This window comes from Streptomyces sp. B8-7 (genome assembly GCF_058833805.1).
In genome coordinates this window covers 171,330-227,717 of record NZ_JBYRRL010000005.1, presented here as the reverse complement: position 1 = coordinate 227,717, position 56,388 = coordinate 171,330, and the positions used below count along the sequence as shown (strand labels likewise).

The window sequence follows — 56,388 nt, the reverse complement described above, 5'->3', positions numbered from 1 at the left end:
CCCCGGAACGAGGCCGCCTGGTCGGGCAGTTCGTGCAGGTAGCCGCGGCGGCCGCCGCCCAGGCCCGCCACCGGGACCTGGCTGGCGATCGCCAGCACCGGCGCGGAGGCGGCCGCCGCCTCCTGCAGCGCGGCCAGCGAGGTCAGCGCGCCGGGGCCGGTCGACAGCAGCAGCGGGGCCGCCTCGCCGGTGACCCGGCCGTAGGCGTCGGCGGCGAAGCCGGCGTTGTTCTCCACCCGCAGTCCCACGTACCGCAGGTCGGAGCGGCCCACCGCGTCGAACAGACCCAGGGCGTGCTGGCCGGGCAGGCCGAAGACGGTCGTCGCGCCCAGCCCGGCCAGGGTCTCCACGACCAGGTCCCCGCCGGTGCGGCCGGCCGGCGGATCCAGCGCCGCCGCGGTCTGCGCCTGCGTCGGCCGGAGCACCAGGTCGTGGTCGTGGGTCACTTGGCTTCGGTCCCCTTCCGGGCCGCGGCGATCTGGCGGCTCATGATGGTGGTCAGTTCGTACGCCGTGTGGGACGCGGCCACCGACGTGATCTCCGCGTGATCGTAGGCCGGGGCGACCTCCACCACGTCGGCGGAGACCAGGTTGCAGGACGCGAGCCCGCGCAGGATCTCCAGGAGCTCGCGGGAGGTCATGCCGCCGGCCTCGGGGGTGCCGGTGCCGGGGGCGTGCGCCGGGTCCAGGCAGTCGATGTCGATGGAGATGTACAGCGGGCGGTCCCCGATGCGCTGGCGCAGCTGGTCGGCGACCTCGTCGGCGCCGCGGCGGTAGACGTCGGCCGAGGTGACGATGCCGAAGCCCATCTTCTCGTCGTCCGTCAGGTCCTGCTTGCCGTACAGCGGGCCGCGCGTGCCGACGTGGGAGAGGGCGGAGGTGTCGAGGATGCCCTCCTCCACGGCGCGGCGGAACGGCGTGCCGTGGGTGTACTCGGCGCCGAAGTAGGTGTCCCAGGTGTCCAGGTGCGCGTCGAAGTGCAGCAGGGCGACCGGGCCGTGCTTCCTTGCCGTCGAGCGCAGCAGCGGCAGCGCGATGGTGTGGTCGCCGCCGAGGGTCATCAGGCGGGCGCCGGTGGCGAGCAGGTCGTCGGCCGCGGCCTCGACCGTCTCCACCGCCTCGTTGATGTTGAACGGGTTCACGGCGATGTCACCGCCGTCCGCGACCTGGGCCAGCGCGAACGGGGAGGCGTCCTGCGCCGGGTTGTAGGGGCGCAGCAGCCGGGACGCCTCCCGGATGGCGTTGCCGCCGAAGCGGGCACCGGGCCGGTACGAGACGCCGGAGTCGAACGGCACGCCCACCACGGCGACGTCGGCGGTGCCGACCTCGTCCAGGCGGGGCAGCCGGGCGAAGGTGGCCGGGCCGGCGTACCGCGGGATCCGGGAGGAGTCGACCGGCCCGCGGGGCGTCTCGTTGCTGCTCATGTCACATGCCTTCTTCCTGCGTGCAGCCGTCCATGCGCCGTTCTGCTCGGCCATGTACCGCTGTGCACTGCTATGCACTGCTATGCACTGCTTTCCGTATGACTCTACTGACGCCCTGGGGGCGTGGTGGCGGCCGGGCCCGCCACGCCCCGGGGCGGCCGGGCGACGGCCGGGCCGGCGTCCGCACCCGGAGCCCGGGGGCGGCAGCCCAGGGGCTCCGCCCCGGGGCGGAGCCCCTGGGCCGGAGTCCGGGGCCGGAGTCCTGGACCGGAGTCCTGGACCGGAGTCCACGGCCACCCCCGGACCATCACCCGGGCCGCCCGGCCGCGACCGGGCGGGCGCCCCCACGGCCCCGCGGTGTACGCGCCGGACGGGCGGGCGGGCCGCGGGGGCGGGTCCGGGGCTGCCGCGGCGACCCGGCTCCGGGAGCTCCGCCGGGCCCCGCTTCCTGGCCCGGCCGGACGCGCTCGACCGACAGTAGGTGGCCGGAGCCCGGCTGCGAAGTGTACGTTTCCTCCATCGGCACGGACCGATATGGAGGAAACGCACATCATGACCGAGCCGGCCGCGCTCACCGCGCCTCCCACGCCTCCGGTACCGCTGAGCGCGCTGCTCGCCCGGGAGGACCTCGGGCTGCGCAGGATCGCCGGTCCGGGGGACCCCGGCACGGCCGTCCACTGGGCGCACGCCTCCGAGATGGCCGACCCGTACCCGTATCTGCTGGGCGGCGAGCTGCTGCTGTCGGCGGGCGCGCACATCCCCCGGGGCGCGGAGGCGGACGCGCACTGCGACGCCTACGTCTCGCGGATCGTCGCCGCGGGCGGCGCGGCACTGGGGTTCGGGCTCGCCCCGGTCCACGACAGGGTGCCGGACGCCCTGCTCGCGGCCTGCGACCGGCACGGGCTGCCGCTGCTGCTGGTGCCGCCGCGGACCACGTTCTCCGGGGTGGCCCGCGCGGTGTGGCAGCTGATGGCACGGGCCCGCACGGCCGAGCTGCGGCGGGTGGCGCAGGCCCAGCAGGCGCTGGCGGCCGCCGCGGCCCGCCCGGACCCGGTTCCCTCGGTGCTGCGGCAGCTGGCCCGGCGGGCGGGCGGCAGGGCGGCGCTGTACGGGCCGGACGGCACGGAGGTCGCGGCGGCGGGGCGGGCCCCCTCGGCCGCCGCGGACGAGGCGCTCGCCGGGCTGGCCGCGCTGGTCGCCGACCGGGCCCGGGCGAGCGCCAGCGACACGGTGGCCGGCGCCCACCTCACCGCCTACGCGCTCGGCGCGGGGCGCGGCTTCGTGCTCGCCGTGGCGGCGCCCCGCCGCGACCCCGGCGACCACACCGTCGCCTCGGTCGCGGCGGTGCTGCTGTCGCTGCTGACCGGCGAGCAGCAGAGCGGCTCGGGCGCGGCCCGCTCCTCGGCGCTGGTCCGGCTGCTGCTGGGGACGCCGCCCGCCGAGGTGGCGCCGCTGCTGGGGGCCGGGCCGTGGCGGGTGGTGCACGCCCGGCCGGACGGGCCCGCCGCGCCCGGCCCGGTGGCCGCGTCGGGGCTGGGGGCGGCGCTGGGTTCGGCGCTGATCGACGTGGCGGACGCGGGACACGGGGGAGGTCCGGGGGACGGTGTGGTCCGGGTGCTGCTGCCGGGGACGCGGGACGCGGAGCCGCTGCCGGGGTGGACGCTCGGGGTGAGCGCCCCCGTCGGACCGGAGCGATGGCCGGCCGCCGATGCGCAGGCGGGCCGCGCCCTGGCCCGGGCCCGCGCCACCCGCACCGCCCTGGTCCGGCACGGCGCGGCCCGTCCGGGCCTCGCGGAGCTGGTGCCGGACGCGGACGCCGAGGCGCACGCCGCCACGCTGCTGGCCCCGCTCGCGGACCGCCCCGAGCTGGTGGAGACGCTGCGGGCCTGGCTGTCCCTGCACGGCAGCTGGGACCGCACCGCGGTCGCTCTGTCCGTCCACCGCAACACCGTGCGCCAGCGCATCTCCCGCTGCGCGGCCCTGCTGGCGGCCGACCTGGACGACCCCGACGTCCGCATGGAGCTGTGGTTCGCCCTGCGCCACGGGTGACAGCGGCCCCACGGCCCGGTGCCACGGCGGGACCGGGTACCCGGGGCGGGCCCGCGGCAGGGCGGCCCGCACGGCACGGGCCGTACACACGGGCGCCGGGCACGGCGGGGAACCACCGGGGACGACCGGGCACCGCCGGGGACCACCGCGACGGCGGCGGCACGGCGACGGCACGGCGACGACGACGGATCAGGACCGCCGGGCTCCCGCGGGCGAGGACGACCACAGCCCCGGACAGCGGCCCCGGTCCGGTCGGCCGCGGCCCCAGGCCCGGAGCCGAAGCCGGAGCCGGGGCCGGAGCCAGGCCCGGGGCCGCGGCCGGGGCCAGGGCCGCGGCCGGGGCCAGGGCCGCGGCCGGGGCCAGGGCCGCGGCCGGGGCCAGGGCCGGAGCCGGAGCCAGGGCCGGAGCCGGAGCCAGGCCCGGGGCCGCGGCCGGAGCCGGAGCCAGGCCCGGAGCCGGAGCCGGAGCCAGGCCCGGAGCCGGAGCCGGAGCCAGGCCCGGAGCCGGAGCCGGAGCTGGAGCCAGGCCCGGGGCCGGGGCCGGGGCCGCGCCCGGGGCCGGAGCCACTGCCCAAGGCCGGTGTCAGAGGCCGGGGCCCACGCAGTGACACACGTCCCAGCGGGCAGGACGGCCGGGAGCGGCGGGGAGGTCTGCCCCACAATGGGGACCATGCCGATATCCGGGACTCCCAGCCGCGCCGAGCTCGTCGAACACCTCGTCAGGACCCGTATCGCGGGCGACGTCGCCACACCGCGCGAGAACAACCTCTCCCACTACCGCCAGCTGGCCAACGGCGTCCGCAACTTCTGGCTCGGCCTGGAGCTGGGCGACCGCTGGACCGACGAGCAGGACGTGCTCGCGGTGATGGCGGAGCGCTGCGGGGTCAACGACGACCCGGAGTACCGGTACGGGCAGGACACCATCGACCCGGAGCTGACGGCCGACGCGCTGGAGCGGCTGGCCGCCCGGCTGCGCAAGGCGGCGGAGGACCGGCAGCGGGTGCTGTTCGCCACCGGCCACCCCGGCGGGCTGCTGGACGTGCACCGGGCGACCGCGGCGGCGCTGCGCGCGGCCGGCTGCGAGATCGTCGTCGTGCCCGACGGCCTGCAGACCGACGAGGGCTATGTGATGCAGTTCGCGGACGTCACGGTGCTGGAGCACGGCGCCACCCTGTGGCACACCCACTCGGGCGAGCCGATGCGGGCCGTCCTGACCGGGCTGGAGCGCGAGGGCCGCCCGCTGCCGGACCTGGTGGTCGCCGACCACGGCTGGGCGGGCTGCGCCGGGCAGCTCGGTGTCGACGCGGTCGGGTACGCCGACTGCAACGACCCCGCCCTGTTCCTCGCCGAGGCGGAGGGCACCGTGCAGGTGACGGTCCCGCTGGACGACCACGTGACCAGCCCGCGCCACTACGACCCGATGACGGCGTACCTGCTGGCGCAGGCCGGGCTGGTCTGAGCGTTCCGCCGGGAGTGCGGCGGTGTGCGGTGTGACGTCGGCCGGCCGCGGCAGCGTCCCGGCCGGCCGCGCGGCCCCGCGCCCCCTCCGGGGCGCCGCCGCACGGCGGGGGACCTCGCCCGGCCCGCCCGGGGCGGGCCGGAGGGCGCCGGGGCGCGCCCACGGCGCCGGGCGCCGGTCACCGGGGTACTCGGACGACGCCCTCCTGGATGACCGAGACGGCGAGGCGGCCGTCCTGGGTGTAGATGCGGGCCTGGCCGAGGCCGCGCCCGCCGGACGCCGACGGGGACTCCTGGTCGTACAGGAGCCACTCGTCGGCGCGGAACGGCCGGTGGAACCACATGGCGTGGTCCAGTGACGCCCCCACGACGTCGCCGACCGCCCAGCCGCCCCGGCCGTGCGCGAGCAGCACCGAGTCGAGCAGGGTCATGTCGGAGACGTAGGTGGCGAGCACGATGTGCAGCAGCGGTACGTCGAGCGCCCCGCTGAGCTTGCCGTTGGTGCGGAACCACACCTGGGAGTGCGGTTCGCGGGGCTGCCCGTACCGCCCGTACGGGGGTTCGTCGACGTACCGCAGGTCGATGGCCTCGCGGGCGGCGAGGAAGTGCTCGACGACCCGCGGGTCGAGGTGGTCGTAGACGCGCAGCCGGTCGTGCGGGGTCGGCAGGGTCGCCGGGTCGGGCGCGGCCGGCATGGGGGCCTGGTGGTCCAGGCCCTCCTCGTGCGTCTGGAACGACGCCGACAGCACGAAGATCGGCCTGCCGTGCTGCACCGCGACCGTACGGCGGGTGGTGAAGGAACGGCCGTCGCGGACGCGTTCGACGTCGTAGACGATGGGCGCGCCGGGGTCGCCCATGCGCAGGAAGTACGCGTGGAGCGAGTGGGCGGTCCGGTCGGCGGGGACCGTGCGCCCGGCGGCGACCATCGCCTGGGCCGCGACCTGGCCGCCGAACACCCGGGGGACGACGGAGGGCCGCGACTGGCCGCGGAAGATGTTCTCCTCGATCTGCTCCAGGTCGAGCAGGTCGAGGAGATCCTGGAGTGCCTGGCTCATGGGTCGGTGGGTACCTGCCGGCTGCCGCTGCCTAGAGGCCCATGTCCTTGGCGATGATCGACTTCATGATCTCGCTGGTGCCGCCGTAGATGCGGTTGACGCGGTTGTCGGCGTACAGGCGGGCGATCGGGTACTCGTTCATGTAGCCGTAGCCGCCGTGCAGCTGGAGGCAGCGGTCGATGACGCGGTGCGCGACCTCGGTGCAGAACAGCTTGGCGGAGGCGGCCTCGGCGGGCGTCAGCTCGCCGGCGTCCAGGGCCTCGGTGGCGCGGTCGGCGACGGCCTCGGCGGCGTCCACCTCGGCCTGGCAGGCGGCCAGCTCGAACTTGGTGTTCTGGAAGTGGGCGACCGGCTTGCCGAAGACGGTGCGCTCCTGGACGTACTGCTTGGCGAACCGGACGGCGGCCTTGGCCTGGGCGTAGGCGCCGAAGGCGATGCCCCAGCGCTCGGAGGCCAGGTTGTGTCCGAGGTAGGAGAAGCCCTTGTTCTCCTCGCCGAGGAGGTCCTCGACCGGCACCTTGACGTCCACGAAGGCCAGCTCGGCGGTGTCGGAGGTGCGCAGACCCAGCTTGTCCAGCTTGCGGCCGACCGAGTAGCCCTCGGACTTCGTGTCCACCGCGAACAGGGAGATGCCGAAGCGGCGGTCGTCCTCGCGGGGGGCGGAGGTGCGGGCGCAGACGATGACCTTGTCGGCGTGCACGCCGCCGGTGATGAAGGTCTTGGCGCCGTTGAGGACGTAGTGCGTGCCGTCCTCGGAGAGCCGGGCGGTGGTCTTCATGCCCGCGAGGTCGGAGCCGGTGCCCGGCTCGGTCATCGCGATGGCCCACATCTCCTCGCCGGAGACGAACTTCGGCAGGTAGCGCTTCTTCTGCTCGTCGGTGGCCAGCATCTTGATGTAGGGCAGGGCGAGCAGCACGTGCACGCCGGAGCCGCCGAACTGGACGCCCGCGCGGGCGGTCTCCTCGTAGAGGACGGCCTCGAACTTGTGGCTGTCCAGGCCGGCGCCGCCGAACTCCTCCGGCACGTTGATGCCGAAGATGCCCAGCTCGCCGAGCTGGTGGTAGAACTCGCGCGGCGCCTGGCCGGCGGCGAACCAGTCGTCGTAGACGGGGACGACCTCGGCCTCGATGAAGGCGCGAAGGGTCTCCCGGAACGCCTCGTGATCCTCGTTGAACACCGTACGGCGCACGCCGCCGCCCTCCTCCGCGCCTGGACCGGCGCCGCTCTCGCCTACCTGGTTGCCCGCCGCGGGTTCCGGCGGCCGCCGAGGGCGACCGCGGAAACCGTATGGCTAAGCGCTTGCTCATCTACCGTACCGGCCGGTAGGGAGAGCGTCCAGAGGCACGCGCCCGTAACCCGCGTCACGCGGACGGCGCCGGCGGCCCGGCGGACGGGGAGCCGGCGGCGGCCGGCCCCTCCGCCGCGGCGAACGCCCCGCGGGCCATGCGGTGCAGCAGCTCCGCCGTGACGCCCCGGCCCGGCAGGGAGCCCGGCCGGCCCAGGTGCGGGGTGGAGTTCAGCAGGCCGAAGACGGAGTGCACGGCCGAGCGGGCGGCCGGCTCGGCCAGCCCCGGGTACACCTCCCGGACCACCCCGACCCAGAGCTCGACGTACTGCCGCTGGAGCTGGCGGACCAGCTTGCGGTCGCTGTCGCGGAGCCGGTCCAGCTCGCGGTCGTGCAGCGTGATCAGGGGGCGGTCGTCGAGGGCGAAGTCGATGTGCCCCTCGATCAGGGAGTCCAGCAGCCCGGCGGCGGGCGCCCCGTCCGCCTCGGCGACCCGGCGCTTCGCCCCGGTCAGCAGCCGGCCACTGATGCCCACGAGCAGCTCGGCGAGCATCGCGTCCTTGCCCGCGAAGTGCCGGTACAGGCCCGGTCCGCTGATGCCGACCGCGGCACCTATCTCGTCCACGCCGACCCCGTGGAAGCCGCGTTCGGCGAACAGCCGGGCGGCCTCCTTGAGGATCTGCTCGCGGCGGGTCGGGGCGTCGGTTCTGGTGGCCATGCGATCGATTCTAGACAGGGAGGTTAGCGGTCGTTAACCTGTAGGAAATGCGTTAACGCTCATTAACAAGGGTGAGGGGATCCGCAGGATGGAAGAGGCACCGGAGCTTCACAGCGCGGTCGATCCCGCGTCGGAGGCCTTTCGGGCCAACGAGGAGGCCCACCGGGCGCTCGTGGCGGAGCTGCGCGGCAAGCTGGCCGCGGCCCGCCTCGGCGGCGGCGAGAAGGCGCGGGCGCGGCACACCGCACGCGGCAAGCTGCTGCCGCGCGACCGGGTGGACACCCTGCTCGACCCCGGCTCGCCGTTCCTGGAGCTTGCGCCGCTCGCGGCCGACGGGATGTACGACGGCCAGGCCCCGGCGGCCGGTGTGATCGCCGGCATCGGCCGGGTCGGCGGCCGCAGCTGCGTGATCGTCGCCAACGACGCCACGGTCAAGGGCGGCACCTACTACCCGATGACGGTGAAGAAGCACCTGCGCGCCCAGGAGGTGGCGCTGGAGAACCGCCTGCCGTGCGTGTACCTGGTCGACTCCGGCGGCGCGTTCCTGCCGATGCAGGACGAGGTGTTCCCCGACCGCGAGCACTTCGGCCGGATCTTCTACAACCAGGCCCGGCTGTCCGGCGCCGGCATCCCGCAGATCGCCGCCGTCCTCGGGTCGTGCACGGCCGGCGGGGCGTACGTCCCGGCCATGAGCGACGAGGCGGTCATCGTCCGCGGCCAGGGCACCATCTTCCTCGGCGGGCCGCCGCTGGTGAAGGCCGCCACCGGCGAGGTGGTCACCGCCGAGGAGCTCGGCGGCGGCGAGGTGCACTCCCGGGTGTCCGGCGTCACCGACCACCTCGCGGAGGACGACGCGCACGCCCTGCGGATCGTGCGCACCATCGTCGACACCCTGCCCGCGCGCGGGCCGCTGCCCTGGGAGGTGCGCCCGGCCGCCGAGCCGAAGGCCGACCCGCACGGGCTGTACGGCGCCGTACCGGTGGACTCCCGCACCCCCTACGACGTCCGCGAGATCATCGCCCGGATCACCGACGGCTCCCGGTTCGCGGAGTTCAAGGCCGAGTTCGGGCAGACCCTGGTCACCGGCTTCGCCCGGATCCACGGCCATCCGGTCGGCATCGTCGGCAACAACGGCATCCTGTTCGCCGAGTCCGCCCAGAAGGGCGCGCACTTCATCGAGCTGTGCGACCAGCGCGGCATCCCGCTGCTGTTCCTGCAGAACATCTCCGGCTTCATGGTCGGCCGGGACTACGAGGCGGGCGGCATCGCCAAGCACGGCGCCAAGATGGTGACGGCCGTGGCGTGCACCCGGGTGCCCAAGCTGACCGTGGTGGTCGGCGGCTCCTACGGCGCCGGGAACTACTCGATGTGCGGCCGCGCCTACTCCCCCCGCTTCCTGTGGATGTGGCCCAACGCCAAGATCTCCGTGATGGGCGGCGAGCAGGCCGCCTCGGTCCTCGCGACCGTCAAGCGGGACCAGTTGGAGGCCCGCGGCGAGACCTGGCCCGCCGCGGAGGAGGAGGCCTTCCGGGCGCCGGTGCGCGAGCAGTACGAGCGCCAGGGCAACGCCTACTACGCGACCGCACGGCTGTGGGACGACGGGGTCATCGACCCGCTGGAGACCCGGCAGGTGCTGGGGCTGGCGCTGACCGCCTGCGCGAACGCGCCCCTGCCCGAGAAGGACCCCACGGCGCCGCGGTTCGGCGTCTTCCGGATGTGAGGGACATGACGACGATGTTCGACACCGTACTCGTGGCCAACCGCGGAGAAATCGCCGTCCGGGTCGTCCGGACGCTGCGCCGGCTGGGCGTGCGCTCGGTGGCGGTCTTCTCCGACGCCGACGCCGACGCACGGCACGTCCGGGAGGCCGACACGGCCGTACGGATCGGTCCGGCGCCCGCCGCCGAGAGCTATCTGTCGGCGGAGCGGCTGCTGGACGCCGCCGCCCGCACCGGCGCCCAGGCCGTCCACCCCGGCTACGGCTTCCTCGCCGAGAACGCCGCCTTCGCGCGGGCCTGCGCCGAGGCGGGGCTGGTGTTCGTCGGGCCGCCCGCGGACGCGATCGCGCTGATGGGCGACAAGATCCGCGCCAAGGAGACCGTGCAGGCCGCCGGGGTGCCCGTGGTGCCCGGCGGCCGCGACCCCGGCCTCGCCGAGGCGGCCCGCGGGCTCGGCGCGCCCGTGCTGCTCAAGCCGAGCGCGGGCGGCGGCGGCAAGGGCATGCGGCTGGTGCGCGACCTGACCGTGCTGGACGACGAGATCGCGGCCGCCCGCCGCGAGGCCCGCGCCTCCTTCGGCGACGACACCCTGCTGGTGGAGCGCTGGATCGACCGGCCCCGGCACATCGAGATCCAGGTCCTGGCGGACGGCCACGGACACGTGGTGCACCTCGGCGAGCGCGAGTGCTCCCTGCAGCGCCGCCACCAGAAGATCATCGAGGAGGCGCCCTCGGTCCTCCTCGACGAGGCCACCCGCGCCGCGATGGGCGAGGCGGCCGTGCAGGCGGCCCGCTCCTGCGGCTACCGGGGCGCGGGCACCGTGGAGTTCATCGTGCCCGGCGGCGACCCCTCGGCCTACTGCTTCATGGAGATGAACACCCGCCTGCAGGTGGAGCACCCGGTCACCGAGCTGATCACCGGACTGGACCTGGTGGAGTGGCAGCTGCGGGTGGCCGCCGGCGAGCCCCTCGGCTTCACCCAGGACGACGTCCGGCTCACCGGGCACGCCGTCGAGGCCCGCGTCTGCGCCGAGGACCCCGCGCGCGGCTTCCTGCCCTCCGGCGGCCGGGTGCTCGCCCTGGCCGAGCCGGAGGGCGACGGCGTACGCACCGACTCCGGGCTCAGCGAGGGCACCGAGGTCGGCAGCCTCTACGACCCGATGCTGTCGAAGGTCGTCGCCCACGGGCCCGACCGCGCGAGCGCACTGCGCCGGCTGCGGGCCGCGCTGGCCGGCACCGTCACCCTGGGCGTGCGGACCAACGCCGGGTTCCTGCGGCGGCTGCTCGCCGACCCGGCGGTCGTCTCCGGCGACCTGGACACCGGGCTGGTCGAGCGGGAGGCCGGGCGGGCGGACGGGCTCGTCGCGGACGTGGTGCCCGTGGAGCTGTACGCGGCCGCGGCGCTGCTGCGCCGGGCGGCCCGCGCCCCCGGGGCCGCCGGCGGCTGGCGGGACCCGTTCGCCGCCGGGGACGGCTGGCGGCTCGGCGGAGAGCCGGCCTGGACGCCGTACCACCTGCGGGTGCCGGGCCACGAACCGGTGACGGTGCGGGTGCGGCCCGCCCCCGGCGGGGAGAGCGAGGTGCTGCTGCCCGGCGCGGACACACCGCTGCGGGCGGCCGCCGGGCCGCCCCCGGGGCCGGGAGCCGCACCCCGGTTCACCCTCCGGCTCGACGGCCTGACCCACACCTTCGCCGCGCTGGCGGACGGCAGCTGGCTGGGGCGGGACGGCGACGCCTGGCAGGTGCTCGACCACGACCCCGTCGAGGCCGCGCTGGACCGCGCGGCCCACGCCGGCGGCGACTCGCTGACCGCGCCCATGCCCGGCACCGTCACCGTGGTGAAGGTCGCCGTCGGCGACGAGGTGACGGCCGGTCAGAGCCTGCTGGTGGTGGAGGCGATGAAGATGGAGCACGTCATCTCCGCCCCGCACGCCGGCACCGTGGCCGAGCTCGACGTCGGGCCCGGCACGACGGTCGCCATGGACCAGGTCCTCGCGGTGATCGCCCCCCTGGAGGCACCGGACGGGACACCGGGTGGGACACCGGGTGGGACAGCGGACGGGACAGCGGACCCGACGCCTGCCGCGGCCCTGGGCGAGACGCCCGACGGGATGGCCGTCTCCTCGCCCCGCAGCACACCGCGCGACGAGGAGGCGGGCGCATGACGGAGCTCGGGCTTCCGACGGCCGTCCCGGCCCCCGGCCTGCCCACCCGGGTACGCATCCACGAGGTCGGGGCGCGCGACGGCCTGCAGAACGAGCAGGCGACCGTGCCCACCGAGGTCAAGGCGGAGTTCATCCACCGGCTGGCCGAGGCCGGCCTGACCACGATCGAGGCGACGAGCTTCGTCCACCCCAGGTGGGTGCCCCAGCTCGCGGACGCCGAGCAGCTGTTCCCGATGGTCCGCGGCCTCGGGGACACCGTCGCCCTGCCCGTCCTCGTCCCCAACGAGCGCGGCCTGGACCGCGCGCTCGCCCTCGGCGCGCGCCGGGTCGCGGTGTTCGCCAGCGCCACCGAGACCTTCGCCCGCGCCAACCTCAACCGCACCGTCGACGAGGCGCTCGCCATGTTCGAACCGGTGGTCGCACGGGCGAAGGCGGAGGGCGGCCAGGTGCGCGGCTACCTGTCGATGTGCTTCGGCGACCCCTGGGCGGGACCGGTCCCCATCGCCCAGGTCGTGCGGGTGTGCACGGCGCTCACCGGCATGGGGTGCGACGAGCTGAGCCTCGGCGACACCATCGGCGTCGCCACCCCCGGCCATGTCACCGCGCTCCTCACCGCGCTGAACGAGGCCGGGGTGGGCACCGACCGGATCGGCGTCCACTTCCACGACACCTACGGCCAGGCACTGGCCAACACCTATGCGGCGCTCGTCCACGGCGTCACCACCGTGGACGCCTCCGCCGGAGGGCTCGGCGGCTGCCCGTACGCCCGGTCCGCCACCGGGAACCTCGCCACCGAAGACCTGGTGTGGATGCTGCAGGGCCTCGGCATCGACACCGGCGTCGACCTCGGCCGTCTCGTCGCCACAAGCGCCTGGATGGCCGGCCGTCTGGGCCGACCCAGCCCGTCCCGCACCGTCAGAGCCCTCTCCCACCAGGAGCAGTGAACGACATGGACTACCGACTCTCCCCCGAACTGGAAGAACTGCGCCGCACGGTCGAGGAGTTCGCCCACGACGTGGTCGCGCCCAAGATCGGCGACTTCTACGAGCGGCACGAGTTCCCCTACGAGATCGTCCGCGAGATGGGCCGGATGGGCCTGTTCGGGCTGCCCTTCCCCGAGGAGTACGGCGGCATGGGCGGCGACTACCTCGCGCTCGCCGTGGCCCTGGAGGAACTGGCCCGGGTCGACTCCTCCGTCGCCATCACCCTGGAGGCGGGCGTCTCGCTCGGCGCCATGCCGGTCCATCTGTTCGGCACCGAGGAGCAGAAGCGGACCTGGCTGCCGCGGCTGTGCTCGGGCGAGATGCTCGGCGCGTTCGGGCTGACCGAGCCGGACGGCGGCTCCGACGCGGGCGCCACCCGGACCACGGCCCGGCTCGACCCGGACACCGGCGAGTGGGTGATCAACGGCAGCAAGTGCTTCATCACCAACTCCGGCACCGACATCACCGGCCTGGTCACGGTCACCGCCGTCACCGGCCGCACGCCGGACGGCAAGCCGCTCATCTCGGCGATCATCGTCCCGTCCGGCACGCCCGGCTTCACCGTCGCCGCCCCGTACTCCAAGGTCGGCTGGAACGCCTCCGACACCCGCGAGCTGTCCTTCGCGGACGTCCGCGTGCCCGCCGCGAACCTGCTCGGCGCCGAGGGCCGCGGCTACGCCCAGTTCCTGCGCATCCTCGACGAGGGCCGCATCGCCATCGCCGCGCTCGCCACCGGCCTCGCGCAGGGCTGTGTCGACGAGTCGGTCCGCTACGCCAGGGAGCGGCACGCCTTCGGCCGGCCCATCGGCGCCAACCAGGCGATCCAGTTCAAGATCGCCGACATGGAGATGAAGGCCCACACGGCCCGCCTCGCCTGGCGCGACGCCGCCGCCCGCCTGGTGTCCGGGGCCCCCTTCAAGAAGGAGGCCGCGCTGGCGAAGCTGTACTCCTCCACGGTCGCGGTGGACAACGCCCGCGAGGCGACGCAGATCCACGGCGGCTACGGCTTCATGAACGAGTACCCGGTCGCCCGCATGTGGCGCGACTCCAAGATCCTGGAGATCGGCGAGGGCACCAGCGAGGTCCAGCGGATGCTGATCGCACGGGAGCTGGGGCTGACCTCGCTCGCGGGCTGAGCGGTCCGCGGACGGCCCCACCGCGTCCGGGGACGGCAGGCGGGCCCCTCCCGGACCCGCGGTGGGGCGGAACCCCGGAGGGCCGGGCCGCGGCGGCGGGACCGCCCGCCGCGTCCGCCCGGCCGGCCCTCCGGCCCGGAAGGGCGAAGTCCGGTGCGGGCGGCGGGCCCGGGCGGCGCGGGCACCCCACCCCTCCGGGGCGCCATGTGAGGGTAGGCTAACCTACCTTTCCGAACGCCCAGCGGCCTCCGCCCCGTCCGAAAGCAGCCACCGCCATGCCCCACACCCGTGCCACCCGTCTCACCCGCCGCGGCGTCCTGGCCGCCGGCGGCGCCCTCGGCCTCACCGCCGTCCTCGCGGCCTGCGGCGACGGCGACGCCGGGGACGCCGCACAGGACGCCCCGAAGGGCGGCGGCACGAACACCGGGGCCCCCTCCGGCCCCTGGACGTTCCAGGACGACCGCGGCACGACGGTGAAGCTGGAGAAGGCCCCGGCGACCATCGTCGCCTTCACCGGCGTCGCCGCCGCGCTGTACGACTACGGCGTCCCGGTCAAGGGTGTCTTCGGCCCCACCACGACGAAGGACGGCCGGCCCGACGTCCAGGCCGGCGACATGGACGTCACCAAGGTGACGGTACTCGGCAACGTCTGGGGCCAGTTCAACGTCGAGCGGTACGCGGCCCTCGCGCCCGACCTCCTCGTCAGCACCACGTTCGACGCGGACGGCACCCTCTGGTACGTGCCCGAGGAGTCCGCCGACAAGATCGCCGGACTCGCCCCGAGCGTGGCGATCTCCGCCTACGACCGGAAGCTCGACGTCTCCCTCGCCCGGATGCTGGAACTCGCCCGCACCCTCGGCGGCGACGTGGCCTCCACCGAGGTCACCGACGCCAGGAAGCGCTTCGAGGACGCCTCCGCGCGTCTGCGGGCCGCCGCCAGGGCCAAGCCCGGCATCAGGGTGCTGGCCGGTTCCGCCAGCCAGGACCTGTTCTACGTCTCCGGCTCCAACCTGTCCCTGGACCTGGAGTACTTCAAGGCCCTCGGCGTGAACCTGGTCGAGCCGCCGGAGCGGGCGAAAGCCCAGGGCGGCGGCTGGTACGAGGACCTCAGCTGGGAGAACGCCGACAAGTACGACGCGGACGTCATCATGATGGACGACCGCTCCGCGACGATCCAGCCCGACGACATCACCGAAGGCACCTGGAAGAAGCTGCCCGCGGTGCGCGCCGGGCAGGTCATCCCCCGCTCGCCGGAGCCGATCCTCTCCTACGACAAGTGCGTGCCGCTGCTGGAGAACCTCGCCGAGGCACTGGAGACGGCCAGGAAGGTCAGCTGAGCCGGCCCGCGGCCCGGGGCCGCACCCGCGGCGTCCGCGCACACCGCGGGTGCGGGCACCCGCCCGCCCCCTGCACGGCCCCGCACCCCGGCCACCCCGGACACCCACGCCCCCCGGAGCCCCGATGAGTACGGCCGACGCCGACGCCTTCCGCCTCTTCGCCCTGCACGTCGTCAGGACCCGGCCGCTCGGCCCCTCCCTGCTCCGCGTCACCTTCGCCGGCGACGACCTGGCGCACTTCCGCTCCGACGGGCGCGACCAGTCGCTGTCCCTCTTCCTGCCCCGGCCCGGGCAGAGCGTGCCGGCCGTGCCGGCCGGGGAGGGCGCGGACCGGTGGCGGGCCTGGCGGGACCTGCCCGAAGGGGAGCGGGCGGTGATGCGGTCCTACACGCTGCGCGCGCTGCGGCGGGACCCGGACGAGATCGACCTCGACTTCGTCCTGCACGGGGTCCGGCCGGACGTCCCGGGCCCCGCCGGACCGGCTTCCCGCTGGGCGCACGCCGCGCGCCCCGGCGACCGGGTCGTCCTCCTCGGGCCCGCCGTCGCCGACAACCGGGCCATCCGGTTCCGGCCGCCCGAGGGCACCGACCTGGTGCTGATGTGGGCCGACACGACGGCACTGCCCGCGCTTTTGGCCTGCCTGGAGACCCTGCCCGCGCACCTGCCCGTGCGGGCCTGGCTGGAGGTGGCGGACCCCGGGGACGTCCAGCAGGTCGTCACCCCGGCCGCCGCCGAGGTGACCTGGCTGGTGAGCGCCGCCGGGGACCCGGGCGACTGGGCCGGCCCGTCCGTGCCCGACGCGGTCCGGCAGGCCGGGCTGCCGCCCGCGGCCCGGCCGTACGTGTGGCTCGCCGGAGAGGCGGGCCGGGTGCGGGAGCTGCGCCGGCACTTCGTCCGCGAGCGCGGACTGGACCGCCGGCAGGTCACGTTCACCGGCTACTGGCGGCGCGGCCTGACCGAGGAACAGCTCCGCGAGCAGGCGGAGTAGCCGACGGCCGCACGACCCCGCCGTCCCGTCCGGCCGGACCAGACCCCGACAGCCGCACGACGACGGCCGCACCCCGACAGCCGCACCCTGACAGCCGCACCCTGACAGCCGCACGACGACGGCCGCACGACGAAGAACGGGGCGAGCGCACGACGAAGAGCGGGGCGAAAAACAGGGCGATCCTCCCTCGAAGGTGACGAATCACCTCGCCCACCAGGCGGCGCCTGCCCGAAATCGGGCAGGATTGTTGCGTACAGGATTCCCCTGCTCCAGGATCTACGGGTGCACGACGAACTGGTCGATCATCTGACGCGGTCCACGCCCCTGAACCGGGGCGAGGCCCTGCGGGTGGTCCAGGACGTGCTCGCCTACTTCGACGAGACGACCGCGGAGTTCGTCCGTCGCCGCCACCGCGAGCTCCAGGCCCAGGGCCTGCTGAACGCGGAGATCTTCGAACGGATCGAGGCGGACCTGAAATACCGGGCGGTGGCCCCGCCGGAGCTCACGCTCCGGCAGCTGCGCCGGATCGTCTACGGCTAGGGATCTCTCTGTATGTGCGGAATCGTCGGATACATCGGCAAGCGTGACGTGGCCCCCCTGCTGCTGGAAGGCCTCCAGCGGCTGGAGTACCGCGGCTACGACTCGGCGGGCGTCGTCGTCTCCTCCCCGAAGACGGCCGGCCTGCGGATGGTCAAGGCCAAGGGCCGGGTGCGCGACCTGGAGGCCAAGGTGCCGGCGCGGTTCAAGGGCACCACCGGTATCGCCCACACCCGCTGGGCCACGCACGGCGCGCCCTCCGACGTGAACGCCCACCCGCACCTGGACGCCGAGGGCAAGGTCGCCGTCGTCCACAACGGCATCATCGACAACGCCTCCGACCTGCGCCGCAAGCTGGAGGCGGACGGCGTCGAGTTCCTCTCCGAGACCGACACCGAGGTGCTGGTGCACCTGATCGCCCGCGCCCAGGGCGCGAAGCTGGAGGACAGGGTCCGCGAGACCCTGCGGGTCATCGAGGGCACCTACGGCATCGCCGTGATGCACGCCGACTTCCCGGACCGCATCGTCGTCGCCCGCAACGGCTCGCCGGTCGTCCTCGGCATCGGCGAGAAGGAGATGTTCGTCGCGTCGGACATCGCCGCGCTGGTCGCCCACACCCGTCAGATCGTCACCCTCGACGACGGCGAGATGGCCACCCTGAAGGCCGACGACTTCCGCACCTACACCACCGAGGGCACCCGCACGACGGCCGAGCCCACCACCGTGGAGTGGGAGGCCGCCTCCTACGACATGGGCGGCCACGACACGTACATGCACAAGGAGATCCACGAGCAGGCCGAGGCCGTGGACCGGGTGCTGCGCGGCCGTATCGACGACCGCTTCTCCACCGTGCACCTCGGCGGCCTGAACCTGGACGCCCGCGAGGCGCGCCGGATCCGCCGCGTGAAGATCCTCGGCTGCGGCACCTCGTACCACGCGGGCATGATCGGCGCCCAGATGATCGAGGAGCTGGCCCGGATCCCCGCGGACGCCGAGCCCGCCTCCGAGTTCCGCTACCGCAACGCGGTCGTCGACCCCGACACCCTCTACGTCGCCGTCTCGCAGTCCGGCGAGACGTACGACGTGCTGGCGGCGGTGCAGGAGCTGAAGCGCAAGGGCGCCCGCGTGCTGGGCATCGTCAACGTCGTCGGCTCGGCCATCGCCCGCGAGGCGGACGGCGGCATCTACGTGCACGCCGGGCCGGAGGTGTGCGTGGTGTCGACGAAGTGCTTCACCAACACCACCGTCGCGTTCGCCCTGCTCGCACTGCACCTCGGCCGCACCCGCGACCTCTCGGTCCGCGACGGCAAGCGGATCATCGAGGGCCTGCGCAAGCTCCCCGCCCAGATCGCCGAGATCATGGAGCAGGAGGCGGAGATCGAGCAGCTGGCCAAGGCCTACGCCGACGCCCGCTCCATGCTGTTCATCGGCCGGGTCCGCGGCTACCCGGTGGCCCGCGAGGCCTCCCTGAAGCTGAAGGAGGTCTCGTACATCCACGCCGAGGCCTACCCGGCCTCCGAGCTCAAGCACGGCCCGCTGGCCCTGATCGAGCCCGCCCTGCCCACGGTCGCGATCGTCCCCGACGACGACCTGCTGGAGAAGAACCGCGCCGCCATGGAGGAGATCAAGGCGCGCAGCGGCAAGATCCTCGCGGTGGCCCACCAGCCGCAGGAGAAGGCCGACCAGACGGTCCTCGTCCCGAAGAACGAGGACGAGCTCGACCCGATCCTGATGGGCATCCCGCTCCAGCTCCTCGCCTACCACACCGCCCTGGCCCTGGGCCGGGACATCGACAAGCCGCGGAACCTGGCGAAGTCGGTCACCGTCGAGTAGGACACCCGCCCGCCGGCGGACCCCTCCGCCGGCGCCCCGGGCCGTCCGGCCCGCCAGCCGGCCCGGACGGCGAACGGACGGCGAACGGACGGCGGAACGGCTCCCCGCGTACGCCACCGAACACGCGGGGAGCCGTTCACCCGGTAGCCGGGGCGCCCGCCCCGGCCTCGCGCTGCGCTCAGCCGGCGGCCGTCACTCCGCGGCCGGCAGCGCGCCGGGGAAGGGCGGTCGGCCAGTGCGCCAGCGCAGCGGTCGCGGCGTACCAGGCCACCGCACCCGCGGCGACCGCGAACCAGCCCCCGGCCCGGGACAGCCCGTCACTGTCCGCGAACCGGGCGACGGCCATCAGCACCAGGCCGATCAGGAACAGCCCGTACATGCCCTGCGTGAGCTGGTCCCCGCCCGCGACCGCGAGCGACAGCACGACGAGGGCGAAGAGCAGGTAGAACAGGCCCGCGGCGTTCGCGGAACCGACGGTGGTCACGGCCCAGGTGAACCAGAGGGCGCCGAGCACGGTGCAGGCCGTGCCGGTCCCGGAGTCCTGGTCCCGGAAGGCGAGCAGGCCGACGACGAACAGGGCGACGCCGCCCACGTAGTGCGCGACGGTCACGGCGTCGGCCGCCGTGACGCCGTCGATCACGTCGGCGGTTCCCAGCCCGAAGGCCAGCAGGGTGATTCCGAGGGCGAGTCTTCCGGCGACGGTGGTCGTGGTGCTTCCCGCTGAGACGTCGTTGGCCACGGCGGGCTCCCTTCGTGGAGGTACGGTTGCGCGGTGACCGGTATATGCCCTTCACAAGAACACAAACACCTCTACGCGTGAGTAGATTCGCGCGTCGCAGCAAGGGGGTTGAAGCCGTGGACTCCGTATCTCACCTGGGACGAGGGCGAGTTACGGAATGACGACGACCGGCCGCTTCGCCCGCTTGGCGAGCCGCCCGGCGACGGAGCCGAAAATGCGCCCCACGATGCCGTGCGTCGACCCGACGACGATCGCGTCGGCCTCGTACTCGCAGCCGACCTCCTCGAGTTCGTGGCAGATGTCCCCGCCGCGCTCGACGAGGATCCACGGCACCTCGGCCAGATAGTCGGCACAGGCCAGTTCGAGCCCGAGCACCTCGGTGCGGTGGTCCGGCACGTCCACGAACACCGGCGGCTCGCAGCCCGCCCACACCGTGGTGGGCAGCCGGTTGGCGACGTGCACGATGATCAGACCGGATCCGGAGCGGTGCGCCATGCCGATCGCGTACGCGAGGGCGCGCTCACTGGAGGTCGAGCCGTCGAAGCCGACGACCACACCGTGCTTGAAGGCGGGGTCGCACGCCTGGCGCGACTCCTCCGCCGCCAGGGGATCGGCCGCCGTGGGATCGGCGACCGGGCGTTTGCGGTCCGCGGGATCGAAGAATTCGTGACCGGCCATGGCTGTCTCGGCGTCGTGATCCTTGAGTCGGGTGGACGGCGGCCTGGGAGCTGCGCCCGGGAACATCTTCCCCACCCCATACCCCCAAGGGTACGGCCGCACGCCTCCTTAGCCCAGATCCCGCGCGAGCCGCGCAGGAGTTCCAGGGAGCATGCACGACGGTGCGCCCGGAACGCAACGGTCGCTTCCCCGTACAGGCGCTTCGGTCAGGTTTTCAAGTGGTTTTCCGACACCCGGCGTCCACCCCCCCGCCCCCCGCCCGCGCCCCTCCCCCCGCCCTGCCCCTGAGCACCGGCATCGCCCGCCTCCCAAGCACCCCGAAGCATCCCGAAGCATCCCGAAACACCTGAAGCACCCCGCGTTCGCCCCGCCCGCCCCGCCCGGCGGGACCGCCCCGGCACCACGGGCCGCCGGACCGCCGCCGAGGGCCCGCCCTCGCCTCCCGCCCCTCCCGCCCCTCCCGCCCCGCGCGACTCCGACGGGGGGCCGCCCTGCCGGAGCCGCGGCCCGCCCCGCCGACGCCGCCGGGTCCCCCCTTCAGCCTCCCCGGGCCGCCGCAAACGTGACCCTCCGGCGGGACGGGCGTTGAGCGGGTGAGCCGGTGAGCCGGCGCACCGAGCCCACGGCGGGACACGGAGACACCGGGCCGCCGCACCACCGGGCCGCCGGGCCGCCGGGCCGCCGGGAGACGAGGGAGCCAGGGAGGCCGCCATGACCGCACCGCACCCGTCCCCGCACGGCGCACCCGGGGAGGCCGCGAAGGACTCCACCGACCTGATCCGCTGGGCGGCCTTCAGTTGCGCCCTCGTCCCGGTGGTGCTGGTCGCGTACGGCTCCTCGCCGGCCGGGGCCGCGGGCGCCGCGCTCGGCCTCGCCGCGGTCACGGCCGTCTGCCGGGTGCTGCTGCGCCGCTCCGAGCGGATCGCGGAGCGGCACGGCGGGCCGGCCGGACCGGCGGGTCCGGGGCAGCACGCTCGGCATCCGCGCGGTGGCACGCCGTCACATCGGGCGGACCGTCGAACGGGCGCGATTTCACCGGTTGACTGACCGGTTTCGATACCCCCGCCCACCTGTTTTCAGCCAACTTCTCAAACCCGCCCCACCCCTTGCCCGAAGGCCCCCCACCCCCCGTTCGACCTGCACGGAAAGGGCCGCACACCCCTCGCGCACCCTACGCGGATCGGCCACCGCGCCGAGGCGCACTTCCCTGCGCGGCGCGGGAGTGCAACCCTTCGTGATCGAATGCTTTACGCCAAGTTGCCAAGTCGACAATGGGCGGTGTGCCCGGAGTGGTCGGCACGGCACGGCGTGACGCAGTAAATTCGATCTTGTCTTACGGCGGGGGACTCGTGCAGGACCGAGGGGAAACGTGCAGGAGCCACACAACCGAGGAGCCGCGACCACCGAGGGGGGCTTAGCAGTATGAGCCACGACTCCACTGCCGCGCCGGATTCCGCGGCCCGGAAACTCTCCGGGCGACGCCGCAAGGAGATCGTCGCGGTGCTGCTGTTCAGCGGCGGCCCCATCTTCGAGAGTTCCATACCGCTGTCGGTGTTCGGGATTGACCGCCAGGACGCCGGCGTACCGCGCTACCGACTGCTGGTGTGCGGTGGCGAGGACGGCCCGCTGCGGACCACAGGGGGCCTGGAACTCACCGCACCGCACGGCCTGGAGGCGATCTCACGGGCGGGCACGGTCGTCGTGCCGGCCTGGCGGTCGATCACCTCCCCGCCGCCGGCGGACGCGCTCGACGCGCTGCGCCGGGCACACGAAGAGGGAGCCCGCATCGTCGGCCTGTGCACCGGGGCATTCGTGCTCGCGGCCGCCGGCCTGCTGGACGGCCGGCCCGCGACCACGCACTGGATGTACGCACCGACGCTGGCCAAGCGCTATCCGTCGGTGCACGTCGATCCCAGAGAGCTGTTCGTCGACGACGGCGACGTACTGACGTCGGCGGGCACGGCGGCCGGGATCGACCTCTGTCTCCACATCGTGCGGTCGGACCACGGCAACGAGGCGGCGGGCGCGCTGGCCCGCCGGCTCGTGGTCCCGCCGCGCCGGTCGGGCGGCCAGGAGCGCTATCTGGACCGCTCTTTACCCGAGGAGATCGGCGCCGACCCGCTCGCCGAGGTCGTCGCCTGGGCGCTGGAGCACCTCCACGAGCAGTTCGACGTGGAGACGCTGGCGGCCCGCGCGTACATGAGCCGCCGTACGTTCGACCGCCGCTTCCGGTCGCTGACCGGGTCGGCGCCGCTGCAGTGGCTGATCACCCAGCGGGTGCTCCAGGCGCAGCGGCTGCTGGAGACGTCGGACTACTCCGTGGACGAGGTGGCGGGCCGCTGCGGCTTCCGCTCACCGGTCGCGCTGCGGGGCCACTTCCGCCGCCAGCTGGGCTCGTCCCCGGCCGCCTACCGGGCGGCCTACCGGGCCCGCAGACCGCAGGGCGAGCGCGTGGAGAGCGGCGAGAGCGCACCGGCCGCGGCGGCCGCGGCGCCGGGCCCGTCGCATCCGGCCGGACCGCTGGTGCCGCCGCCCGCGGCACCGCACATCCTGCACCCGGACGCCCCGGTGCCGATGCAGGCCCGGCGCACCGCCGCCGCAGGCGCCATGCCCATGGCGACCCTGCCCGGCCAGCGCACCGGCATGTAGCCGGCCGGCCCCACCGCCCCGGTGCCCCGACCTCGCGTCCGGGGCACCGGGGCGGTGCCCGCCGCGCCCGCCGCGCCCTCTGCGCCCTCTGCGCCGGGCACCCTCGGCGCTCCTCACCTCGCGCGCCGCCCCGTAAGGTGAGACACATGAACGACCGCATGGTGTGGATCGACTGCGAGATGACCGGCCTCTCGCTGTCGGACGACGCGCTCATCGAGGTGGCCGCCCTCGTCACGGACTCGGAGCTGAACGTGCTCGGGGAGGGCGTGGACATCGTCATCCGCCCGCCGGACTCCGCGCTGGAGACGATGCCGGAGGTGGTCCGTCAGATGCACACCGCCTCCGGGCTGCTCGCCGAGCTCCCGGACGGCACGACGCTCCAGGACGCCGAGGAGCGGGTCCTCGCGTATGTGAAGGAGCACGTCAAGGAGCCCGGCAAGGCTCCCCTGTGCGGCAACTCCGTCGGCACCGACCGCGGTTTCCTGCTGCGGGACATGCCGACGCTGGAGGACTACCTCCACTACCGCATCGTCGACGTCTCCTCCGTCAAGGAGCTGGCCCGCCGCTGGTACCCGCGCGCCTACTTCAACAGCCCGGAGAAGAACGGCAACCACCGCGCCCTCGCCGACATCCGCGAGTCGATCGCCGAGCTGCGCTACTACCGCGAGGCCGTCTTCGTGCCCCAGCCGGGCCCGGACTCCGACACCGCCAAGGCCATCGCGGCCCGCCACGTCCTGCCCGCCGAGTAGCCGGCGGCACCGTGCTCCGGCCTCCCGGGGCCCGGGGAAAAGGCGTGCGCGAGCACCCCTTCGGACCCTGTACACTTTTTCTCGGCCGGTCAGGGACAACACGATCCCAGCGCCGGTCATGGTGGGTGTAGCTCAGCTGGTAGAGCACCTGGTTGTGGTCCAGGAAGTCGCGGGTTCGAGTCCCGTCACTCACCCTCTGCCGTCAGGCGGTGGCCTTCACGAAGGTCACCGCCTGACGCGTTTCCGGGCTCCGTCCGGGCCGGGCGTGGCCCGGATCCTCCGCAACCGGACGGGATGAGGGACCGCGCCCGGCGTGTCCCCGCCCCGTCGCCGCCTTCCGGAGGATCCGGGCCGGCCTCACGACGACTCCCGCACCACCAGTTCCGTCGGCAGGACGACCTGGCGGGGGCCGAGTTCGCGGGAGGGGGCGGGGCGGCGGTCCGCGATCTCGGTGAGGAGCAGGCCGGTCATATGGCGGCCCATCTCCTCGATGGGCTGGCGGACGCTGGTGAGGGGCGGTTCCATGTGGCGGGCTATGGCGGAGTCGTCGTAGCCGACGAGGGCCACGTCCTGCGGGATGCGGCGGCCGGCCGCGCGCAGGACCTGCCGGGCGCCCGCCGCGGTGACGTCGGAGGCGGCGAACACCGCGTCCAGGCCGGGGCAGCGCTCCAGCAGCGCGGTCATCGCGCGCCGGCCGCCCTCCTCGGTGAAGTCGCCGGGCTCCACCAGCGCGGCGTCCCGGGGGCGGCCCGCCGCCTCCAGCGCGTCCCGGTAGCCGTCGACCCGTCGCTGGGCGCCGTAGACGTCGAGACGGCCGGTGATGTGGGCGATCCGACGGTGGCCGCCGGCGATCAGGTGCTCCACCGCCGAGCGGGCCCCTCCGTAGTTGTCGGAGTCCACCGAGGCGAGGGACTCCGCGGCGGACCGGGGGCCGCTGATCACAGCCGGGATCTCCAGCTGGGCCAGCAGGTCCGGCAGCGGGTCGTCGGCGTGCACCGAGACCAGCAGGACGCCGTCCACCCGGTGTGCGGCCAGGTACTGGGCGAGGCGGCGGCGCTCCCGGTCGCCGCCCGCGAAGATCAGCAGCAGCTGCATCTCGGTGTCGGACAGCGCCGCGCCGACGCCCTTGAGCATGTCGGAGAAGTACGGTTCGGCGAAGAACCGGGTCTCGGGCTCGGGCACCACCAGGGCGATCGCGTCGGTGCGGTTGGCCGCGAGCGCACGGGCCGCGGTGTTGGGGACGTAGCCGAGTTCGGCGACCGCCGCCTCCACGGCGGCGCGGGTCGCCTCGCTGACCCGGGGCGAGCCGTTGATCACCCGGGAGACCGTGCCGCGGCCCACGCCCGCCCGCGCGGCGACCTCCTCGAGGGTCGGCCTGCCGCCGCCGCGGCCTCGCGCTCCGTGGCTCGCCATGGGCCCCGCCCTCCCGTCAGATCACTTCGGCACGGCGCCCCGGCGCGTCACGTCGCCCCGTCACGTCGGCCAGGAAACCACCGGCCTGGAATCTAACAGCCCGGCCGCGCGGGCCCCGCCGCCCGGATCACGTGGCCGGACCGGCGACGGACACCGGCCACCGCCCGCGTCCGGCGGCGGTCGCAGTTAACAGGCCGATAACCGAACACGGCTGAAGCCGTCCGCTCCCTTGACACCCTCGCCCGGAGCCACGAACCTTCAACACATCATCGATGGGAGCGCTCCCACGCTACTCGGCTCTTACCCATCCCGCACGTTCCCCACCCAGCCGCGGCACCGCGCAACGGGCCCTAGCATCACTTTCAGGCCGGGGGGTCGGCACGTCAGGGCAACAGGAGGACGCAATGCGTGCACGTATCGGTAGCCGCCGCAGGGCGGTGGTCCTGGTGGCCGTCGCGGCACTGGGCGCAGGCCTGCTGGCAGGCTGTGCCGACGACGGCGACGACGGTTCGGACACCTCGGGAGGCGACGGCGGCGGCAGGACCACCGTCACGCTGGGACTCTTCGGTACGTTCGGCTACAAGGAGGCCGGCCTCTACGACGAGTACATGAAGCTCCACCCGGACGTCACGATCAAGGAGAACGTGGTCGAGCGGAACGAGAACTACTATCCCGCGCTCGTCAACCACCTCACCACCGACAGCGGCCTGATGGACATCCAGGGCGTCGAGGTCGGCAACATCGCCGAGGTCGTGGCCACCCAGTCGGCCAAGCTGCTCGACCTGTCGAAGCACGGCACGGAGGGCGACTACCTGGAGTGGAAGTGGAAGCAGGCCACCACCGCCGACGGCCGGACGGTCGGGCTCGGCACGGACGTCGGGCCGATGGCCGTCTGCTACCGCAAGGACCTGTTCGAGGAGGCCGGGCTGCCCACCGACCGCGAGGAGGTGGCGAAGCTGTGGGCCGGGGACTGGGAGAAGTTCGTCGACGTCGGCCGCGACTACCAGAAGAAGGCGCCCGAGGGCACCACGTTCATGGACTCCCCCGGCGGTCTGATCAACGCGATCCTCAGCAGTGAGACCGAGCGCTTCTACGACTCCTCCGGCGAGGTCGTCTACAAGGACAACCCGGCGGTCAAGGCGGCCTTCGACCTGACCGCGGCGGCCGCAGAGGACGGTCTGGTCGGCAACCAGACGCAGTTCCAGCCCGCCTGGGACACCACGATCGCCAACGGCAGGTTCGCGGCGATGTCCTGCCCGCCGTGGATGCTCGGCTACATCAAGGGCAAGTCCAAGCCGGAGGCCAAGGGCACGTGGGACGTCGCCCAGGCCCCCAGGTCCGGCAACTGGGGCGGCTCCTTCCTCACCGTGCCCAAGTCCGGCAAGCACCCGGAGGAGGCCGCCGAGCTCGCCGCCTGGCTGACCGCGCCCGAGCAGCAGGCCAAGCTCTTCGCCGTGCAGGGCAGCTTCCCGAGCACCCCGGCCGCGTACACCTCGGCCGAGGTCACCGGGGCCAGGAACGACATGACCGGTGACGCGCCGATCGGCACCATCTTCGCCGAGGCCGCGAAGAACAGCCCGGTGCAGGTGATCGGCCCGAAGGACCAGATCATCCAGCAGGGCCTGACCGACAACGGCGTCATCCTCGTCGCGCAGGGCAAGTCCCCGGCGGAGGCCTGGGAGACGGCCGTGAAGACCATCGACAACAACCTGGACCAGTGACCGGCATGAGCACCGGGCACGACACCGCCGCCGCGTCCCCCGCCGAGGGGGGCGCGGCCCCGGCCCGCCCGTCCGCGACCGGCCCGGACCACCCCGGCGAGGACCGCGCGGCGCGCCGCCGGGACCGGCTGTCCCGCCGCTGGCAGCGGGACGTGCGCTTCAGCCCGTACGCGTTCGTCTCGCCGTTCTTCCTGCTCTTCGTCGCCTTCGGGCTGTTCCCGCTGGTGTACACGGGCTGGGCCTCGCTGCACCAGGTGGAGCTGACGGCGCCGACGGACATGGAGTGGGTGGGGCTGCACAACTACACCCGCATCTTCGACGACGACTTCTTCTGGAACGCGGCGCGCAACACCCTCACCATCGGCGTGCTGTCCACCGTTCCGCAGCTGCTGATGGCGCTCGGCCTGGCGCACATCCTCAACTACAAGGTGCGCGCCTCGACGTTCTACCGGGTCGCGATGCTCGCCCCGTACGCCACCTCCATCGCCGCCGCGTCGCTGGTGTTCGTGCTGCTCTTCGGCCGCGACTACGGCATGATCAACTGGGCGCTCGGGGCCGTGGGCGTGGACCACGTCGACTGGCAGAACGACAAGTGGCCCTCCCAGATCGCGGTGTCCACGATCGTCGTCTGGCGCTGGACCGGCTACAACGCGCTGATCTACCTGGCGGCGATGCAGGCCATCCCGCAGGACCTGTACGAGTCCGCGGCGCTCGACGGAGCCGGGCGCTGGCAGCAGTTCCTGCACGTCACCCTGCCCTCGCTGCGGCCGACGATCCTGTTCACCGTCGTCGTGTCGACGATCGGCGCCTCCCAGCTGTTCGGCGAGCCGCTGCTGTTCGACGCCAACAAGGGCGCCTCGGGCGGCAGTCAGCACCAGTTCCAGACGCTCGGCCTGTACCTGTACGAGCAGGGCTGGGTGAACCAGCACCTGGGCCGCGCCTCCGCCATCGCCTGGACGATGTTCCTGATCCTCATCGTGATCGGCATCGTCAACTACGTCATCTCGCGCCGGCTGCGCGCCAGTGCCTAAGGAGAACCGGCCGTGACGACGACACTCACTCCGCCCGCGCGCAAGGCACGGGTGCGCGGGCCGCGGTCCGCCCGGGCGGGCGGCACCCTGCACGCCGGGCCCGTCGCGTACGTCATCCTCGCCCTGTTCACCCTGGGCTCGCTGTTCCCGCTGGTGTGGACGGCGATCGCCGCCTCCCGCGACAACCAGCGGCTCGCCGAGACGCCGCCGCCCTTCTGGTTCGGCTCCAACCTCTTCCACCATCTCGACCTGGCCTGGAACGACGCCAATCTGGGCGAGGCGTTCCTCAACACCACGCTGGTGGCCGGGGTGTCCGCGGCGACCATCGTGTTCCTGTCGACGATCGCCGGGTTCGCCTTCGCCAAGCTGCGGTTCAAGGGGCGCAACGCGCTGATGCTGGTCGTGATCGGCACGATGATGGTGCCGCCGCAGCTGAGCGTGATCCCGCTGTACATGATGGTCGCCGAGCTGGACTGGACCGACCAGCTGCAGGCGGTGATCCTGCCGTCGATCGTGAGCGCGTTCGGGGTGTTCTTCATGCGCCAGTACCTGCTGCAGGCGCTGCCGGACGAGATCATCGAGGCGGCCCGGGTGGACGGCGCGAGCAGCTGGCGGGTGGTGTGGCACGTGGTGTTCCCCGCGGCCCGGCCCGCGATGGCCGTGCTGGGCATGCTGATGTTCGTGCAGACCTGGAACGACTTCCTCTGGCCGTTCCTGGTGCTGACCCAGACCGGCAACCCGACGGTGCAGGTCGCCGTGGCGGGCCTGGGCCGCGGCTACACCCCCGACCAGTCCCTCATCATGGCCGGCGCACTGCTGGGCACGCTGCCGCTGCTGCTGGTCTTCGCGGTCTTCGGCAAGCAGATCGTGGGCGGCATCATGCAGGGTGCGGTGAAGGGCTGACGCCCCCACACGCCCCGGTGCCAGGGGTGCCCCGTCCGCCGGGGGGGCCGGGCACCCGCGTCCGCGCGTCGGCCGGGCAGCCGCCGGCCGCCGCCGGATGCCCGGCCCGCCTCCGCGACGGGCCGCCGGCCTCGCCACCGCACGGCCCTCCCCCGCCACTCCCCCTCTCCCCCTCTCTCCCTCTCTCCCTCTCTCCCTCTCCCCCTCTCCCCCTCTCTCCCTCTCTCCCTCTCCCCTTCCCTCTCTCTGTTCCTCCACAGGTCTCCACGACCACCGATGGGAGCGCTTTCATGCCCGAGCCCGCCGCACCGGCCACCCCGGTGACCTTTCCCCCGTCCTTCGTCTGGGGTGCGGCCACCTCCGCGTACCAGATCGAGGGGGCGGCACGGGAGGACGGCCGCACGCCGTCGATCTGGGACACCTTCAGCCACACGCCCGGCAGAACGGCCGGCGGTGACACCGGTGACATCGCCGTCGACCACTACCACCGCTTCCGCGAGGACGTGGCCCTGATGGCGGAGCTGGGCCTGAACGCCTACCGCTTCTCCGTCTCCTGGTCCCGTGTGCAGCCGACCGGGCGGGGGCCGGCGGTCCAGCGGGGCCTGGACTTCTACCGCGCCCTGGTGGACGAGCTGCTGACGCACGGCATCCGGCCCGCGATCACGCTCTACCACTGGGACCTGCCGCAGGAACTGGAGGACGCGGGCGGCTGGCCCGTGCGGGACACGGCGTTCCGGTTCGCCGAGTACGCGCAGTTCGTCGGCGAGGCGCTCGGCGACCGCGTACAACAGTGGATCACCCTCAACGAGCCCTGGTGCAGCGCCTTCCTCGGCTACGGCTCCGGGGTGCACGCGCCGGGCCGCACCGACCCGGCAGCCGCGCTGCGCGCCGCGCACCACCTCAACCTGGCGCACGGGCTGGGCACGACGGCCCTGCGCTCGGTGATGCCCGCCCGCAACTCGGTCGCGGTGAGCCTCAACTCGGCGGTCGTGCGGCCGCTGTCCGGCGATCCGGCGGACCTGGCCGCCGTGCGCCGCATCGACGACCTGGCCAACGGCGTCTTCCACGGGCCGATGCTGCACGGTGCCTACCCGGAGTCGCTGCTGTCGGCGACGGCGGCGGTCACGGACTGGGCGCATGTGCAGGACGGCGACCTGGCCGCCGCCCACCAGCCGCTGGACGCGCTGGGCCTGAACTACTACACGCCGACCCTGGTCTCGGACGCGGCCCGCGCCCCGCAGGGGCCGCGCTCCGACGGGCACGGGCAGAGCGCGCACTCGCCCTGGCCCGGCGCCGACGACGTGGCGTTCCACCAGACGCCGGGTGAGCGCACCGAGATGGGCTGGAGCATCGACCCGAGCGGGCTGCACGAGCTGATCATGCGCGTCGCCCGGGAGGCGCCGGGTGTGCCGCTGTACATCACGGAGAACGGCGCGGCCTGCGACGACAAGCCCGACGCCGACGGCCGCGTCCACGACCCGGACCGCATCGCCTACCTGCACGGGCATCTGTCCGCGGTGCGCCGGGCCCTCACGGACGGCGCCGACGTCCGCGGCTACTACCTGTGGTCCCTGCTGGACAACTTCGAGTGGTCCTACGGCTACGAGAAGCGCTTCGGAGCGGTGTACGTGGACTACGCGACGCTGGCCCGGACCCCGAAGTCGAGCGCGCACTGGTACGGGCGGGCGGCTCGTACGGGCGTGCTGCCCGGTGTGCTGGAGGCGGTGGACGAGGCCTGACGGCGGCGGGGCACGGCTCGTCCTGGAGGGCCGGGCCCCGTCCGCGGGACGCCCGCGCGCCCCGGCCGGGGGTGGGGGGGGAAGTCCGGCCGGGGCGCGCTCCCCGTTTCCTGGAGGGTTCTGGAGGGTTCTGGAGGGTTCCGGAGGGTTCTGGAGGGCCTCGCGGTCCGCTGCCGCGGGGGCGGCGTCAGTGGTAGGCCGCGAACGCCTTGGTGAAGGCGCCTGGTTCCTGGAGGACGGAGCTGCAGGTGGGGTCGGCGTGGTGCGTGGCTCCGCCGGGGCACTGCCGGTCGCGGGCGGCGGACCACATCGAGAGCCGGCCGAGGCCCCTGGCGCGGGCGAACTCCACCAGCTGGGCGGCGTCGTCGACGGTGAAGATCTCGGAGGCCACGTCGTTGACGCCGATCATGGGCGTGACGCCGACGGTCTTCCAGGCCGCGCCGTCGCTCAGGCCGAGGACGCTCTTGATCTGGGCCTGGGTGGCGGTGGCGGCCTGCTCGGCGTAGGTGCCCATGTCGCCGCTGTAGGCGGGGCCGTAGTCCATGGCCATGATGTTGACGGTGCTGATCTTCACGCCGCCCGCGCGGGCGCCGGCGAGGAGGCTGACGCCGTCCTGGGTGAGGCCCTCCGGCATCACGGGCAGCGTGAAGGAGACGTCCAGGCCGGGACGGTTCTTCTGGAGCGTGGCGATGGCCTGGGCGCGCCGGGTGTTGGCGGCGGTGTCGGGCAGGGCGCCGCCCTCGACGTCGAAGTCGACCTTGGTGAGGCCGTAGGCGTCGACGGCCTTGCCGTAGGCCGCGGCGAGGGTGCTCGCGGAGGTGCAGGTGGTGGCCAGTTCGCGGCCCGCCGCGCCGCCGAAGGAGACCCGGACGTCGCCGCCCCGGGCGCGCAGCGCGCCGATCTGCGCGGCGACCGCGTCACTGGCGAGGTCGGTGACGCCGCCCCATTTCGGGGTGCAGCCGCCGCCGTCGGTGACGAAGGCGAGGTGGTACTGCTTCACCCCGGTGGCCCGGGCATGGGCGAGCAGGTCGAACGCCGGGTAGAGGCTGGTGTCGACGTAGGGCGCGAAGCCCGCGTCGGCCGGTGCGCCGGTCCCGGCGCCGCCCGAGGGCGTCGGGGTGGGTGTGGGGGTGGGGGTGGCAGTGGGGGTGGCAGTGGGCGCGGCGGTGGGGGTCGGGGTGGCCGTCGGGGTGGCCGTCGTCGGGGTGGAGGGTGTGGTGGGGGACTGCGTGGGGCGGCCGGTGGGCTCCGGGGTGGCTCCGCCGCCGGTGGAGCAGGTGGCGCCGTCGATGCGGCAGCCGGCCGGGTCGCCGGTGCCGTTGGCGACGAAGCCGACGGTGACGGACTCCCCGGCTGCCAGGCCGTCGGTGTCCCAGGCCGGCGGGGTCACGGTGACGTGCTGGCCGAGGACGCCGGACTCCGCGTTCCACAGCGAGCTGAGCCGGGTGCCGGGCGGCAGGTCGAACTCCAGCTTCCAGTCGGTCTTGCGGGCGCCGGTGTCGTTGGTGACGACGTACTGCGCGGTGTAGCCGGTGGACCAGTCGCTGGTCCGGGTGTAGGCCGCGCCGACGCCCGCGGCCTGGGCGGTGCCGGTGAGCAGCAGGGCGCCGCCGCCCGCCACGGCGGCGGCGACGAGCGCGCCGATCGCCTTGGTCCTGCCGCCGGTCCTGTGCCGGTGCGTGCTCATCGCGTGCCTGCCTTCTGCTCTCGGGGAGTGCCCCGGGACGCCCGGGGAGCCCGGCCGGGGGCTGCCGGATCCGTCGGGTGCCCTCGCGGGTCCCGGGCCGGACCCGGGGTGGGGTGCGGCAGCACGCTAGCGAGCCGGAACCGGGCAAAGAGCCTGATCCGGGCCCGGGTTGTGGATCTTATGACGGGCTTAAGGAAGGGATCGGGGGCGGTTAACCGTGGAGGTGGGGCGGCCGCCGCGGCGACGCCGCACGGTCCCGCGGTGGCCGCGCCGGGGGGTGGCCCCGGCGCGGTCGTCGAGCTGGATCCAGATCCGCACCTCGGTGCCGCCCAGCACCGAGGAGCCGATCCGCACGTCGCCGCCGGTGGCCTCCGCGAGCCGCCGTACGATGTCGAGGCCGAGCCCGGTCGAGCCGTCGCTGCCGGAGCCGCGGCCGCGGGCCATCGCCGTGTCCGGGTCGGCTATGCCGGGGCCCGCGTCGGAGACCAGGACGATCACGGAGTCCTCGCCGTTGTGCACGTCGACCGCGAAGGCGGTGCCCTCGGGGGTGTGCCGGAAGACGTTGCCGAGCAGCGCGTCGAGGGCGGCGGCCAGGTCGGCGCGGGCCACGGGGGCGCGGACCGGGCGGTCCGCCCCGGCCACCCGCCACTTGCGCCCCTCGTCCTCGGCCAGCGCGGACCAGAACTCCATCCGCTCCCTGACCACTTCGGCGGCGTCGCAGCCGGCGCCGGGACCGGCGGCGGTGGTCTGCGGCTTGGCCTCCCGGGCGGTGCGGATGATGGTGTCGACCTCCCGCTCCAGCTGGGCGACGGCGGCCCGGGTCTGCTCGGCGGCGGGCCCGTCGCCGAGGGAGGCGGCGTTCAGGCGGAGCACGGTCAGCGGGGTGCGCAGCCGGTGGGAGAGGTCGGCGGCCAGTTCGCGCTCGTTGGCGAGGAGTTGCACCACCTGGTCGGCCATGGAGTTGAAGGCGACCGCGGCGAGCCGCAGTTCGGTCGGCCCCTCCTCGGGCACGCGGGCGCCGAGCCGGCCCTCGCCCAGCTCGCGGGCGCCCCGCACCAGCCGCCGGGCGGGCTGCACCATGCGGGCCCCGAGCCGGTCGGCGACGGCCACCGAGCCCACGATCAGGGCGAGTCCGACTCCGGCGAGCACGGCCCACGCGGTGCCGACGCCCTTGCCGACCGCGGCGTCCGGGACGTACACCTCGACCACGGCTATCCGGCCCGAGCTGAGCGCGACCGGCTGGAGCAGCACCGACCCGCCGGGGGCTCGTGCGGTGGAGGCGCGGCCCGCCTCCCGGGTCGCCTCGATGTCCTTCACCGCGGCGCGCCGGCTGCCGATCTCGACGGCGGTGCCGTCGTCGCCGGGTATGTGCAGGGCGGTGCTGGCCGTGTCGGAGCCGGCCGACGCCACGAACCGCTCCAGCTGGTCGCGGTCGGTGGTGATGGACAGCGCGGGCGCGATCTCCGCCGCGTCCCGCTCGGCGTTGGAGAACGCCCGGTCGCGGGCCAGTTCGCGGATGACCAGGCCGAGGGGGACGGCGAAGGCGACCACCACCATGACGGTGACCGCGAGGGAGACCTTGACCAGGGCCCATCTCACCGCGGTTCACCCCCCGGCGGCTCCAGTTTGACCCCGACCCCCCGCAGCGTGTGCAGATAGCGGGGCCGGGCGGCGGTCTCTCCCAGCTTGCGGCGCAGCCAGGACAGGTGGACGTCGATGGTCTGGTCGTCGCCGTAGGACTGCTGCCACACCTCGGCGAGCAGTTCGCGGCGGGGGACGACGACGCCGGGCCGGCCGGCGAGGAAGGCGAGCAGGTCGAACTCGCGGCGGGTGAGGTCGAGCCGCTCGCCGTCCAGCGCGGCCCGGCGGCGCAGCGGGTCGACGGTCAGCCCGCCGACGCGGAGCACCGGGGCCGGCGCGCTCTCGCCGGCGGCGCGGGAGCGGCGCAGCACGGCGGCGATCCGCGCCGAGAGGTGGTCGACGGAGAACGGCTTCGTCAGGTAGTCGTCGGCGCCCGCGTTGAGCAGCCGGACGACCTCCGACTCGTCGTCCCGCGCGGTGGCGATGATCACCGGGACGTCGGTGATGCCGCGCAGCATCTTCAGTGCCTCCGACCCGTCGAGGTCGGGCAGACCGAGGTCCAGGACGACCACGTCGAAACGGTGGTGGGCGACCTCGCGCAGCGCCTCCAGCGCGGTGCCGACGCTGCGCACCGTGTGGGCCGCGTCGGTGAGATGCCGGATCAGCGCCGAGCGTACGAACTGGTCGTCCTCGACCACGAGCACACTTGCCATGCGCCGCACCGTACGCCATGCGGCCGGGCCGCACGGGGGCCTGTGGACAACCCTGCCCGTGTGGAGGACCGGGCGACACCCGTGGGGCGGGTGAGGCACTATGGCGCGATGCGCAGGGGACTCGTACACGCACTGGCGTGGTCGCTCGCCACGGGCGCGGCGGTCACGCTGTCGTGGTGGGGGGTGCGCACGGTGCTGGACGGCACGGCGTACGACCCGCCGCGGGCGCTGCCGGTCACGGCGGGCGCGACGACGCGGGACCCGAGCCGGTCGGCGACGCCGTCGGGCACGGGACGCCCGGAGCCGTCGGGCAGTCCGCGTCCGAGCGCCTCGGTCCGGGCGCCCGCCCCGAGCGGTGCGGCCTCGACACCCGCGTCGCCGGCGCCGGGGTCACCGGCCGCGTCCGCCGTCCCGCCCTCGTCGGCGTCCGGCGAGGTGCGCGGCTACGCCACCGACGGCGGGCGGGCCGTGTTCGACCTGCGGGACTCGTACGCGACGCTGGTCTCGGCGACTCCGGCGGCGGACTGGGCGATGCAGGTGTGGAAGACGGAGTCGTGGATCCGGGTGGAGTTCTCCTCCGGCGCCGACCGGGTGTCGGTGTTCTGCACCTGGCACGACGGGCCGCCGCGGGTGGAGATCGGCGACTACTGAGCGCCCGGGGCCGCGCCGGGCCGGGCCGACCGGGCCGGGGACTGCGGCGGCGGGCGGCGGCCGGGCGGCGGCCGGGCTGTCCCGGGGCCCGGCCCGCACGAGGGGGACGTGTCGGGTCGGGGCGCGTCGAGCAGTGAGGACGCACGGCAGCAGTGCGGTCGCCGGGCGCCGGTGCGCGGGCGTGGCGGGCGGCACGCGTCGCCGTGCGGCCGGGGCACCCGGCGGCGGAGGGCGGCCGGTCACCTGCCGGGGGCCCGGGCGGCCGTCAGCGGAAGACGGACGGCGGCGGCGCGGGGGACGCCGTGGCCGCGGCGTCCGTCACCGGTGCGGCACCGCCGGCGAAGCCGACGAGGGCCGGGCCGTGCTCGACCCGCCCCGGGTGCGGGTCGCCGGCGGTACGGCGGCTCAGCTCCGCCAGGGGCAGCGGGAGGTCGGCGGCGACGAGGACGGCGTTGCCGAAGCGCCGCCCGCGCAGCACCGCCGGGTCGGCGATCAGTGCCAGCTCCGCGAACCGGGCGGCGGCGGTGGCGATCTGGCCGCGCAGGTGCGTCAGCGGCGGCCCGTCGGCGAGGTTCGCGGCGTACCGGCCGCCCGGCCGGAGGGCCCGGCGCACCTCGTCGAGGAACTCGGTGGAGGTCAGGTGGGCCGGGGTGCGCGCCCCGCTGAAGACGTCGGCGACGATGAGGTCCGCCCAGCCGTCGGGCACCTTGGCGAGGCCCTCGCGGGCGTCGGCGGAGCGGACCCGGATGCGGGCGTTCGGCTCCAGCGGCAGTTCCCGGCGGACCAGTTGGACGAGGGGGGCGTCGCACTCGACGACCTGCTGGGTGGAGCGGGGCCGGGTCGCGGCGACGTAGCGGGCGAGGGTGAGGGCGCCGCCGCCGAGGTGCACGGCCCGGATGGGGCGGCCCGGCGCGGCGGCGAGGTCGACGACGTGACCCAGGCGCCGCTGGTACTCGAAGGACAGGTGGGCGGGGTCGTCGAGGTCGACGTGCGACTGGGGTGCCCCGTCGATCAGCAGCGTCCAGGCGCGGGCCCGGTCCCGGTCGGGTATGAGTTCCGCGAGTCCGCCGTCGACGGCCTCCACGACGGCTTCGACGGCGGCCCGCACCCGCCGGGCGTTCCTGGACCTTCCCATGCTGGCCATTCTCCCAGCCCGCGCGGGCCCGTGCCCGGCCGCACCCGGCCGCACCCGGCCGGGCACGGCTGGACCCGGCTGACCCCGGCGCAGCCCCTCCCGGCCGCGCTCGCCGGCGCCCCGTGCCCGGCCGCACCCGGCTGGACCCGGCCGCGCCCGGACGCACGGGCCGCCCCCGGACGCACGGGCCGCCCCCGGACGCACGGGCCGCCCCCGGACGCACGGGCCGCCCCCGGACGCACGGGCCGCGCCCGGACGCGGCCGAGCCGTGCGGCCGGGCGCGGCCCGGGACCGGACCGCAGCTCTGCTCCGGGGCGCGACGGCGGCGTCAGCGGCGGCTGTCGGCCGCCTCGATCAGACGGGCCGCCTCGCCGAGGGCGGCGCGCAGGGTCGCCGGGTCGGTGGCGCGGTCGGCGGCGCCGGGGGGCAGCAGCCAGTCGGAGCCCTCGACGGGCGGCCCGGGTGCCACCAGGCACAGTCCTCGGCCGTCGGTCCCGGTGCAGGTGCTGCCGGGCACGTCCCAGGCCGCCGCGGTGCCGGGCGGCACGAGGAAGCCGAGCGTGTCGCAGCGGTCGTCGTGCAGTACCGGTCCGACCGCGTCACCGGCCCCCCTGCGCAGGATGTCGACCGCCTCCAGACCCTGCCGCGCGGGCACCGTCACCAGGTCCCAGGCGGACGGGGCCCCCGTCTGCGTCGTACCGACGTGCGTCCCGGCCTCCACTACGAACCTCCTCGTCCGTGCGGGTCGTTCCTGCGGCTCGGAAGTCGGGTGGCTCCCGGTCCGTCCGGTTCAACGCGGGGCCGCGTCAACGGCTACGGCGGAAGTGCGCCGCAAAGGATGGCAGTTCATGGCAGATCGCGGGTGAGATATCCGGTTTGTAGCCGAACACCGCATGGCGTACCCGTCACAGCAGGTACGTTCTTGCCCGCCGGAACCCGGAGACCCGGAGACCCGCGGCACCCCGAAGTCAGGGCCGCACAGTGACGCATCGGTCAAGTCGCCCACGGTCCGGCATGGTTCGACGGTTCGCACGAGAGGACCCGGCCATGACGTCGTCCCCTGTGACCTCGCCCCAGCCGCAGCGGCCGCCGCGGCCGAACCTCGCCTTCCGCCGGCTGCGCGGCCGGCGCTCCCCGGCCGAGTTCGCCGCGGAGGTACGCCGGGCGGCACGCGAGATCGGCGAGCAGGTCAGCTGTGACGCGCGCTACATCGGGCGGGTGGAGGCGGGTGAGATCCGCTGCCCCAACTACGCCTACGAGCGGGTGTTCCTGCACATGTTCCCCGGCCGCACCCTCACCGACCTGGGCTTCTCACCCCGTTCGTCGGTCCGGGGCCGCGGTGCGCGGGGCGCCCCCGCACCGGACGGTCCCGCCGCCCGCCCGGCAGGCCGCGCATATGCCACAGGTGAGACTCGTGGGACGCACGATCCGTATGAACCGCAGGACCGCTCCGAGACGTACCACGACCACGAGGAGAGCGACGTGCTGCGTCGCGCATTCATGACCGGCGGGGGCGCCACGGTGGCCGCCGCCTCGCTGGCCCCGTTCGGGCTCGCGGTGGACGCGGCGGCCGCGCCCCGTCCGGGCCGCCGCGTCGGCGCGGGCGAGGCCGGCGCCCTGGAGGAGGCCGTCCGCAGGATCCGGCTGCTCGACGACCGGCACGGCGCCGACGGCCTGTACCGGAGGGCCGCCGCCCCGCTGCGCGCCGCGTACGCGCTGCTGGACGCGCGCACGACCCGGCGCACGACCGCCGACCGGCTCCACTCCGGCGCCGGTGAACTGGCCATCTCGGTGGGCTGGCTGGCCCATGACTCGGGCCGCTTCGACGACGCCCGCTCGCACTACGCGGAGGCGCTCGCCACGGCCCGGATGAGCGGGGACGCGGCCCTTGAGGCGCACGCCTTCTGCAACTCGGCGTTCCTCGCCCGCGACACCGGGCGCCCGCGCGAGGCCGTGCGCGCCGCCCAGGCCGCGCAGCGCATCGCCCGGCCGCTGGGCTCCGCCCGGCTGATGTCGCTGCTCGCGCTGCGCGAGGCCGGCGGCTGGGCGGGGCTCGCCGACCGGGCCGGCTGCGAGCAGGCCCTCGCCCGCGCCCAGGCCCTGTTCGAGCGGGGCCCCCGCGACGCCGACCCCGAGTGGATGAGCTTCTACGGGGCGGCCGAGCTGGCGGGACTGGAGGCGCAGTGCTGGTCCGCCCTGGGCGACTGGCCGCGCGCGGCCCGGCACGCGGCGCGCGCCGCGCAGCTGCAGGACCCCCACTTCACCCGGAACATCGCCCTGTACACGGCCGAGCTCGCGGACGACCTGGCCCGCGGGGGCCGCCCGGACGAGGCCGCCGCGGCCGGACTGCAGGTCCTGGGCCTGCTGGGCGAGGTGCAGTCCTGCCGTGTCCAGACGATGCTGGCGGGCACCGCGCGGGTCCTGCTGCCGCACCGGCGGGCGAGCGGGGTCTCACATTTCCTGGAGCAGCACGCCTCCACCCCGCGTACGGCCTGAGCGGGTTCGTCAGGCGACCAGGTGGCCCAGGTCGTTCCAGCTCTCGACGGCCGGCTCCCCGTAGGCCCAGCCCAGCACCGACAGCGACGCCGGGTTGAGGCGGATCCGGGCGGCGAAGCCGACCGGCAGGCCCAGCCAGCGCGCGCCGATCGCGCGCAGAATGTGCCCGTGCGCGAACACCAGGACGTCCCGGTCGGCGGCGCGCGCCCAGGAGACGACCTCGTCCGCGCGGGCGCCGACCTCGGCGAGGGTCTCACCGTCGGGGACGCCGTCGCGCCAGATCAGCCAGCCCGGCCGGACCGCCTGTATCTGTGCGGGGGTCATGCCCTCGTAGGCGCCGTAGTGGAACTCCAGCAGCGTGTCCCACTCGGTCGCGCGGTCCCCGAACCCGGCGATCTCGCACGTCTGACGCGCGCGGGACAGCGGACTGGTGCGGACCTCCGCCCCGGGCAGCCCGTCGAACGGCGCCCGGCGCAGCCGCTCCCCGAGCAGTTTGGCGCCCCGCCGGCCCTCCGCCAGCAGCGGCACGTCCGTGCGGCCGGTGTGCTTGCCGGACAGCGACCACTCGGTCTGTCCGTGCCGGGCCAGCAGGATGCGCGGTGCCATGGGGGGCCTTTCCGGAGGTGGGCGCGGGGGAACCCCCATCATCGCGCATCGGGGGCGGTGGCCGTCGGCGCGGGAGGTGCGGGCAACCCGGCGGGCGCCCGCTGCGTCTATCAGGGCCGGGGCGCGGCGCCCCCGCGGCCGGACCGTAAGGTGGCGGGACCGGCCGCCCGGCGCCGCGTGACACGACAGGGGGAGGACGATCGGATGCCGCAGTCCGAGACGACGCGCGCTCAGACGGCCCCGCCGTACCGGCTGCGCTGGTGGTCCGAGCTCCCGCTGATCCTGCTGGTGTACGGCTGCTACTCGGCGGGCCGGCTGCTCGCCCGCGGCGACGCCTCGTCGGCCGTGGACCACGGGCTGGCGATCCTGAGGGTGGAGAAGTTCCTGCGCCTCAACGCCGAGCACCCGCTGAACCGGCTGTTCACCCGGGAGGCCTGGCTCGGTGTGCCGGCCGACTTCTGGTACGCCTCGCTGCACTACCTGGTGACGCCCGCGCTGCTGATCTGGCTGTTCCGGTCGCGGGCGGTGCACTACCGGGCGGCCCGCACCTGGCTGATGACGTCGACCTTCCTCGGTCTGATCGGCTTCACCCTGCTGCCGACCTGTCCGCCGCGGCTGCTGGACGCGACGCACGGCTTCGTCGACACGATGGCCCAGTACAGCGCGTACGGCTGGTGGGGCGGCGAGGCGAGCGCGCCGCGCGGTCTGGGCGGCCTGACGAACCAGTTCGCGGCGATGCCCAGCCTGCACGTGGGCTGGGCGCTGTGGTGCGGGGTCATGCTGTGGCGGTACGGCGGGTCGCGCGCGGCGAAGGCGGCCGGGGTCGGCTACCCGCTGGTGACCACGCTCGTGGTGATGGGCACGGCCAACCACTACTTCCTCGACGCGGCCGCGGGCGCCGCCGTGATGGGCGCCGGCCTGCTGCTGACCCCCTTCGTGCTGCGGGCCGCGGACCGGATCACCGGGCGCCCGGGGTTCTCCGCACGGGCCTCGGCGGGCCCGACGGCCCCGATTGTCGGTGGCGGATGCCAGACTTCGGCGGGTGAGCGATTTCCACGGCAGCGCGAGTCCGCCCTCCCCGCGGCAGCCCGGCCGGACGCCTCCCCCGCGGACGCGGACGACGGGGCTCCGGCAGCGGCTCACTGAGCTGCGCGGTCCGGGGACGGCGGCCAGAGCACTGGACGCGCGCGCCCTGGCCGCGCTGGCCGCCAACCCCGGCTGCCGGCGGCGCGCGGTCCTCGACGGCGCGGGCGTGGACAAGACGGCGGTGGCGAGCGCGCTGGGCTCGCCCTCCGCGTTCGGCCAGTCCCAGTTCGCCCTCACCCGGGGCAACGCCTTCGAGGCGAAGGTGAAGGCGGACGGCGGACGCGAGCTGCTGCGGCTGGCCCACCGCCTCCTGTCCCCCGGCGCCGATCCGCCGCGGGACGCGCAGGTGCCCGACCTGACGGCCGCGGGCCCCGAGGGCCGCACCGCGCGTACGGCACTGGCGCTGCGCGAGGCCGCCGACGCGCCGGGCGGGTGGACGCTGCTCGACCATCCGATGCTCGCGCTGGACGTGGCGGGCTCGCCCGCCTTCCTGGAGCCGGACGCGGTCGTGGTGCAGCCCGACGGCTCGTGGTCGGTCGTGGAGATCAAGTCCTTCCCGCTGCTGGACGGGTCGGCGGACCCGGCGAAGGTGGGCGCGGCCGCCCGGCAGGCCGCGGTGTACGTGCTGGCGCTGGAGGAGGTCGCCGCCCGGCTGGACCCGCCGCCGCGCGTCCACGCGCGCGTGCTGCTGGTGTGCCCGAAGGACTTCTCCAACCAGCCCGCCGGTTCGGCCGTGGACGTGCGCAGGCAGCGGGCCGTCACCCGGCGCCAGCTGACCCGCCTCACCCGGCTGGAGGAGATCACCGACGCGCTGCCCGAGGGGCTCTGCCTCTCCCCCGGGCTGCCCCGGGAGGAGCTGACGGCCGCCGTCGAGTCCATCCCGGCGGTGTACGCCCCGGAGTGCCTGTCCGCCTGCGAGCTGGCCTTCCACTGCCGTGCCCGCGCCCGCGCCGCCGACGCGGTGACCGCGCTGGGCCGCTCGGTCCGTGCCGAGCTGGGCGGTCTGACGACCGTCGGCGGCGTCCTGTCGGCGGCCCGCGGCGAGAGCGGCGACGCCCGCGACCCGGCGGTCGCCGCCCTGCGGCGGGCGGCCCGGCTGCGCGCGCAGGCCCTGGACCGGGAGACCGCCGCGTGCAGCTGACCACCATCACGTCCGGCCGCCCGGCGCGGGGTGCCGCGCCGGGCGGCGGGCTCGCCGGGGAGGGCACCGTATGTCGCTGATCGCCACGCTCGCCCGGCTGGAGGCCGTCGACCGCGGGGTCGCGCAGCCGCTGGCCACCGTCCGGCACCGGCACCTGTCGGCGCGGCCGCTGGTGTTCGTGCCGCTCACCACCGCCGGTGAGGCGGGCGCCCCGCTGGGCGCGCTGGTCGGCACCGAGCGGGAGGCGCCCCGGCTGCTGGTCGTCCCGCAGCCGCGCGACCGCGACCTGCGGGCCGCGTTCCTGGCCGACCTCGCGGACGTCGTGCTGCCGTACGTGGAGGCGTACGCGGACGACGTGGAGAGCGTCGAGCGCACCGCGGCCGACCCGGAGACGGGCCGGCGGGTCAAGGTCGAGGCGGACCTGTGCGCGGACGCGCCGCAGCTGGTCGTGCCCGGCCGGGCCGGTGTCGAGTACGTCCGGCTGCTGGGCCGCTCCACGCGGTTCCGCCGGACCGCCGAGCAGGACCCGCAGACCCCGTATCCGGTGCCCCCGCGGGTGCCGCTGCTGGGGCGGTGGCTCACGCACTTCGCCGAGCGCGCCCGGGTGCCCGGATCGTCGCTGCTGCTGGCGCTGACCGACGTCCTGGCACGTCACTGGGCGACCGGCCAGTCCGCACTGGAGGACCAGCACCTGGGTGCCCTGCTCGCCTGGATCGCCCCGCCCGGTGGGCGGAGCGGCGCCGAGGCCGCGCTGCGGGCCGAGCTGGCGCGGGACGCCCAGGGGCAGCTGGAGTGCCCGCCCGCCGGACCGGCCACCGACCCGGCCTTCGACAACCGGCTGCTCGCCCCCGCGATCGAGCGCTACGACCGGGCGCGCCGGGCGCTCGCCGCCGCCGAGGACGGGCTTGAGGCCGACGACCGGCTCGGCGCGCTCACCGCCGCCGAGCGGGAGATCCGCGAGCTGGTCGCCGGCCGCACCCGGCCGACCTGGGACGCCGTCTGGCGCGGCCTGGATCTGCTGCGGGAGCTGCCGGAGGCCGCGCGGGTGCCGGACCGCTGGACACGGGACCGCTGGTCGTTCACCGGTCACCGCGACCGGGTACGGGCGGGCGAGCCGCCGCAGCCCCGCCGCGACGACGCGGTGACCGCGGCGTCCAAGCTGGCCGCGCGGGAGCGGGAACAGGCCCGCCTGGACGCGCAGGAGGCGCTCGACGACCCGCTGGTGATGGCGGGGCGGCGGCTGGCCGGGGAGGCCTTCACCGGAGAGGTCACGGACGTCGTCATGGCGTACTCCGAGGGCAGGCGCCCCGCGCCGCGTCCGCTGGTCACGGTCCGCACCGACGACCGGCCGTTCCTGGACGAGCGGGTGCGGGTCCACCGGTCGCTGGACGGCAGGCCGCAGACGGCGGAGGTCGTCGCGCACGAGCCCGCGGACGGCGTCGGAACCGGGGGGAGCCACGGGAGCGGCCGGGCCGGCGGGGCCGGCGGCGACGGGGCCGAAGGGGCCGACGGGGCGCTGATCGTGCTGCGGGTGCTGGACAGGATGGGGCGGGGCCGGGAACCGGCGGCCGGGTCGGTGCCGGAGAAGGGCGACGTGCTCTGCTTCACCCTGTTCGAGCACGACAGCCGGGGCGGCGCGAAGCTGCCCGAGCCGGAGGACACCCCGTGGACACACGGCGGACCGCCGGGCGAGGAGGCCGCGGTGCCCGAGCCCGCCGACCCGGTGACCGGGGAGGACGTCCTGTGAGCGCGCGGACGCCGTTCGACCCCGGCGCCGCTGCGGCCGCCGCCACCGGGGCGATCCTGCACGACACGCTGCACGGCACCGACCGGGGTGTCGTGGTGGACTCCCCGCCCGGTGCCGGCAAGTCCACGCTGGTGGTCCGGGCGGCCCTGGAACTGACCGGCGCGGGCCGCTCGCTGATGGTGGTCGCACAGACCAACGCCCAGGTCGACGACCTGGTGACGAGGCTCGCCGAGAAGAGCCCCGAGCTGCCGGTGGGCCGGCTGCACAGCAGCGACGCCGACCCGTACGACCGGGCGCTCGACGACCTGCCGAACGTCCGGAAGTCGGCGAAGGCGCACGACCTGACCGGACTGCCCGTGGTGATCTCCACCGCGGCGAAGTGGGCGCACGTCACGGTCGACGAGCCGTGGCGGCACGCGATCGTCGACGAGGCGTACCAGATGCGCTCGGACGGGCTGCTGGCGGTGGCCGGACTGTTCGAGCGGGCGCTGTTCGTGGGCGACCCGGGCCAGCTCGATCCGTTCGCCACCGTGGGCAGCGAGCAGTGGGCGGGGCTGTCGTACGACCCGTCGGCCTCGGCGGTGTCGGCGCTGCTGGCGCACAATCCGGGCCTGCCGCAGCACCGGCTGCCGGTGTCCTGGCGGCTGCCCGCCTCGGCGGCACCGCTGGTGTCCGACGCGTTCTACCCGTACACCCCCTTCCGCAGCGGCACCGGCCCCGACGACCGGAGGCTCGCCTTCGCGGTGCCGTCGGACGGCTCCGGCCCCGACCGGGTCATCGACGAGGCCGCGGAGTCCGGCTGGGGCCTGCTGGAGCTGCCCGCCCGGCACACCCCGCGCACCGACCCGGAGGCGGTCCGGGCGGTGGCGGCGGTGGTGCGGCGCCTGCTGGACCGGGGCGGCGCGGCGACCTCCGAGCGCTCCCCCGGTGCGGCGCCGCTGACCGCCGGCCGGATCGCGGTCGGCACCGCCCACCGCGACCAGGCCGCAGCGGTCCGCGCGGCCCTGGCGGAGCTGGGCGTGCGGGACGTCACGGTCGACACGGCCAACCGTCTGCAGGGCCGGGAGTACGACGTCACCGTCGTCCTGCACCCCCTCTCCGGCCGCCCCGACGCCACCGCGTTCCACCTGGAGACGGGCCGGCTGTGCGTGCTCGCCTCCCGGCACCGGCACGCCTGCATCGTGGTCTGCCGCGCCGGGGTGAGCGACCTGCTGGACGACTACCCGTCCACGGAACCGGTCCAGCTCGGGACCGTCGTGAAGTTCCCCGACGGCTGGGAGGCGAACCACGCGGTGCTGGCCCGGCTGGCCGAGCACCGGATCGGCTGGCGCCCGTGAGCCCGGGCGGGCACGGCCGTCGGGCAGGCACGGCGGTCGGCATCCGGATGCGGCGCGCCGGGGCGCGCAAGCCCTCCGGGGCACCGGCCGGCGCCGGCCCCGGGGGCCCTCTTGCGCCCCGCGAGAGAATGGAGGGTGGTCCGCCCCCAGGGGCGCCACCGCACCCGTACAAGGAGGACATGACATGGCGGAGCCCACGCCGCGCCCGCACGAGCCGCGGCTACGCCCCGCGCCCCTGCTCTTCGAGCCCGCCCAGGCGGCCGGGGACCCGGAGCACTTCTTCGACCTGGAGTCGATCGACGACCCGGGGGCGCTGCTGGCGCGGGCCACGGAGCTGACCCAGGCGTTCCGCGCGGCTGCCGACCGGGCGATGGAGTTCCAGGCGATCGCGGCGGCGCAGCTGGCCGACCCGCGGCGGTTCGACCGCCTCACGGACGCCGACATCGCCGAGCAGGCCGAGTGGACCGAGGACTATGCCAGGCGGATGGTGGAGTTCGGCCGCGGGCTGCTGCGCGGCGACAGCGGCCAGGGCGGCCAGAGCGGCCAGGGCCTCATAGAACCGCTCTGAGCCCCGCCCGAGCCCTCCCGGCCCGGTCCGAGGCCGGCCCTCGGGGCCGGTCGCGCCCGGCCCCGGCCCGGGCCGAACCGGAAGCGCGACCCGCTCCCGGCCGGACCTCGACCGGACCTCGACCAGACCCCGGCAAGACCCCGGCAAGACCCCGGCAAGATCCGAACCGTATCCGGGCCCGCACCGCCTGGCATATGCCAGGCGGGCGGGCACGATACTCCAGCGCCGCCTCCGCTGTCCCGGATTCCGGCAACCCGGCGGGACGGAACACGCACGCCCGGTACACCTGGACGGCATGAGCAGCTTTCGGAACGAACCGGCCCCCGGCCTGTCCGGCGAGGGCCAGGGCAGCACGGGCCTCACCCCGGACGGGGCCGCCTGGCTCGCCTCCGCAGGAACGTATCCGCGCAGCACGCTCGCACTCTGGGAGGAGCACCCGGACGCCCCGGCGGTGCTCCCCTGCGGCCACGTCTTCGACGTGGTGAGCGCCCCGGCGGTGTTCGGGCGGCGCATGCTGGACCGGCTGTGGGAGGACGGGCCGGGCTCCGGTCCGGTGGCGGTCCACCGCGGCCGCACGCTGCTGTTCGCGGCGCCCGGCACCGCACAGCGGCTGCCGTCGCTGCTGAGGTGGGAGGAGTTCGGCACCGACCCCGGCACCGACCGCGCCGCGGCCGTCCCGCCCCTGCTCTGCCACGGCGCCGCCGACGCGGTCACCGTGCCCGCGCCGGTCACCGCACCCGGCTCCCGGGGTCCGCTGGGGTCCCGCTGGCTCGTCGCCCCGGACACCCGCCATCCGTGGCTGCCCGGCCCGGAGGTACTGCTCTGGGCGGCCGTACGGGCGGCCCGCGCGGGCGTGCGGATATCGATTTTTCCTCCCGCCGACCAGGGTGCTAAGGTCTACGACGTCAGCAGGCGCCGCTAGCTCAGTTGGTTAGAGCAGCTGACTCTTAATCAGCGGGTCCGGGGTTCGAGTCCCTGGCGGCGCACAGCGCACAAGGTCGCTGACCTGAACGGGCACCCCCGGTTATCCGGGGGTGCCCGTTCGTCGTGCCACTGTCGACCGGCACCGTCGTCCGCCGTCGTCCGCTGCCGTCGGCCGCCGCCGTCCGCCGCCAGCGGCCGCCGTGCGTGCGACCGCGGCCCCCCGGCGTCAGGCCGGGCCGATCCGCACCGTCCACGCACCCGCCGGGGTCCGCCCCTCCACCGCCACCCGCACCCCCTCGCCGGGGACCGTGAAGCTCTCACCGGGGCCGACGGGCGCGTCCGCCAGAGGCGGGTACACGGAGGTCTCCCAGCAGGCCTCGGTGTCCGGGTGGGCGTCGACCACCTCGACCGGACCGCTGCCGGACGCGGCCGCGCTGTCCACCCGGTAGACGAGGATTCCGGCGCGGCAGGCCGTCACGTCGTTGCCGACCGGGCCGCGCGCCTCGAAGGCGAGCACACTGTGGGGGCCGGTGCGCACCACCGCGAGCTTGGTGCCGCGGCCCAGCCCGAAGGAGGGCGCCCCCGCGGCCCCGGTCACCGGCACGCCCGGCCCCGCGCCGAGCGGCTCCAGAGTGAGCCGGGTCGGCCCGGCGCCCCGTACACAGGCCACCTGACGGGAGTCCAGCCAGCCCAGTTTCCACTTGTGCCAGCCGAAGAAGTCCGGGGAGAGCCCGAACTGGCTGCCCATCAGGTCCCAGTCCCCCACATGGGTGTCCCAGTCGCCCACGCCGTCCACCGGCCGGCGGTACAGGTCCGGCAGGTCGAACACATGCCCGGTCTCATGGGCCAGTACGAGCCGGTCCGGCGGATGGTTCTCGAACACGGTGACGAACCGGTGGATCTCCGTACCGTCGGCGCGCAGCGGCGCATCCAGGTTGACGACCTTGGTGGCGTCGGAGTCCACGCCCGGAGCGTCCGGGTCGGCGACGAAGTACACGATGTCGTACGCCGAGAAGTCGACCTTCGGGTCGGCGGCGGCGAGGGCGTCGCGCAGGTAGGCGGCACGGTGGGCGGCGTTCCAGTCGCGCCGTATGGCGTACGCCGTGGAGGAGCGGGGCATGGTGATCCACCGCCGCAGCGGGTGGGGGCGCAGGGCGAACCTGCCGTAGGAGGACCGCGCGAAGAACGTGCTGGTGGCCGGGAAGTGATCGGCGGTCAGCTGGTCCGGCGTGGTGCGCGGCTCGGCGTCCGGGAAGGACAGGAAGACCAGCAGGGCGTCCAGCGTGCGGGCGGGCCGCGGGTAGGCGGCGTTCCAGGTGGCGACCCCCTCGGAGTGGTGGGCGTCGGTGCGCCGCAGCGCGCACGGCGAGGAGGAGAACGGCTCGGCGACCGAGGGGGCCCCGACGAAGGAGGTGGCGGCGAGCGCCGACATCGTGGTCAGAACCGCCGCCGCGCTGCGCAGTCGGGGACGCGGGAGCTGACGCGGCACGAGGACCTCCGGATGCGGTTCACGGGACACCGCCACCCAGCCTGTGCGACTTTCCGTCGATATGTCTTGTTTGTCTGCACCGGACGAGTGAGAGGAGGACACGGTGCACGGACACGGCCGGCGCGGGAGAAGCGCCGCCGCACGCGACGCGGGCCCGGTGGAGCGGGGCGCGGCGGCGGGCAGGTACGGGTGCACGGGGACGCAGAAGCACAGAGGGCGCCCGAGCACAGAGGTATGGAGGCACACGGGCACACGGGCACACGGGCACACGGGCACACGGGCACACGGGCACACGGGAGCATGCGGACACAGACCGCGCGCGGACGCAGGACGACGACCCGCGCACGGGGCAGGCCAACAGACGTGCGGGCGCAGGACGACAGACCGCACGCGGGGCCAGGTCGACAGACGTGCGGGCGCAGGACGACGGACCGCGTGCGGGTGCGGTGCAGGGGGTTCCGCGGGTCGCGGCGGACGCGGGGCCCGGCAAGCGGCGAGCGGCGAGCGGCGTGCAGTGAGCGGCGTGCAGTGAGCGGCGTGCAGCGAGCCGGGGCGGGCGGGGGCGCGCACCCCCGCCCGCACACCCGGCCGAGGCACGGACACCCGCCCCCGGCGCAGGCCGACGGGACGCCGGTCACGGGCCGGTGAGGGCCCGGCGACACCCCCGGGACGCTCACGGTCCGTCACATTCGGTCGGCGCGCGACGAAACCCGTCCCATGGGGGCAGAAACGATCCCGCTGAAAGACGGGTCGCGGGGCGGCACACGGGGGACACTGGACAACGGCTGGAAGGGCCGGAAGGCAGCCTCTATGATCGGCACACTTTCCTGACACTTCCTGCCCGGACAGAGATCGAGCAGAGACCCAGCAGATCCGAGTGCACTGCGGGAGCGAGCGGTGAGCGGAACGTCCGAAGGGCCGACGCCCGCGGCAGACCTCATCGGGCCGGCCGTCACAGAGAGTGACATCTCCACGTCTCGTCGTACCGGCGCCCAGGCCCCGGACCTCTTCCGGTCCGCGTTCGCCTCGGCGCCGGTGGCGATGGCCGTCGTCGACCGCGACGGCCTGGTCGTGACCGCCAACGAGGGCTTCACCGACCTGTTCGGCACGCCCGAGCGACCACCCGCCGGACGCGCGGCCGCCGAACTGGTCGGCCTCGCCTCGGACGGCCGCACCTGGCACGCCTACCGCGAGGTCCTGCGCGGCCGTCGTGCCCGGCTGCGCTGCACCCGGCGGGTCAAGCACCCCGAGGGGCACGCGCTGTGGGTGCAGATCGCCGTCGCCCCGCTCGACGAGGGCTGCGAGGGCGTCCTGATGTCCGTCACCGACGTCAGCTCGCACCGCGAACTCCAGTCCCGGCTACGTCACTTGCAGATGCACGACCCGGTCACCCGGCTGCCCAACCGCACCCTGTTCTTCGAGCGGCTGACCGCGACCCTGGAGGCCGTCCCGGAGGAGCGCGGCAGCACCGGCCGGGTCGGCCTGTGCTATCTGGACCTGGACGGCTTCAAAGCGATCAACGACACCCTCGGCCACCGCGTGGGCGACCGCCTCCTCGCCGCCGTGGCCGAACGGCTCACCCTCTGCGCCGACGAGGCCGGGCGGGCGCGGGCCGGCACGCCGCTGGTCGCCCGGCTCGGCGGCGACGAGTTCGCCCTGCTGGTCGAGGACTCCACCGGCACCGACCAGGTGGCCGACCTCGCCGAGTCGGTGCTGGACGCGCTGCGCGAACCCTTCGACCTGTCCGGCCGGCGGCTGTCGGTCACGGCGTCCGTCGGCGTCGTGGAGCGGCTCGCCGCCGACACCACCGCGACCGGGCTGATGCAGGCCGCCGACACCACGCTGTACTGGGCGAAGACCGACGGCAAGAACCGCTGGACCCTGTTCGACCCCGAGCGCAACGCCCACCGCATGACCCGGCAGGCCCTCGCCTCCACCCTGCGGCCGGGCATCGAGCGCGGCGAGTTCCGGCTGGAGTACCAGCCCCTGGTCCAGATGGCCGACGGGCGGCTGCGCGGGGTGGAGGCGCTGGTGCGATGGGACCACCCGCAGTTCGGCACGCTGACGCCGAATCGGTTCATCGGTCTGGCCGAGGAGGACGGCGCGATCGTGCCGCTGGGCCGCTGGGTGCTGACCCACGCCTGCCGCCAGGCCCGCCGCTGGCAGCTCGAACACCCCGGCGAGGAGCCGCTGTTCGTCAGCGTCAACGTGGCCGTCCGCCAGGTGTGGGACTCCGACCTGGTCGCCGACATCGACCGGGTCCTCAGCGAGACGGGCCTGGCGCCGGGGCTCCTCCAGATCGAGCTGACCGAGTCGGCGGTGATGGGCTCGGCGGGCCGCCCCGTGCAGGTGCTCCAGGCCCTCAGCGCGATGGGCGTGCGGATCGCCATCGACGACTTCGGCACCGGCTACTCCAACCTCGCCTATCTGTCCCGGCTCCCGGTCGACGTGCTCAAGCTCGACGGCTCGTTCGTGCGGGGGTTCCAGTACGAGGGCGAGGGCGCGCCGCCGAACCCGGCCGACCAGGTCGTCGTCGAGGCGATGATCGAGCTGGCGCACCGGCTGGGGCTGACCGTCACCGCGGAGTGCGTGGAGACGCCCGCGCAGGCGGAGCGGCTGCGGCGGATCGGCTGCGACACGGGGCAGGGGTGGCTGTACTCGCGTCCGGTGGCGCCGGACCTCATCGGCGGTCTGCGGGCCGCCGCGTCGTCGGCCGTGGGCTGACCCCTGACCCGGCGGCCCGCGGCACACCGGGCGCCGGCCCGCCGCGCTCCCCGGCCGGTGCCCGCCGCCGGTGCCGCGACCGGGAGGGCCCCGCGGAGGGCCCGCCGCGTCCGGTGCGGTGCCGCACCCGGCGGTGCCTCACCCGCGTACGTCCCGTGCGCCGGTGAGGCGGCCACGCGGCGAGGTGCCGTGCCGGACGCGGCGGGCCGGACGGGACCGTCGCCCCACGGCTCGGTCTCAGCTGCCCGGGAGGGCGTACGCGTCGGCGATCAGCTCGTAGGAGCGCAGGCGGGCCGCGCCGCTGTGGGCGTTGGCGGTGAGCATCAACTCGTCGGCGCCGGTGCGCTTGTGGAGGTCGTCGAGGCCGGACCGCACCTCGTCGGGGGTGCCGTGGACCACGTTCGCCGTCCAGGAGTCGAGGAACTCCCGCTCCATCGGGCTGAACGCGTACGTCTCGGCCTCCTCCGGGGTCGGCACCAGGCCCGGCCGGCCGGTGCGCAGCCTGGCCATGCCGAGCGCGGCGGCCGCCACCTGACGGCGGGCCTCGCGGTCGTCGTCGGCGGCGAGCGCGGAGACACCGATCAGCGCGTACGGCGCGTCCAGCACGGCGGACGGCTTGAACGACTCCCGGTACAGGTCCAGGGCCGGGACGGTGTTGCGGGCCGAGAAGTGGTGGGCGAACGCGAAGGGCAGCCCCAGCAGGCCGGCCAGCCGGGCGCTGAACCCGGAGGAGCCCAGCAGCCAGACCGGCGGCCGGTGCGGGGACTGCACGCCGCCGGGTGCGGTCGCCTGGACGGGGCCGGGCACCGCGTGCACACGGCGGTAGGGGTGACCGTCGGGGAAGTCGTCGTCCAGGAACCTGATCAGCTCGGCGAGTTGCTGCGGGAAGTCGTCGGCGCCCTCGGCCGGGGTGTCGGTGCGGCGCAGCGCGGCCGCGGTGGCGCCGTCGGTGCCGGGGGCGCGGCCGAGCCCGAGGTCGATCCGGCCGGGCGCCATGGCCTCCAGGGTGCCGAACTGCTCCGCGACGACCAGCGGCGCGTGGTTGGGCAGCATCACTCCGCCGGAGCCGAGGCGGATGCGCTCGGTGCGGGCGGCGAGATGGGCGAGGATCACGGCCGGCGAGGAGGAGGCGACGCCGGGCATGGAGTGGTGCTCCGCGACCCAGTAGCGGTGAAAGCCGCGGGACTCCGCCAGCGCGGCCAGCCGGACGCTGGTGCGCAGCGCGTCGGCGGCGGTGCTGCCGGAGCCGACGGTGGCGAGGTCCAGCACGGACAGGGGTACGGGAGCGGTGCCTTGTGCGGTGCCCCTGATCTCGTCTGCCGCCACGGGTGCCTCCTGCGGGTGGGCCGGTTCGTTCGTCGGAGGGCGTCAACAGGAGACGGTCTCCGGTTGTTCCCGGGCGTCCGGGAGGGCCGGGCCGGACCCGCACCGTCCGTCGGGCCGGGAGGGCCGGCCCGCCCCGGGCCGCTCGGCCGTCCAGGTGAGGGGCGGGGGCCGGGCGGTGCCGGACGGGTACCCGAGCGTTGGGGCCGGTGGGCGCGTCTCGCCCGGGCGGCCGCATCGGCCGGTCCGTCCGCCCGGCGGACGGACCGGCGATCGGGCCCGCGCCGCCCGCACAACCGGCGTCCGCCGCCCGGCGGCCGGCGGACCGCGGAACCAGGACGAGGATCAGGACGAGGACGAGGATCAGGACGAGGACCAGGAACCGGGAACCAGGAACCAGGAACCAGGAACCGGGAACCGGGAACCGGGAACCGGGAACCAGGAACCAGCGGCAGAAGCAGATCGAGAACCGGGACCAGGGCCAGAAGCAGAAGCAGAAGAAGATGCAGAAGCAGATGCAGATGCAGAAGCAGAGACAGAGGCTGAGGCAGAGGCAGGACAGGAAGGGGCACCATGACGGCCATCGGAATCCTCTACCCGGGCCATCCCGCCGAGGACGACTATCCGCGCATCGAGCAGCTGCTCGCCAGCGACATCCGGATCGACCTCGTGCACACCGGGGCCGGCGCGGCCGACCGCGAGGTGGACGCACTGCGGCGGGCGGCCTCCCGGGAGCGGCTCGCGGCGGACGTGGAGGCGCTGCGGCTGACGGGTGCCGAGGCGGTGGTGTGGGCGTCCACCGCGGGCAGCTTCGTGCGGGGCTGGGAGGGCGCCCACGAGCAGGTGCGCTCGCTGGCCCTGGCGGCCGGCATGCCGGCGTCCTCGACGTCGTTCGCGTTCGTGCACGCGGCGCGGGAGCTCGGGGTGTCGCGGGTCGCGGTCGCGGCCACCTATCCGGCCGAGGTGGCCGCCCTCTTCGCGGACTTCCTGCGGGCCGCGGGCCTGGACGTGCGGGGCGTGCACGGCGCGGGGCTGCGGACGGCGGCCGAGGCGGGCGCCAGGGGCGGGGCCGAGCTGCTCGCCCTGGCCGGGGAGGCGGACCGCGACGACGCGGAGGCGGTCTGCCTGCCGGACACGGCGCTGCACACGGCCGCACACCTGCCCGCTCTGGAGAAGGAGCTGGGCAAACCCGTCCTCACGGCCAATCAGGTCACGGTCTGGGAGGCACTGCGGCTGACCGACCGCCGAGTGAACGCGCCGTCCCTGGGTGCCCTGTTCACCCGGGAGCCGCTGGTCCAGGCATGACCCGTGCCACCACTCGCCCGGGCGGGAGAGGAACCCGGTGCGAGGGGTCGCACCGCCCGCCGAGGCGGGCACGGAGAGGTCTCGTTCAGGTCACCGTTGCATCACGTCCCTGCCGGAGCCCGCATAGCTTCCCGGGATCGGGCAGGCGCCATCACTGGTCTGCGAACGGGCAGATCCGGCAAGGCTCTTGGAGGTCGAGTGTCCATGTCCCAGTCTCCCCACCTGTCCCGTCGGGGTTTCCTCACCAGAAGCGCGGCCGTCGGCGGCCTGATCGCCGTCCCGGGGCTGCTGACCGCGTGCAGCAAGACGGACGACGGGGACGGTGAGGGCTCGAAGCTGGAGCAGCTGCGCAAGCAGGGCTACGTGGAGGTGGCCTACGCGAACGAGGCCCCCTACGGCTACGAGGAGGGCGGCGACCTCAAGGGGGAGGCGCCCACGCTGCACCGGGAGATCTTCAAGGCCCTCGGGATCGACGAGCTGCGTCCGACGTTCTCGGAGTGGGACGGCCTGATCCCGGGTCTGCAGGCCGGCAAGTACGACGTGATCAGCGCGGGCATGGCCATCATCCCGGACCGCTGCGAGAAGGCGCTGTTCTCGGAGCCGGAGTTCGTCTCGCCCACCGCGATGCTGGTGAAGCAGGGCAACCCGAAGAAGCTGACGGACCTGGCGTCGGCGAAGGAGGCCGGGGCCACCATCGGCGTGATGTCGGGGGCCGTCGAGAAGAGCTACGCCGCCGGCGCGGGCCTCGCGGACGGCGACATCAAGACGCTGCAGAAGCCGCAGGACGGCGCGGACGCGGTCAAGGGCGGCCGGATCGACGCGTTCCTGCTGACCAGCATCTCGCTGAACTGGCTTGCGAAGAACAACAGCGGGCTCGACGTCACCGACGCGTTCATCCCCGAGCTCGACGGCGTGAAGCAGTACAGCCCCGGCGGCGCGGTCTTCCGCAAGGGCCAGGAGGAGCTGCGGGACGCCTTCAACACCGAACTGAAGAAGATCACCTCCGATCCGGAGCGCTATGTGCAGCTCATCGGGGAGTACGGCTTCGGCAAGGAGACGATCCCGCCGGCGGACCTGAGGACCGCCGACCTGTGCACGGCCTGACGGGGAATCCTGTCCATGGGTGATTTCTATTCCTATTTCCTCGACCACCTGCCGGACGTGTGGTCGGGGCTGTGGGTGACGGTCGAGGCCACGGTGCTGGGCGCGCTCGTCGCGCTCGCCCTGGCCTTCGCCTTCGGCTTCATGGCGAACAGCGGGCCCGTGCTCGTGCGGGGGGTGTCACGGGTGGTCGTGGAGTTCTTCCGCGGCACCTCGCTCTACGTCCAGCTGTTCTGGCTGTACTACGCCTTCCCGCTGCTGCTCGGCTACGAGCTGACCCCGCTGTTCTGCGGGGTGCTGGCGTTCGGCATGAACTACGGGGCGTACGGATCCGAAGTGGTGCGCGGCGCCCTGAACTCGGTGCCGCGGGGGCAGCGGGAGGCGGCGATCGCGCTGAACATGTCGCCGTGGCAGCGGATGCGGCGGGTGATCCTGCCGCAGGCGTGGGTGCAGATGATCCCGCCGTTCACGAACCTGCTGATCCAGCTGCTGAAGGCGACGCCGCTGCTGTGGCTGATCACGGCGACCGACCTGACGACGGTCGTCCAGCAGATGCGTGACCGCACCGGCGAGACGACCTGGGCCTATCTGACGCTGCTGGTGATGTACTTCGTCCTCGCCTATGCGCTGACCCTGCTGATGAACGCCCTGGAGCGGCACGCCAAGACCCGGCTCGGGCAGCGCCCCGAGGCCCGCCGTCCGCGGCGTCCGGGCGGTGCCGCACCGGTGGAGAAGGCCGGCGTGGCCGGAGGTGCCCGGTGAACTACGAATGGGACTGGGGAGCCGTCCAGGACGCGCTCCCGCTGCTGCTCGCGGGGTTCCGGACGACGCTGCTGGCGACCGTCCTGGGCACCCTGGTGGCCGCCGTGCTGGGGCTGCTGGTGGCCCTCGCGGGACGGGCGCCGACCCGGCTGGTGACCGCCCCGGTGCGGGCCCTGACGGAGTTCGTGCGCTCCACCCCGCTGCTGGTGCAACTGGTCGGCGCGTACGCGGTCTTCAACACGGTGTCCCCGCTGACCCTGGGCATCGCGGTGCTCGGCATCCACTACGCGGCGTATCTGTCGGAGGTGTACCGGGCGGGCATCGACGCGGTGCCGAAGGGGCAGTGGGAGGCCTGCCGGGCGCTGTCGCTGTCCCCGCGCCGCACCTGGCAGGCGGTGATCCTGCCGCAGGCGGTGCGCAAGGTTCTGCCGGCGCTCGGCAACTACGGCATCGCCATGTTCAAGGAGACCCCGTTCCTGGCCGTGATCACGGTCACCGAGATGGTCGCCGAGGCCCGCGAGTACGGCGCGAACCACTTCGTCTACGCGGAGGCGTTCACGCTCGCCGGTCTCATCTTCCTCGCGGCCAGCTATCCGACCTCGCTTCTGATGAGAAAGCTGGAGAGGCGCCTTGGCCACTGACCCCCTGACGAAGACGCAAGCCGAGGACCCCGAGGGCGCCGGGGCCTCCGAGACCTCCGGGGGCCCCGGCCGCCCGGCGGGACCCGGGGGCGGCCAGGCGGGCCCCGAGACCGCCGGCGAGGCCGCCGCGGAGCGCGGTGCGGGCCATCTGGTCGTGTTCGACCAGGTGGTCAAGCGCTACGGCGACCACGTCGTGCTGGACCACCTCGACTTCACGGTCGACCGCGGGCAGCACGTGACCCTGATCGGGCCGAGCGGCTCCGGCAAGACGACCATCCTGCGCCTGCTGATGACCCTGGAACCGGTCAGCGACGGCGCGATCACGGTGGACGGCAGGCCGCTCACCCATATGCCCGGCCCGAACGGCTCGCTGCGGCCGGCGAACGAGAAGTACCAGCGCGACCTGCGCAAGCGGATCGGGATGGTCTTCCAGCAGTTCAACCTGTTCCCCAACATGAACGTGCTGCAGAACATCACCGAGGCCCCGGTCAACGTGCTCGGCATGGACCGCGCCGAGGCCGAGGAGCGCGCCGGGGAACTGCTGGAGATGGTGGGCCTGCGGGAGAAGATCACGGCGCACCCCACGCAGCTGTCCGGCGGGCAGCAGCAGCGGGTGGCGATCGCCCGCGCCCTCGCCATGCGGCCGGAGATCCTGCTGCTGGACGAGGTGACCTCGGCCCTGGACCCGGAGTTGGTGGCGGGGGTGCTCGACCTGCTCCGGGAGATCGCCCACAGCACCGACATCACCCTGCTGTGCGTGACCCACGAGATGAGCTTCGCCCGCGACATCTCCGACCGGGTGATGATGTTCGACAAGGGCAAGGTCATCGAGTCCGGGCCGCCGGAGCAGCTCTTCGGCGAGCCGGAGCACGACCGGACGCGCGAGTTCCTCGGCGCGGTGCTGTGAGCGCCGGGGCGCCGCCCCTGGGCGGCGCCCCTGGGCGGCGCCCCGCCCCGCCCGCCGTCGGCGGCGGGCATGCCGCCGGCACATGCCTTCGGCCCGTCCCCGCGGACGGGGACCGGAATCTCGTCAACAGCCGCTCACTACAGGCCTTTTGCCGGTTA

47 protein-coding genes and 2 tRNA genes (1 of these 49 cut by a window edge) are annotated in these 56,388 nt (G+C 74.6%); 33 read left to right on the top strand and 16 right to left on the bottom strand.

Going from position 1 to position 56,388, the window contains the following annotated elements:
- Together AC5K6T_RS25270 and speB are read right to left on the bottom strand one after the other, a co-directional pair.
- Positions 1-446: the beginning of a thiamine pyrophosphate-binding protein gene (locus AC5K6T_RS25270; protein ID WP_493212511.1), read on the bottom strand. The gene continues 1,240 nt to the left of window position 1, outside the view; the window shows 446 of its 1,686 coding nt (coding positions 1-446); it begins with the start codon at positions 444-446; its stop codon lies off the left edge, out of view.
- Positions 443-1,423 carry an agmatinase gene (speB, locus tag AC5K6T_RS25265; RefSeq protein ID WP_493212509.1) on the bottom strand — a complete coding sequence of 327 codons (981 nt, stop codon included), beginning with the start codon at positions 1,421-1,423 and terminating at the stop codon, positions 443-445. Before speB ends, AC5K6T_RS25270 begins: the two co-directional genes overlap by 4 nt.
- A 552-nt stretch (positions 1,424-1,975) precedes the next feature.
- Here speB and AC5K6T_RS25260 point away from each other — a divergent pair.
- Positions 1,976-3,472: a PucR family transcriptional regulator ligand-binding domain-containing protein gene (locus AC5K6T_RS25260; RefSeq protein ID WP_493212507.1), complete on the top strand. Its 1,497-nt coding sequence runs from the start codon at positions 1,976-1,978 to the stop codon at positions 3,470-3,472.
- A 670-nt stretch (positions 3,473-4,142) separates the two neighbouring features.
- A complete protein-coding gene (locus tag AC5K6T_RS25255; protein ID WP_493212505.1) occupies positions 4,143-4,931 on the top strand; it encodes a phosphatase in 789 nt (262 codons plus the stop codon).
- A 178-nt stretch (positions 4,932-5,109) separates the two neighbouring features.
- On the opposite strand, the gene AC5K6T_RS25250 is transcribed toward AC5K6T_RS25255, so the two are convergent.
- The 3 genes from AC5K6T_RS25250 to AC5K6T_RS25240 form a co-directional block, all read right to left on the bottom strand.
- Positions 5,110-5,985, bottom strand: coding sequence for an acyl-CoA thioesterase (locus tag AC5K6T_RS25250; protein WP_493212503.1), 876 nt, complete (start codon positions 5,983-5,985; stop codon positions 5,110-5,112).
- Between the two features lie 31 nt (positions 5,986-6,016).
- On the bottom strand, positions 6,017-7,174 hold the full coding sequence (locus tag AC5K6T_RS25245) for an acyl-CoA dehydrogenase family protein (RefSeq protein WP_493212501.1): 1,158 nt from the start codon (positions 7,172-7,174) through the stop codon (positions 6,017-6,019).
- A gap of 172 nt (positions 7,175-7,346) precedes the next feature.
- Complete coding sequence (locus tag AC5K6T_RS25240) at positions 7,347-7,988, bottom strand: SACE_7040 family transcriptional regulator (RefSeq protein WP_493212500.1); 642 nt, start codon at positions 7,986-7,988, stop codon at positions 7,347-7,349.
- 88 nt (positions 7,989-8,076) lie between these two features.
- Here AC5K6T_RS25240 and AC5K6T_RS25235 point away from each other — a divergent pair, with 88 nt between their 5' ends.
- From AC5K6T_RS25235 to glmS, 8 genes are all read left to right on the top strand, one after another.
- Complete coding sequence (locus AC5K6T_RS25235) at positions 8,077-9,708, top strand: carboxyl transferase domain-containing protein (protein WP_493212498.1); 1,632 nt, start codon at positions 8,077-8,079, stop codon at positions 9,706-9,708.
- 14 nt (positions 9,709-9,722) lie between these two features.
- Entirely contained in the window at positions 9,723-11,870 is a 2,148-nt protein-coding gene (locus AC5K6T_RS25230; RefSeq protein WP_493213461.1) for an acetyl/propionyl/methylcrotonyl-CoA carboxylase subunit alpha, read from the top strand.
- A complete protein-coding gene (locus AC5K6T_RS25225; RefSeq protein ID WP_493212496.1) occupies positions 11,867-12,814 on the top strand; it encodes a hydroxymethylglutaryl-CoA lyase in 948 nt (315 codons plus the stop codon). The genes AC5K6T_RS25230 and AC5K6T_RS25225 overlap by 4 nt, the downstream gene beginning before the upstream one ends.
- A 5-nt stretch (positions 12,815-12,819) precedes the next feature.
- Positions 12,820-13,989, top strand: coding sequence for an acyl-CoA dehydrogenase family protein (locus tag AC5K6T_RS25220; protein WP_493212494.1), 1,170 nt, complete (start codon positions 12,820-12,822; stop codon positions 13,987-13,989).
- Positions 13,990-14,264: 275 nt separating this feature from the next.
- Positions 14,265-15,326: an ABC transporter substrate-binding protein gene (locus AC5K6T_RS25215; RefSeq protein ID WP_493212492.1), complete on the top strand. Its 1,062-nt coding sequence runs from the start codon at positions 14,265-14,267 to the stop codon at positions 15,324-15,326.
- A gap of 124 nt (positions 15,327-15,450) precedes the next feature.
- Positions 15,451-16,314 (top strand): siderophore-interacting protein, encoded by an 864-nt coding sequence (locus AC5K6T_RS25210; protein ID WP_493212490.1) that lies wholly within the window; start codon positions 15,451-15,453, stop codon positions 16,312-16,314.
- A 282-nt stretch (positions 16,315-16,596) separates the two neighbouring features.
- Complete coding sequence (locus tag AC5K6T_RS25205) at positions 16,597-16,854, top strand: hypothetical protein (protein ID WP_493212489.1); 258 nt, start codon at positions 16,597-16,599, stop codon at positions 16,852-16,854.
- 12 nt (positions 16,855-16,866) lie between these two features.
- The gene (gene glmS / locus AC5K6T_RS25200; protein WP_493212487.1) at positions 16,867-18,684 is read left to right on the top strand and encodes a glutamine--fructose-6-phosphate transaminase (isomerizing); all 1,818 of its coding nucleotides are present in this window, start codon (positions 16,867-16,869) and stop codon (positions 18,682-18,684) included.
- Between the two features lie 178 nt (positions 18,685-18,862).
- On the opposite strand, the gene AC5K6T_RS25195 is transcribed toward glmS, so the two are convergent.
- Both AC5K6T_RS25195 and AC5K6T_RS25190 read right to left on the bottom strand, forming a co-directional pair.
- Positions 18,863-19,423 (bottom strand): GPR1/FUN34/YaaH family transporter, encoded by a 561-nt coding sequence (locus AC5K6T_RS25195; RefSeq protein WP_493212485.1) that lies wholly within the window; start codon positions 19,421-19,423, stop codon positions 18,863-18,865.
- A gap of 150 nt (positions 19,424-19,573) precedes the next feature.
- Positions 19,574-20,101, bottom strand: coding sequence for a universal stress protein (locus AC5K6T_RS25190; protein WP_493212484.1), 528 nt, complete (start codon positions 20,099-20,101; stop codon positions 19,574-19,576).
- A 711-nt stretch (positions 20,102-20,812) separates the two neighbouring features.
- Between AC5K6T_RS25190 and AC5K6T_RS25185 the strand changes: the two genes are divergently transcribed.
- The 4 genes from AC5K6T_RS25185 (at position 20,813) to AC5K6T_RS25170 (ending at position 23,693) form a co-directional block, all read left to right on the top strand.
- Positions 20,813-21,148 (top strand): hypothetical protein, encoded by a 336-nt coding sequence (locus tag AC5K6T_RS25185; protein WP_493212482.1) that lies wholly within the window; start codon positions 20,813-20,815, stop codon positions 21,146-21,148.
- Positions 21,149-21,523: 375 nt separating this feature from the next.
- Positions 21,524-22,750, top strand: coding sequence for a helix-turn-helix domain-containing protein (locus AC5K6T_RS25180; protein WP_493212480.1), 1,227 nt, complete (start codon positions 21,524-21,526; stop codon positions 22,748-22,750).
- A 146-nt stretch (positions 22,751-22,896) separates the two neighbouring features.
- A complete protein-coding gene (orn, locus tag AC5K6T_RS25175) occupies positions 22,897-23,499 on the top strand; it encodes an oligoribonuclease (protein WP_493212478.1) in 603 nt (200 codons plus the stop codon).
- Positions 23,500-23,620: 121 nt separating this feature from the next.
- Positions 23,621-23,693: transfer RNA gene (locus AC5K6T_RS25170), tRNA-His, on the top strand.
- Between the two features lie 163 nt (positions 23,694-23,856).
- Here AC5K6T_RS25170 and AC5K6T_RS25165 read toward each other — a convergent pair.
- Positions 23,857-24,912: a LacI family DNA-binding transcriptional regulator gene (locus tag AC5K6T_RS25165; protein WP_493212477.1), complete on the bottom strand. Its 1,056-nt coding sequence runs from the start codon at positions 24,910-24,912 to the stop codon at positions 23,857-23,859.
- A gap of 404 nt (positions 24,913-25,316) precedes the next feature.
- On the opposite strand from AC5K6T_RS25165, the gene AC5K6T_RS25160 reads away from it, so the two are divergent.
- The 4 genes from AC5K6T_RS25160 to AC5K6T_RS25145 all read left to right on the top strand — a co-directional run bounded on the left by AC5K6T_RS25160 (position 25,317) and on the right by AC5K6T_RS25145 (position 30,306).
- Positions 25,317-26,633 (top strand): ABC transporter substrate-binding protein, encoded by a 1,317-nt coding sequence (locus AC5K6T_RS25160; RefSeq protein WP_493212476.1) that lies wholly within the window; start codon positions 25,317-25,319, stop codon positions 26,631-26,633.
- Between the two features lie 5 nt (positions 26,634-26,638).
- Complete coding sequence (locus AC5K6T_RS25155; RefSeq protein WP_493213459.1) at positions 26,639-27,664, top strand: carbohydrate ABC transporter permease; 1,026 nt, start codon at positions 26,639-26,641, stop codon at positions 27,662-27,664.
- Between the two features lie 12 nt (positions 27,665-27,676).
- Entirely contained in the window at positions 27,677-28,567 is an 891-nt protein-coding gene (locus AC5K6T_RS25150; RefSeq protein WP_493212474.1) for a carbohydrate ABC transporter permease, read from the top strand.
- Between the two features lie 290 nt (positions 28,568-28,857).
- A complete protein-coding gene (locus tag AC5K6T_RS25145) occupies positions 28,858-30,306 on the top strand; it encodes a GH1 family beta-glucosidase (protein ID WP_493212472.1) in 1,449 nt (482 codons plus the stop codon).
- Between the two features lie 187 nt (positions 30,307-30,493).
- On the opposite strand, the gene AC5K6T_RS25140 is transcribed toward AC5K6T_RS25145, so the two are convergent.
- The 3 genes from AC5K6T_RS25140 to AC5K6T_RS25130 form a co-directional block, all read right to left on the bottom strand.
- Entirely contained in the window at positions 30,494-31,993 is a 1,500-nt protein-coding gene (locus AC5K6T_RS25140; protein WP_493212470.1) for a glycoside hydrolase family 18 protein, read from the bottom strand.
- Positions 31,994-32,182: 189 nt separating this feature from the next.
- Positions 32,183-33,592: a sensor histidine kinase gene (locus AC5K6T_RS25135; RefSeq protein ID WP_493212468.1), complete on the bottom strand. Its 1,410-nt coding sequence runs from the start codon at positions 33,590-33,592 to the stop codon at positions 32,183-32,185.
- Positions 33,589-34,287, bottom strand: coding sequence for a response regulator transcription factor (locus AC5K6T_RS25130; RefSeq protein WP_493212466.1), 699 nt, complete (start codon positions 34,285-34,287; stop codon positions 33,589-33,591). The genes AC5K6T_RS25135 and AC5K6T_RS25130 overlap by 4 nt, the downstream gene beginning before the upstream one ends.
- Positions 34,288-34,395: 108 nt before the next feature.
- Between AC5K6T_RS25130 and AC5K6T_RS25125 the strand changes: the two genes are divergently transcribed.
- Positions 34,396-34,938 (top strand): hypothetical protein, encoded by a 543-nt coding sequence (locus AC5K6T_RS25125; protein ID WP_493212465.1) that lies wholly within the window; start codon positions 34,396-34,398, stop codon positions 34,936-34,938.
- A gap of 265 nt (positions 34,939-35,203) precedes the next feature.
- Here AC5K6T_RS25125 and AC5K6T_RS25120 read toward each other — a convergent pair whose 3' ends face one another.
- Together AC5K6T_RS25120 and AC5K6T_RS25115 are read right to left on the bottom strand one after the other, a co-directional pair.
- Positions 35,204-36,073, bottom strand: a complete 870-nt coding sequence (locus AC5K6T_RS25120; protein WP_493212463.1) for a spermidine synthase — start codon at positions 36,071-36,073, stop codon at positions 35,204-35,206.
- 328 nt (positions 36,074-36,401) lie between these two features.
- The gene (locus AC5K6T_RS25115; RefSeq protein ID WP_493212461.1) at positions 36,402-36,794 is read right to left on the bottom strand and encodes a hypothetical protein; all 393 of its coding nucleotides are present in this window, start codon (positions 36,792-36,794) and stop codon (positions 36,402-36,404) included.
- Between the two features lie 326 nt (positions 36,795-37,120).
- On the opposite strand from AC5K6T_RS25115, the gene AC5K6T_RS25110 reads away from it, so the two are divergent.
- Positions 37,121-38,569 (top strand): NsdA family TPR-like regulatory protein, encoded by a 1,449-nt coding sequence (locus tag AC5K6T_RS25110; protein WP_493212459.1) that lies wholly within the window; start codon positions 37,121-37,123, stop codon positions 38,567-38,569.
- 9 nt (positions 38,570-38,578) lie between these two features.
- On the opposite strand, the gene AC5K6T_RS25105 is transcribed toward AC5K6T_RS25110, so the two are convergent.
- Positions 38,579-39,175: a histidine phosphatase family protein gene (locus AC5K6T_RS25105; protein WP_493212457.1), complete on the bottom strand. Its 597-nt coding sequence runs from the start codon at positions 39,173-39,175 to the stop codon at positions 38,579-38,581.
- A 204-nt stretch (positions 39,176-39,379) separates the two neighbouring features.
- Between AC5K6T_RS25105 and AC5K6T_RS25100 the strand changes: the two genes are divergently transcribed.
- The 7 genes from AC5K6T_RS25100 (at position 39,380) to AC5K6T_RS25070 (ending at position 46,040) form a co-directional block, all read left to right on the top strand.
- A complete protein-coding gene (locus tag AC5K6T_RS25100) occupies positions 39,380-40,321 on the top strand; it encodes a phosphatase PAP2 family protein (protein WP_493212456.1) in 942 nt (313 codons plus the stop codon).
- The gene (locus tag AC5K6T_RS25095) at positions 40,218-41,402 is read left to right on the top strand and encodes a hypothetical protein (protein ID WP_493212455.1); all 1,185 of its coding nucleotides are present in this window, start codon (positions 40,218-40,220) and stop codon (positions 41,400-41,402) included. Before AC5K6T_RS25100 ends, AC5K6T_RS25095 begins: the two co-directional genes overlap by 104 nt.
- A gap of 70 nt (positions 41,403-41,472) precedes the next feature.
- Positions 41,473-43,149, top strand: coding sequence for a hypothetical protein (locus tag AC5K6T_RS25090; RefSeq protein WP_493212454.1), 1,677 nt, complete (start codon positions 41,473-41,475; stop codon positions 43,147-43,149).
- Positions 43,146-44,486 (top strand): AAA domain-containing protein, encoded by a 1,341-nt coding sequence (locus AC5K6T_RS25085; RefSeq protein ID WP_493212452.1) that lies wholly within the window; start codon positions 43,146-43,148, stop codon positions 44,484-44,486. The genes AC5K6T_RS25090 and AC5K6T_RS25085 overlap by 4 nt, the downstream gene beginning before the upstream one ends.
- Before the next feature lie 184 nt (positions 44,487-44,670).
- Entirely contained in the window at positions 44,671-45,054 is a 384-nt protein-coding gene (locus AC5K6T_RS25080) for a DUF8844 domain-containing protein (RefSeq protein ID WP_493212450.1), read from the top strand.
- 295 nt (positions 45,055-45,349) lie between these two features.
- The gene (locus tag AC5K6T_RS25075) at positions 45,350-45,976 is read left to right on the top strand and encodes a bifunctional DNA primase/polymerase (protein WP_493212449.1); all 627 of its coding nucleotides are present in this window, start codon (positions 45,350-45,352) and stop codon (positions 45,974-45,976) included.
- Positions 45,967-46,040 (top strand) — tRNA-Lys (locus AC5K6T_RS25070). The genes AC5K6T_RS25075 and AC5K6T_RS25070 overlap by 10 nt, the downstream gene beginning before the upstream one ends.
- A gap of 164 nt (positions 46,041-46,204) precedes the next feature.
- Here the strand turns inward: AC5K6T_RS25070 and AC5K6T_RS25065 are convergent.
- Positions 46,205-47,467, bottom strand: coding sequence for a M6 family metalloprotease domain-containing protein (locus tag AC5K6T_RS25065; RefSeq protein WP_493212447.1), 1,263 nt, complete (start codon positions 47,465-47,467; stop codon positions 46,205-46,207).
- Positions 47,468-48,364: 897 nt separating this feature from the next.
- On the opposite strand from AC5K6T_RS25065, the gene AC5K6T_RS25060 reads away from it, so the two are divergent.
- Positions 48,365-50,191, top strand: a complete 1,827-nt coding sequence (locus AC5K6T_RS25060; protein ID WP_493212445.1) for a putative bifunctional diguanylate cyclase/phosphodiesterase — start codon at positions 48,365-48,367, stop codon at positions 50,189-50,191.
- Between the two features lie 237 nt (positions 50,192-50,428).
- Here the strand turns inward: AC5K6T_RS25060 and AC5K6T_RS25055 are convergent, their stop codons facing one another.
- Positions 50,429-51,517, bottom strand: a complete 1,089-nt coding sequence (locus tag AC5K6T_RS25055; protein ID WP_493212443.1) for an LLM class flavin-dependent oxidoreductase — start codon at positions 51,515-51,517, stop codon at positions 50,429-50,431.
- 570 nt (positions 51,518-52,087) lie between these two features.
- Between AC5K6T_RS25055 and AC5K6T_RS25050 the strand changes: the two genes are divergently transcribed.
- From AC5K6T_RS25050 to ehuA, 5 genes are all read left to right on the top strand, one after another.
- Positions 52,088-52,819 (top strand): maleate cis-trans isomerase family protein, encoded by a 732-nt coding sequence (locus AC5K6T_RS25050; RefSeq protein ID WP_493212441.1) that lies wholly within the window; start codon positions 52,088-52,090, stop codon positions 52,817-52,819.
- A 204-nt stretch (positions 52,820-53,023) separates the two neighbouring features.
- The gene (gene ehuB, locus AC5K6T_RS25045; RefSeq protein WP_493212439.1) at positions 53,024-53,923 is read left to right on the top strand and encodes an ectoine/hydroxyectoine ABC transporter substrate-binding protein EhuB; all 900 of its coding nucleotides are present in this window, start codon (positions 53,024-53,026) and stop codon (positions 53,921-53,923) included.
- Positions 53,924-53,938: 15 nt separating this feature from the next.
- Complete coding sequence (gene ehuC / locus AC5K6T_RS25040; RefSeq protein ID WP_493212437.1) at positions 53,939-54,682, top strand: ectoine/hydroxyectoine ABC transporter permease subunit EhuC; 744 nt, start codon at positions 53,939-53,941, stop codon at positions 54,680-54,682.
- Positions 54,679-55,323, top strand: coding sequence for an ectoine/hydroxyectoine ABC transporter permease subunit EhuD (gene ehuD, locus AC5K6T_RS25035; protein ID WP_493212435.1), 645 nt, complete (start codon positions 54,679-54,681; stop codon positions 55,321-55,323). The genes ehuC and ehuD overlap by 4 nt, the downstream gene beginning before the upstream one ends.
- Entirely contained in the window at positions 55,313-56,230 is a 918-nt protein-coding gene (gene ehuA / locus AC5K6T_RS25030; RefSeq protein ID WP_493212433.1) for an ectoine/hydroxyectoine ABC transporter ATP-binding protein EhuA, read from the top strand. The genes ehuD and ehuA overlap by 11 nt, the downstream gene beginning before the upstream one ends.
- Positions 56,231-56,388 lie beyond the last annotated feature (158 nt).

What these genes read in the sequence shown, in the direction of transcription:
- AC5K6T_RS25240 (WP_493212500.1), bottom strand. Translation starts at nt 7,988, where the DNA reads ATGGCCACCAGAACCGACGCCCCGACCCGCCGCGAGCAGATCCTCAAG.
- AC5K6T_RS25255 (WP_493212505.1), top strand. Translation starts at nt 4,143, where the DNA reads ATGCCGATATCCGGGACTCCCAGCCGCGCCGAGCTCGTCGAACACCTC.
- ehuC (WP_493212437.1), top strand. Translation starts at nt 53,939, where the DNA reads ATGGGTGATTTCTATTCCTATTTCCTCGACCACCTGCCGGACGTGTGG.
- AC5K6T_RS25080 (WP_493212450.1), top strand. Translation starts at nt 44,671, where the DNA reads ATGGCGGAGCCCACGCCGCGCCCGCACGAGCCGCGGCTACGCCCCGCG.
- AC5K6T_RS25260 (WP_493212507.1), top strand. Translation starts at nt 1,976, where the DNA reads ATGACCGAGCCGGCCGCGCTCACCGCGCCTCCCACGCCTCCGGTACCG.
- AC5K6T_RS25165 (WP_493212477.1), bottom strand. Translation starts at nt 24,912, where the DNA reads ATGGCGAGCCACGGAGCGCGAGGCCGCGGCGGCGGCAGGCCGACCCTC.
- glmS (WP_493212487.1), top strand. Translation starts at nt 16,867, where the DNA reads ATGTGCGGAATCGTCGGATACATCGGCAAGCGTGACGTGGCCCCCCTG.
- AC5K6T_RS25075 (WP_493212449.1), top strand. Translation starts at nt 45,350, where the DNA reads ATGAGCAGCTTTCGGAACGAACCGGCCCCCGGCCTGTCCGGCGAGGGC.
- AC5K6T_RS25180 (WP_493212480.1), top strand. Translation starts at nt 21,524, where the DNA reads ATGAGCCACGACTCCACTGCCGCGCCGGATTCCGCGGCCCGGAAACTC.
- AC5K6T_RS25235 (WP_493212498.1), top strand. Translation starts at nt 8,077, where the DNA reads ATGGAAGAGGCACCGGAGCTTCACAGCGCGGTCGATCCCGCGTCGGAG.
- AC5K6T_RS25110 (WP_493212459.1), top strand. Translation starts at nt 37,121, where the DNA reads ATGACGTCGTCCCCTGTGACCTCGCCCCAGCCGCAGCGGCCGCCGCGG.
- AC5K6T_RS25190 (WP_493212484.1), bottom strand. Translation starts at nt 20,101, where the DNA reads ATGGCCGGTCACGAATTCTTCGATCCCGCGGACCGCAAACGCCCGGTC.
- AC5K6T_RS25125 (WP_493212465.1), top strand. Translation starts at nt 34,396, where the DNA reads ATGCGCAGGGGACTCGTACACGCACTGGCGTGGTCGCTCGCCACGGGC.
- AC5K6T_RS25160 (WP_493212476.1), top strand. Translation starts at nt 25,317, where the DNA reads ATGCGTGCACGTATCGGTAGCCGCCGCAGGGCGGTGGTCCTGGTGGCC.
- AC5K6T_RS25100 (WP_493212456.1), top strand. Translation starts at nt 39,380, where the DNA reads ATGCCGCAGTCCGAGACGACGCGCGCTCAGACGGCCCCGCCGTACCGG.
- AC5K6T_RS25130 (WP_493212466.1), bottom strand. Translation starts at nt 34,287, where the DNA reads ATGGCAAGTGTGCTCGTGGTCGAGGACGACCAGTTCGTACGCTCGGCG.
- AC5K6T_RS25105 (WP_493212457.1), bottom strand. Translation starts at nt 39,175, where the DNA reads ATGGCACCGCGCATCCTGCTGGCCCGGCACGGACAGACCGAGTGGTCG.
- speB (WP_493212509.1), bottom strand. Translation starts at nt 1,423, where the DNA reads ATGAGCAGCAACGAGACGCCCCGCGGGCCGGTCGACTCCTCCCGGATC.
- AC5K6T_RS25050 (WP_493212441.1), top strand. Translation starts at nt 52,088, where the DNA reads ATGACGGCCATCGGAATCCTCTACCCGGGCCATCCCGCCGAGGACGAC.
- AC5K6T_RS25250 (WP_493212503.1), bottom strand. Translation starts at nt 5,985, where the DNA reads ATGAGCCAGGCACTCCAGGATCTCCTCGACCTGCTCGACCTGGAGCAG.
- AC5K6T_RS25155 (WP_493213459.1), top strand. Translation starts at nt 26,639, where the DNA reads ATGAGCACCGGGCACGACACCGCCGCCGCGTCCCCCGCCGAGGGGGGC.
- AC5K6T_RS25090 (WP_493212454.1), top strand. Translation starts at nt 41,473, where the DNA reads ATGTCGCTGATCGCCACGCTCGCCCGGCTGGAGGCCGTCGACCGCGGG.
- AC5K6T_RS25210 (WP_493212490.1), top strand. Translation starts at nt 15,451, where the DNA reads ATGAGTACGGCCGACGCCGACGCCTTCCGCCTCTTCGCCCTGCACGTC.
- AC5K6T_RS25225 (WP_493212496.1), top strand. Translation starts at nt 11,867, where the DNA reads ATGACGGAGCTCGGGCTTCCGACGGCCGTCCCGGCCCCCGGCCTGCCC.
- AC5K6T_RS25230 (WP_493213461.1), top strand. Translation starts at nt 9,723, where the DNA reads ATGTTCGACACCGTACTCGTGGCCAACCGCGGAGAAATCGCCGTCCGG.
- orn (WP_493212478.1), top strand. Translation starts at nt 22,897, where the DNA reads ATGAACGACCGCATGGTGTGGATCGACTGCGAGATGACCGGCCTCTCG.
- AC5K6T_RS25185 (WP_493212482.1), top strand. Translation starts at nt 20,813, where the DNA reads ATGACCGCACCGCACCCGTCCCCGCACGGCGCACCCGGGGAGGCCGCG.
- AC5K6T_RS25140 (WP_493212470.1), bottom strand. Translation starts at nt 31,993, where the DNA reads ATGAGCACGCACCGGCACAGGACCGGCGGCAGGACCAAGGCGATCGGC.
- ehuB (WP_493212439.1), top strand. Translation starts at nt 53,024, where the DNA reads ATGTCCCAGTCTCCCCACCTGTCCCGTCGGGGTTTCCTCACCAGAAGC.
- AC5K6T_RS25145 (WP_493212472.1), top strand. Translation starts at nt 28,858, where the DNA reads ATGCCCGAGCCCGCCGCACCGGCCACCCCGGTGACCTTTCCCCCGTCC.
- AC5K6T_RS25220 (WP_493212494.1), top strand. Translation starts at nt 12,820, where the DNA reads ATGGACTACCGACTCTCCCCCGAACTGGAAGAACTGCGCCGCACGGTC.
- AC5K6T_RS25120 (WP_493212463.1), bottom strand. Translation starts at nt 36,073, where the DNA reads ATGGGAAGGTCCAGGAACGCCCGGCGGGTGCGGGCCGCCGTCGAAGCC.
- AC5K6T_RS25215 (WP_493212492.1), top strand. Translation starts at nt 14,265, where the DNA reads ATGCCCCACACCCGTGCCACCCGTCTCACCCGCCGCGGCGTCCTGGCC.